Raw genomic sequence first — 57,671 nt, 5'->3', positions numbered from 1 at the left:
ATGCAAAAAAACAAATGGGATTTGTTAGCTGTTGCCACGCTACCTGACGGATTCACTAAGGATAAATTGCTGCAGGCGGTAGCGAATCAGCAACTGGGCTCAGCCCCAAGAATCTGGCGGGATATCACTATTGATGGCAAAAGACTGCCGATGACTTATTACACCGAATGAGTGTGTTGCCGACATCGTTTTTGCCGGATGGCAGCGCGAACGTCTTATCAGGCCTACGACAGATTTTCCGTAGGCCTGATAAGCGCCGTGCCATCAGGCAAGACAGTGATTAATGAACCTGTGGATCGGCAGGGGAGGCATTGCTGCGGATCTCAGCAATATCCATGGCGTTAAACAGATAGTGGCTACCGCAGTAATCGCAGTGCATATCGATCTCGCCTTCTTCCGCCAGAATGCTGTCCACTTCTTCGTCCGGCAACGTTTTCAGTGCGCCTGCGCAGCGTTCGCGTGAACAGGTGCATTTGAACTCAACGTCCTGCGGATCGTAGAGAGTAACCTCTTCTTCGTGGTACAGGCGCCACAGCACTTCGTTGGCCGGCAGCGTCAGCAGCTCTTCGGCTTTGATGGTTTCGGTCAGGGCTGTCAGGTGATCGAAATCATCTGCCTGCGCGTTTTGCGCCGGCATTACCTGCAGCAGCATTCCGCCAGCAGCGGGTTTGCCATCAACGTCGCCAGTGCGGATGAACAGGCGTGTCGGCAGCTGTTCAGAACGCATGAAGTAATCTTCCAGACACGCTGCCAGCGTGTCACCTTCCAGACCGACCACGCCTTGATAACGCTCGCCTTCTTCCGGGGTAATGGTGATCACCAGGTAACCGTTGCCCACCAGCGTTTTCAGATCGGCATCTTCAGGAATATCACCCTGCATGCGGGCCACACCGCGCATCTGCTGATTGTTGTTGCCGTTGATGACGGCCAGGCTCAGCGGACCATCACCCTGCAACTGCACAGTGATATCACCGGCAAATTTCAGCGTGGCGGTGAGCAGGCTGGTGGCAACCAGCAGCTCAGCCAGTACGTTTTTGACCGGTTGCGGGTAAGTATGATTTTCGAGGATCTGTTGCAGGGTTTCCGATACGGTCACCAGCTCGCCGCGCACGGCAAAGTTTTCAAACAGATAACGATGTAATTGGTCATGTTGCGGCATAATCATCTCTCTTGCAGGTGACAGTCACTCGCTGTCGCCGTGTTTAAATCGTAACAGGTCGCGGCGCTCTTTCTTGTCCGGTCGTCTGTCCGGGTGCGGCATGGTTAACGCGTTAAGTTTACGCGCCAGCGCCATTTTTTCGCGTTTTTCCACGCTTTCCGCGGTTTCTTCATACAGCGTAACGGCTTCCGTTGCCGGGCGACGCTGCTCGGTAATGGCCTTGATAATGACTGTTCGTTCGTCATTTCCCTGGCGAAGGGTGAGGGTGGCGTTCAGCTCGACAATCTTGCTTGGCTTACTGCGCTGGCCGTTGTAGTGCACCTTACCGCCTTCAACCATTTCGCGGGCTAGCGCACGCGTTTTGTAAAAGCGTGCAGCCCACAGCCATTTATCCAGCCTAACTTCAGCAGAGGGCTTTTCTTTCATGGCGTCTCCTTCACATCAGTGAGGGGATCAGTCGGCGGTAGTCATTCAGTGACGGATGGCGTGCGTACTGTTTTTCGGCGATGCCGGAGTCGGGATTGGTCACGCCGAGGCAGTAACGAATACCGTACAGAGCAGCGGCGTCGAGAATGGGTTCGCTGTCGTCAATAAACAACGTCTTCTCTGCACTCATTCCCGTTTCTTCAGCCACAGCGTGCCATAACCGCTGATCCTCTTTGGGATAACCAAATGTGTGGGTGGAAAGTAATAAATCAAGGTGTGAGGCCAGACCGGTATGCTCAAGCTTCACCGCCAGATTATGCGGATGCGCGTTGGTGAGCAAAATGCGGCGCTTGCCGCTGGCTTTTAAGGCATCAAGAAACGGTACGGTATCTTCGCGCAAAACGGCGCGCGGTCCCTGTTCCGTGGTCATGGCGCAAATATCCAGATCCAGGCACTCGCTCCAGTAATCAAGGCAATACCAGTTTAGCGTATGCTGCACGGCATGATACTGCTGACGAATATAGTCCTGAGCTTCCTGAGGAGAGATACCCTGCTTCGCGCCATAGGTTTCCGGCACCAGTTTTTGCCAGAAATAGTTATCGAATGCCAGGTCGAGCAGCGTGCCGTCCATATCTAACAACACGGTGTCGACATCCTGCCAGGCAATATTGATCTGCATGGAAACTCCCCAGAAGAAAACATGATGCGCGACAGGGTAGCATATCCTGTCGCGCGAGCGTGTTATCGAATCAGGCTTTCCGGGTTGTCAATCAGTGTTGGATTGAGGCAACTTTCATAGTAGCTCTGAATTTCCGCGATGCGGGTGCGGTGACGCTGGTAGCGTCTGAATGCCTGTATGCTGTTGTAGATAGCGCATCCGAGCATGGAGAACATCAGCAGCGTCGTGCCAAGGTAGCGCCATAAACCTGAGCGGTCCGGGATACGGTGCAGTCCAATGTGCTGGGTGCCATTGGCGTCAGTCGAAATATTGGTGACGATCCCCTCCGCGCGAAACGGCGTCTGCATTAGCATCTGTGCCAGGCGCTGGAAGGCGTTCCACTGTTCCTGAGGTGGATAGTCATATAGCGAGGTCGTCGGCCACGGCTGATCGACCAGATCGCTGCCTTCATCGCTGATAATCAGGAAACCGCCAGGGGCAGGGCTATTCAGCGCCTGGGCTGCTCGTGCAGTCTCGCGTGAAATAAACGGTGCCGTAGAGGTATTTACCAGATTATCCAGTGACTCTGCGCTTACCGGACGCAGCAGCACGTTCACGCCATCCAGTTTGCCTGCGTTTGCCCGTTTCACCAGCGCGGCCCAGTCTTTACTGTTACCGAGGTTAACCAGCGCATTTTTTAAGCGCACACATTCATCTTTGGCAGCACACAGATCGGCCGTTTTCAGGACAATCTCACCAAAATCGTCCAGTAATACCATGCCGGACTTTTGGATTGCTGAGCGTAGCGATGCGCTGACGCGAGAGTCATCGTCAGGTTTGGGATGCAGCTGACGGCTCACGGCCTGTGTGAGCGCGGTAGCCTTGTTCACCAGGTCAGACTCAGGCAGCGGCAATGCGCGCGCGTCATTCCAGATAATTTGCGAGCAATCGAAAGGCATAAACGGCGTGGCAGGCTGCGCATTCCAGCTTCCTTGGGTATGAATGTTACACATACCCGTACCACTCAGGTGCAGCGTGTCACCCACGCGAACGCCCGCGTTTTCGAGCTGTTTAACGCTGGTAGCTTCGATAGTTTGCGCGCCCTTCATCCAGGAGAGCGTGACCTTTATCGGCATATCCAGCGGGATCCAAAACAGCAGCATCAGCAGTACCAGCAACGAGCCGCCTGCGATGACGGCGTTGCGCAGCCAGTGCTGTAACGGGAAGTTTTTCACTTCATCGTGCAGAGATAAAAAACGCCCCTGGCGGGCAACGTGGCGATCGAGATAAATATCGATATCCGTTTGCTGGCCAAGGTCTTGGGCGATGTAAGGTTGCCAGTGAGGTGGGTAGATCAGATCAATAATACCCAGCGAGATATTATTAATTTGTTCCTGGTCGTTTTCGCCAAATAACCCCCAGCGACGTGGCGTACCGCGCAGACAATGAATTTCCCGCAGGGCGCTTTTGGACGGCGGGGCGAACAATCCCCACAGACCCGCAGCTAACAGCAACACCGCGCCACCAACTGCCCACGGAACAAACGTATTCGGGATAACCAAACAGAAAAAGAACAGCAGGAATGAGGCGGTTATCAGTAACGCCTCGCGCAATCCCGAAGGGCGGCTGAGCGCATATTCTTCATGGGTTTCCTGGCGAATATTCAGCAGTTCAATCTGCTCACTTTCTTCACCACGAATGGACGCCTGGGTAGAAGCGGTGTGCTGTAACGCATAACCTCGCGCTTCCTGCATATATTCCTGCAGCGTATGGCCGTTCAACGAGATAACCAGCGGTATCGTATTGGTGTGGATTATCTCAACGCTGTTTTCGTCGTTGATGTATTGTTCCCAGAAAGGGGGAAGATGTACCTCAACGGAATCAAGATAGTAGCGCCATTTGTTAGGATCGTCGGTGGTAATGCCGTAACGTGTAATCGAACGAGTAAGCACGATGACGCTATTACTTTGGGCATTCAACGTTAATGAGACCGGTGCAGCACTGGCTCCTGTGGGACCGGGTACTTGCTGAATTTGACTAAGGCTTTCGAGATAGTTTTCGACTGCGCTGCGTTCTTCAGGTGTGAGTTTACGTTTCGAGGCGTCTGAGAAGACGCTGCTCAAGGGTAAATTTTTCTGCCTGGATTTTGATTTGAGTAGCCATCCTGCAAGCAATGAGCAGGCCAGCAAAGCAGCTAAAAAAATCAGAATGGTGCTCATGCTTTCCCCATCTTACTTAGTCTGTCAGGCGTGGTCAGTCGCACCCTGTTCAATATTCGTGATTCTGTGGTTGGCTATCGGCAAGTGTGGAGTCGAACTTGAGCATCTTTAAGTACAGCCCAGTAAATGCGAATCATAGCAAAATCACCAAAAATGGAATATCAGCAAATTCCTGGAGTTATTTCAACCTATTGACTTTTAATTTGAAATAGGGATTAACTTTTAGTACGTTACATAAATGTAAATAAACGGCAATTCACATTGCCGAAACCGTGCGGTATATCGCACAATAACCCCAGATTTCACAGCAAAGATCCTCACAATGAGCAAATCATTACAGAAACCCACGATTTTGAAAGTGGAAACCATCGCCCAATCCCGGCTGTTTAAGGTCGAAAGCGTGGACCTTGAGTTCAGCAATGGCGTACGCCGCGTTTATGAACGTATGCGTCCATCCACGCGTGAAGCGGTAATGATTGTGCCGATTGTTGACGACCATCTGATCCTTATTCGCGAATACGCGGTCGGGACCGAGTCCTACGAACTGGGTTTTTCCAAGGGATTAATCGATCCTGGCGAAAGCGTGTTTGAGGCGGCGAATCGGGAGCTGAAAGAAGAGGTGGGGTTTGGCGCAAAAGATCTGACGTTTTTAAAGAAACTCAGCATGGCGCCATCTTATTTCTCCAGCAAGATGAACATCGTGGTGGCAGAGGACTTATATCCTGAATCGCTGGAGGGTGATGAACCCGAGCCATTACCGCAGGTGCGCTGGCCGCTGGCGCATTTGATGGACCTGCTGGAAGATCCTGATTTTCATGAAGCACGTAATGTCAGTGCGCTGTTCCTCGTCCGTGAATGGCTGAAAGGGCAGGGACGGCTTTAATTACGATTGCCAACTGATACCTTATCCAGCCTACAAAATTCCGGAAGATCAAATAATTGTACCGAAATTGTAGGCCGGATAAGCGAAGCGCCATCCGGCAATCGATCAGAACAGTTCGTGTGTCTCACCATTATCGATAATGGTTGTCCCTACCTCGTGTACCGCCTGCTGCGTTGGCTGAGTACCTTCAATGAAATACTCTGCACGGCTGTTACCGCCGCTCGCCAGTTGACCGGTACTGCGATCGATATTGACCGTCACGATACCCGGTGGTGGCGTCAGCGGCTGTTCAGGCACACCTTCCAGCACGGATTTCATGTAAGCATCCCATGCAGGCTGTGCACTCTTCGCACCGCCTTCGTAGCCGGAGATTTGGTCTTTGATCGCGCCGGAAGCCGTTGTATGACCAAGGTTGCGGCGATGGTCATCAAAGCCGATCCATACCGACGTTACTACCCCTGGTCCGTAACCGGAGAACCACGCATCTTTAGAGCTGTTGGTAGTCCCGGTTTTCCCGCCGATATCATGACGCTGTAAATCGCGACCTGCTCGCCATCCGGTTCCCATCCAGCCTGGTTCACCAAAGATATTGGTGTTCAGCGCGCTTTTAATCAGGAAGGCCAGCGGCGTGTTGATCACGTGCGGAGCGTACTCTTGTGTGCCGCTTTGCGCGACCAGAGCCTGGTTTGCCTGCTCAAGTTGCGGCATAGGCACGGCGGCATTCTGCTGTTCCTGCGAGACGGCGACATCTTCTACGTTACTGTTTTCCAGCACATTAGATTTCTGGGTATCGCCATATATCACCGGAATATCGCATTCCGGGCAGGCAATTTTCGGCTTCGCTTCGAAGATAACGCCGCCCATATCGCTTTCGATCTTACTGATGAAATACGGATCGACCAGGAAGCCGCCGTTAGACATCACCGCGTAACCACGCGCCACCTGCAACGGCGTGAACGAAGCCGAACCCAGCGCCAGTGACTCGGTATGCACAATGTTCTGTGCCGGGAAACCGAAACGTTGCAGATACTCTGCCGCGTAATCCACGCCCATGGCGCGCATGGCGCGTACCATCACCACGTTTTTCGACTGACCCAGCCCCTGACGTAAGCGGATAGGACCGGCGTACTGCGGCGGGGAGTTCTTCGGCTGCCAGTCGGAACCAGCACCGGCATCCCAGCGGGAGATCGGCACGTCGTTGAGCATGCTCGCCAGCGTCAGACCTTTATCCATTGCGGCAGTATACAGGAATGGCTTGATGTTGGAGCCCACCTGGCGTAACGCCTGGGTTGCACGGTTAAACTTGCTCTGGTTGAAGTCAAAACCACCAACCAGCGCCAGCACCGCGCCGTTTTGCGGATTGATGGAGACCAGGGCGGAGTTGACATCCGGCACTTGCGCCAGCCACCAGGCATCGCCCACCTGGCGTACCCAGATTTGCTGGCCAGTCTGTACTACGTCGGTCACTTTACGCGGCGTTGGGCCTTGTTGAGTATCCGAACGGTAAGGACGCGCCCAGCGCATACCATCCATCCGTAATGACACTGATGTACCATCCGCCAGCGCGGCAATGGCTTCCTGTGGATTGGCGCTGGTAACAACCGCCGGCAGCAGGGGGCCATAAGTCGGCAGCGCTTTCAGCGTATCGGTAATTTTCTTGCTGTCCCAACTGCTTTCGCCCACTTTCCATAGCACGTTCGACGGGCCGCGGTAGCCGTGGCGCATGTCGTAATCCATCACGTTGTTACGTACTGCCTGCTGAGCTGCCTGCTGTACTTTGCGCGTAATGGTGGTGGTGATGCGATACCCGTCTTCATAGGCTTTCTCGCCATAACGGTTATACATCTCCTGGCGCACCATTTCAGACAGATACGGTGCAGAGAAAGCGATTTCCGGCGCGTGGTAGTTGGCGTCAATGGCCTCGCCGCGCGCCTGATCGTACTGGGCTTGCGTGATGTAGTTTTCGCTCAACATACGCGACAGTACAACGTTACGTCGCGCGGTTGCACGGTCCATCGAATAGAGCGGGTTGAAGGTTGACGGCGCTTTTGGCAGACCGGCAATCACCGCAATTTCACTTAAGCTGAGTTGATCCACCGTCTTACCGAAATAGACCTGCGCGGCAGCACCCACGCCATAGGCGCGATACCCCAGATAGATCTTGTTCAGATACAGTTCGAGGATCTCATCTTTACTCAGCAGTTGCTCAATGCGGATCGCCAGGAACACTTCTTTGATCTTACGCATCAGCGTACGTTCCGGGCTCAGGAAGAAGTTTCTCGCCAACTGTTGGGTAATGGTACTCGCCCCTTGCGACGCGTGACCAGAGAACAATGCGACGCTGGCCGCACGGAAGATCCCCACCGGGTCTACCCCATGGTGCTCATAAAAGCGGCTGTCTTCTGTGGCGATAAAGGCTTTAACCATTACCGGCGGCATCTGATCCAGCGTGACCGGGATTCGACGTTTCTCGCCATATTGCGCGATTAGCTCGCCGTCAGCGCTGTAAACCTGCATCGGGATCTGTAAACGCACATCTTTGAGCGTCGCGACGTCAGGCAATTGCGGCTCAATATAGCGATAAAGGCCATAAATCGAGCCTGCTCCCAGCAGGATGCAACATACTGCAAGGATTAATAAATACTTTACGAACTTCACTGGAGATTTCCCATTTAGTGGCATTTGGGCAGTTTATAAACAAACGCGCGGTAGTATAAAGGCAAGCCAGACGCATTGATATACCCGTTAAAGCGACGGGTGATAAGGAGATCATCAGCAATGGCTTTCAATATCTGGAAAATTGGTCTGCATATTCAGCAACATGAAGCGCTGGCTGTCGCTATCGTTCGCGAAGCATCAGGTTGGTATCTGCAACGCTGGTGGCGTATACCGCTGACGCCTCAGGCTATCGTCGATGGCCACATTCGCGAGCCTGAACAGCTGGTCGCCGCGCTGCTGCCGTGGAGCCGGGAGCTTCCTCGCCGACACCATATTCATCTCTCTTTTCCCGCCAACAGGACGTTACAAAAAAAGTTTCCTCGTCCGACAATGACGTTACGCGAGCCAGAGCAAACCGCATGGTTGTCCGGTTCGATGGCGCGTGAACTCGATATGGCGCCGGATGCGCTGCATTTTGATTATAGCGAAGACACGTTGAGCCCGGCATTTAACGTCACTGCTGCGCAAAGCAAAGAGATTTCAGCGCTTCTGACGCTTATCCAAACGTTGAAGGTACACGTTACGGCGATTACGCCGGATGCCAGCGCGTTACAGCGATTTATTCCCTTCTTGCCAGAACATCAGCAGTGTCTGGTATGGCGTGATGATCCTCAGTGGTTATGGGCGACCCGTTCGGTATGGGGACGTAAATCAACGGGCGATATTGGCAGTATCGATGAGCTTGCCACGACATTATCTCTTCCCCCGACAGCCATTGCGCAATGCTCCCCTGGCGGCTTCGATCCTTTGAGCGCCGTGTCTGTACGCCAGCCGCCCATTCCAACGCAAAGTCATCACTTCGCCATTGCGCTGGGACTCGCTATGGGAGGCTCGTACCGATGATAGCGACCATTAATCTTCTGCCCTGGCGTCAGACTCGGCGTTACGCTTGCCTGCGCTTCTGGGGCATCTTATTTAGCGCTTCGCTACTGCTTAGTATTGGCGTGTTGTTGCGCTACTACAGCGTGTTGAGTGTAGAAAATCGGGCTGAATTGTTGCTGGCAGATGCCGAAAAGACGCGTGTCGAGGCCTTAATGGCGCTAAAGCCGCGTATGCAGCAGCGCCAGCAACGATGGCAACAGGTGCAGGCACGGAGCAAACAGCGTGAGCAGACCCGAAGCTGGCAGTCGGTTTTGCAAGAGCTGGCGGAATTACTGCCTGAGCAGGCGTGGTTAACAAAAATGACCTGGCAGCAGGGCTCGCTGGAACTGACGGGAAACACGCTGAACTTTGCCGCGCTGAAGGCGCTGGAAGCGCAATTACGCCAGCAACCATTGTTTCAGTTGAGCTGCCCCGGTGAAACGCAGCAGGATGCGCAGGGACGCTGGCAATTCCACTATCGACTGACACGGAGCGGTGCGCATGATAACGCTCTGTGATGTCTGGTTAGCGCAGTCGCCGCGCTTTCGACTCATCTGCTGGTGCGGCTGGATGTTGGGGCTACTCATACTGGTGACGTTATGTATTTATCCCGTAGCGCGGGAGCGGACGATGCAACGCGAGACGCTGGTCCAGCAACGGGCAGCTATTCAGATGCAATGGCGAGATGTCTATCTGTTAGCGGCATCACCAGCAGAGCCGGAAGAGAAACTGACCCTGTTCTCTCCACTACTGTTTCAGACTTCACTTACTCGTCTTATCCACTGGCAACCCTCTGCGCAAGGCGGAGAGATGGCGCTGATATCGGCCTGGGATGCTATCCCGCAGACGTTTGTCCAGTTGGCGGATCAGGGGATGAACGTCAGCCGATTTTCGCTTAGCGCAGAAGACACGGAGCTGCTGCTAACGCTACAGCTGGAGCGTCTGAATGACGGTTGAACGCTGGCTGTTGATATGCGTAAGCGTACTGATGCTCACCGGTATGCGTAATCCCTTCCTGCCGCCGGAGGACCGTTGCCAAATTGCTGAGCTGTCGACATGGCGTTTTCAGGGCATGGTGAGCCAGGGCACGCGACCCATTGGCATCGTTCAGGATAGCCAGAAAAAATGGCGGCGGGTTAAGCCAAATGACGTCCTGAAAAACGGTTGGACGATTACGCAGATAACGGCCCAGAACATAACCCTCGGCACAGAAAAAAACTGCGAACCGCCGCGGTGGCAGTGGCAACGACAAGGAGCGGTAAATGAAGCGATGGATAGCGTGGATAGTAATAGCGCTGGCGGTCGGGATAACGAGCGCACTGGCGACGAAACCGCAAAACGTGACGCTGGTGGTCGATGATGTGCCGGTTACGCAAGTATTGCAGGCGCTGGCTGAACAGGAACAGAAAAACCTGGTGGTTTCGCCAGATGTCAGCGGTGTGCTGTCGCTGCATTTGACGGATGTCCCCTGGAAGCAGGCATTGCAGACGGTGGTAAAAAGTGCCGGACTGGTATTACGCCAGGAGGGAAACATCCTGCATGTACATTCTGTTCAATGGCAGAGTGAAAATGCGGCCCGCCAGGACAATGAACAGGCGCGGATTCAGGCCAGTATGCCGCTGGAGCAGCGCAGCATTATTTTGCACTATGCCGATGCTGCCGAGCTGGCAAAAGCAGGAGAAAAGCTGCTCAGTGCCAAGGGAAGCATGACGGTGGATAAACGGACCAACCGCTTACTGCTGCGTGATAATAGCGTTGCGCTTAACACCCTGGAAAAGTGGGTATCGGAAATGGATTTGCCGGTTGCCCAGGTCGAACTGGCGGCGCATATCGTGACTATTAATGAAAAAAGTTTGCGCGAGCTGGGAGTGAAGTGGTCGCTGGCTGACGCACAACACTCGGGGGCGGTTGGGAATGTCACGACGCTCGCCAGCGACCTTTCTGTAGCCACCGCCACATCCCGTGTGGGATTTAACATTGGCCGTATTAACGGTCGTTTACTGGAACTGGAGTTGTCTGCGCTGGAGCAAAAACAGCAGTTGGATATCATCGCCAGTCCACGATTACTGGCATCTCACCTGCAACCTGCCAGTATTAAGCAGGGCAGTGAGATCCCTTATCAGGTCTCCAGCGGTGAAAGCGGTGCGACATCCGTCGAGTTCAAGGAAGCGGTACTGGGGATGGAGGTAACACCAACGGTGTTGCAGAAAGGGAGAATCAGGCTGAAACTGCATATCAGCCAGAATTTTCCCGGACAGGTTCTACAGCAGGCAGATGGCGAAGTGCTGGCTATCGACAAGCAGGAGATTGAAACTCAGGTCGAGGTAAAAAGCGGCGAGACGATTGCGCTTGGCGGGATTTTTTCACATAAGAATAAATCCGCAGCCGACAGCGTGCCGCTATTAGGCGACATTCCCTGGCTTGGCTCTCTTTTTCGCCATGATGGTAAAGAAGACGAACGGCGCGAATTAGTGGTCTTTATTACGCCCAGACTGGTTTCAACGGAATAACTTATGCATGAAAAGCCGTTGTTTTTGCACTGAACACGTTTCAGGGATTTGACGTGAGGGTGTATTTAGCATACAAGGAGTACCGATTTGAGCGTCGGTACTTTTCTTTACTTATGCGGCAGTGAATACGCTTTGCCTTTCCGGTGGTGTGCCATAGGCTTATTGGGTGTCATTTGACTGCGCGATACGTCGCCAGGTCTGATGTTTGCAGGGTAGCATGCCTGCCACGACCAGAAATGCGTTAGGTTTGGTGATTTATTCAGTTGCCAAACCCGCTTGAGTATTGAGATAATTTTCAGTCTGACTCTCGCAATATCTTATGAGGTTTCAGTTCATGTCCTGCTGCGCTGGGTGTCTGCGAAGCGGGTTTACCATTAACGAATAGTCTTAGTAGTACCGAAAAAATGGCAGAGAAACGCAATATCTTTCTGGTTGGGCCTATGGGTGCCGGAAAAAGCACTATTGGGCGCCAGTTAGCTCAACAACTCAATATGGAATTTTACGATTCTGATCAAGAGATTGAGAAACGAACCGGAGCTGATGTGGGCTGGGTCTTCGATGTAGAAGGTGAAGACGGCTTCCGTGATCGCGAAGAAAAAGTCATCAACGAGTTGACGGAAAAACAGGGTATTGTGCTGGCAACTGGCGGTGGCTCTGTAAAATCACGTGAAACACGTAACCGTCTTTCCGCGCGTGGCGTCGTGGTCTATCTTGAAACGACAATTGAAAAACAACTTGCACGTACTCAACGTGACAAGAAACGCCCGCTGCTGCAGGTAGAATCACCGCCTCGTGAAGTTCTGGAAGCGTTGGCTGACGAACGCAATCCTCTGTACGAAGAGATTGCTGACGTGACCATTCGCACCGACGATCAGAGCGCAAAAGTCGTAGCAAACCAGATTATTCATATGTTGGAAAGCAACTAATTCTGGCTGAATACACACTCGTCTGCGGGTACAAGTAACTAAGGTGGATGTCGCGTAATGGAGAGGATCACAGTCACTCTCGGGGAACGTAGTTACCCTATCACCATCGCGGCTGGTTTGTTCAATGAGCCAGCTTCATTCTTACCGCTGAAATCGGGCGATCAGGTTATGTTGGTGACCAACGAAACCCTGGCTCCCCTTTATCTCGATAAGGTTCGCGGCGTACTTGAACAGGCGGGTGTTAACGTTGATAGCGTTATCCTTCCCGATGGCGAGCAGTATAAAAGCCTGACGGTTCTGGATACGGTTTTCACCGCGTTACTGCAAAAACCGCATGGTCGTGATACCACGTTAGTTGCCCTTGGCGGCGGCGTGATTGGCGATCTGACCGGTTTTGCGGCAGCCAGCTATCAACGTGGTGTTCGTTTTATTCAAGTCCCGACAACTCTGTTGTCGCAGGTCGACTCCTCCGTTGGCGGCAAAACCGCCGTAAACCATCCCCTCGGTAAAAACATGATTGGCGCGTTTTACCAACCGGCCTCCGTGGTGGTGGATCTCGATTGTCTGAAAACGCTTCCTGCGCGTGAGCTGACATCGGGGCTGGCGGAAGTGATCAAATACGGCATCATTCTTGACGGCGAATTTTTCAGCTGGCTGGAAAACAATCTGGATGCGTTACTGCGCCTGGATGGTCCGGCAATGGCGTACTGTATCCGTCGTTGTTGTGAGCTGAAAGCAGAAGTTGTCGCAGCAGACGAGCGTGAAATGGGCTTACGTGCTTTACTGAATCTGGGACACACGTTTGGCCATGCGATCGAAGCTGAAATGGGTTATGGCAATTGGTTACATGGTGAAGCAGTCGCAGCAGGTATGGTAATGGCTGCCCGTACGTCAGAACGTTTGGGTCAGTTCACCTCCGCTGATACGCAGCGCATCATTACGCTGTTACAGCGAGCAGGCTTACCGGTGAATGGGCCGCGTGAAATGTCCACCGAGGCTTATCTGCCGCACATGCTGCGAGATAAAAAAGTGTTAGCGGGAGAGATTCGTTTGGTGCTTCCGCGAGCGATAGGGAAGAGTGAAGTGCGCGGCGGAGTGTCGCACGAGGTGGTTCTTAACGCTATTGCTGATTGCCAGCAGGCGTAACAACAAGAAAGGTCAGGCTTACGTTGCGAAACGTAGGTCTTTTAGCTTCAGGTTATGTGCAAAGTCGTAAGCATTAACCTTTGAGTGGGGTGTTAAATGGATGAATTCAAACCAGAAGACGAGCTGAAACCCGATCCCAGCGATCGTCGTACTGGTCGTTCTCGTCAATCGTCTGAACGCGATAATGAGCCGCAAATCAATTTTGATGATGTTGATCTGGATGCTGACGATCGCCGTCCTGCACGTGCACGCAAAGAGCGTGAAGAAGAGCAGGACATTGAAGAAGAGTATGAATCTGATGACGATGCCGTGGATGAAGAGCGTGTAGAACGTCGTCCGCGCAAGCGTAAGAAAGCCGCCAGCAAACCTGCCTCCCGCCAATACATGATGATGGGTGTGGGTGTTCTGGTACTGCTGTTGCTGATTATCGGCATTGGTTCTGCGCTGAAAGCCCCCTCATCTTCTTCCAATGAGCAGGCAGCATCTGGTGAGAAGAGCATCGATCTTTCTGGCAGCAATGCAACGGATCAGGCGAGCGCAACGACACCTGCAACGGGCACTGAGCAGACCGCTGGCAATACCCAGCAGGATGTTTCCCTGCCACCGATTTCCTCTACCCCGACTCAAGGTCAGGCACCTGCGGCAACCGAAGGCCAGCAGCGTGTTGAAGTGCAGGGCGATTTGAACAATGCTCTGACACAACCACAGGGTCAGGAGCAGGTTAACAACGCAGTGGTTAACTCTACGCTGCCGACCGAACCTGCGACCGTTGCGCCGATGCGTAATGGTAATGCTGCGCGCCAGACGGCGAAAACGGAAACGACTGAGCGTCCTGCTGCTACGCGCCAGGAACGTAAACAGGCCGTTATTGAGCCGAAGAGCAAACCGCAAACTACGGTGAAAGCGACGCCGACAGAGCCGAAACCTGTTGTTCAGGCAAAACCAACCGTAACTGCTACCGCGCCGACCACCACAACTAAAGCACCTGTGGTAACCGCTACGCCGAAAGCGACCGCTGAGCCGAAAGCAACTGCGACGCCAACGCAGACCGCAACGCCTGCGCCAACGGCGACAGCAACAACGACAACGCCTGTTGCTGGCGGAGCGAAAAGCGCAGGTAATGTTGGAGCGTTAAAATCTGCGCCGTCCAGCCATTACACGCTGCAGCTCAGCAGTTCTTCTAACTACGACAACCTGAACGGTTGGGCGAAGAAAGAAAACCTGAAGAACTACGTGGTGTACCAGACGACGCGTAACGGTCAACCGTGGTATGTTCTGGTGACAGGCGTGTATGCGTCTAAAGAAGACGCGAAACGTGCAGTGTCTACGTTACCCGCTGATATTCAGGCGAAAAACCCGTGGGCAAAACCGCTGCATCAGGTTCAGGCCGATTTGAAGTAAGATAGGATATGTTCTGCAATGGTTTGATGTTTCGCCCAATTGCGGGACAAAGACTAAAGCGCAGGATGCTGTCGGAGCTTTCTCCACAGCCGGAGAAGGTGTAATTAGTTAGTCAGCATGAAAAAAAATCGCGCTTTTTTGAAATGGGCAGGGGGGAAATACCCCCTGCTTGATGATATCAAACGGCATTTACCTCAGGGTGAGTGCCTGATTGAACCTTTCGTGGGTGCCGGGTCGGTGTTTCTCAACACCGACTTTTCTCGTTATATTCTTGCCGATATCAACAGCGACCTTATCAGTCTCTATAACATCGTGAAGACGCGTACCGATGAGTATGTGCAGGCTTCGCGTGAGCTGTTTATGCCTGAAACCAATCAGGCTGAGGTGTACTATCGGTTCAGAGAAGAATTTAATGCCAGCGAGGATCCGTTCCGCAGAGCGGTACTGTTCTTGTATCTGAACCGCTTTGGTTACAACGGATTGTGCCGTTATAACCTGCGCGGCGAGTTTAACGTCCCGTTTGGGCGTTATAAAAAACCTTACTTCCCGGAAGCCGAGTTGTACCATTTTGCTGAGAAAGCGCAGAATGCGGAGTTCCATTGCCTCTCCTATGAAGAGTGCATGAACCGTGCGGATAGCAACTCTGTGGTCTATTGTGACCCGCCTTATGCACCGCTTTCGGCGACGGCAAATTTCACTGCGTATCACACCAACAGCTTTAGCCCGAAAGAGCAGGCGCATTTGGCCGAGATGGCAGAAAAGCTGGTCAGTAAGCAGATCCCGGTGTTAATTTCGAACCACGATACGCCCGATACCCGTGAATGGTACCGAGCGGCGAAACATTTTCAGGTCAAAGTGCGGCGCAGCATAAGCAGCAATGGCGGCACGCGTAAAAAGGTGAACGAACTGCTGGCACTGTATAAACCAGGAGTCGTAACGCCTGCGAAGTAATAAATCTCAAGGAGAAGCGGATGAAACAGTATTTGATCGCCCCCTCAATTCTGTCGGCTGATTTTGCCCGCCTGGGTGAGGACACCGCGAGAGCGCTGACTGCCGGTGCCGATGTCGTGCACTTCGACGTCATGGACAATCACTACGTACCGAACCTGACCATCGGACCGATGGTACTGAAATCGCTGCGTAAATATGGCATCACCGCCCCGATTGATGTTCACCTGATGGTGAAACCGGTCGATCGGATTGTCCCGGACTTCGCCGCCGCTGGCGCCAGCATCATTACTTTTCATCCGGAAGCCTCCGAGCATGTCGATCGCACTTTACAGCTGATCAAAGAGCATGGCTGTAAAGCGGGCCTGGTGTTCAACCCGGCAACACCGCTGAGCTATCTGGACTACGTCATGGATAAGCTCGATGTGATCCTGCTGATGTCCGTTAACCCAGGCTTTGGCGGACAGTCCTTCATCCCACAAACGCTGGATAAGCTGCGCGAAGTGCGTCGTCGTATTGATGAATCTGGCTACGATATCCGCCTCGAAGTGGACGGTGGCGTCAAAGTGAATAACATTGGTGAAATTGCCGCAGCAGGCGCAGATATGTTTGTCGCAGGCTCCGCCATTTTCGACCAACCAGACTACAAAAAAGTCATTGATGAAATGCGCAATGAACTGGCGAAGGTAAGTCATGGATAAGTTTCAGGAAATTCGGGGTGCTGCATTTGACCTCGACGGCACGCTGGTCGACAGCGCGCCGGGATTAGCCGCAGCGGTGGACATGGCGCTGTATGCGCTGGAACTGCCGGTTGCCGGAGAAGAACGCGTTATCACCTGGATTGGTAACGGTGCAGATGTACTGATGGAGCGCGCGCTGGCGTGGTCCCGTCAGGAGCGCGCAACATTACGTAAAACGATGGGTAAACCGCCCGTTGATGATGATATTCCCGCCGAGGAGCAGGTACGTATTTTGCGTAAGCTGTTCGACAGATACTACGGCGATGTCGCAGAAGAGGGGACATTCCTGTTCCCTGATGTTGCCGACACGCTGGGCGCGCTGCATGCGAAAGGATTGCCGCTGGGTCTGGTGACCAACAAACCGACCCCGTTTGTCGCGCCATTGCTCGAAGCATTAGATATCGCCAAGTACTTTAGCGTGGTCATCGGTGGTGACGACGTGCAGAATAAAAAACCGCATCCGGATCCGCTGCTGCTGGTGGCAAGTAAGCTTGGCATCAAGCCTGAGCAAATGCTCTTCGTAGGGGATTCACGCAATGATATTCAGGCGGCAAAAGCTGCTGGCTGTCCGTCCGTTGGCCTGACCTATGGCTACAACTACGGCGAGTCGATCGCGCTGAGCCAGCCCGACGTTATTTACAACCGTATTAATGAACTACTGCCCGCTCTCGGGCTTCCGCATAGCGAAAATCAGGAATCAAAAAATGACTAAGCCCATCGTTTTTAGTGGCGCACAGCCCTCAGGTGAATTGACCATTGGCAACTATATGGGTGCGCTGCGTCAGTGGGTGAGCATGCAGGATGATTACCATTGCATCTATTGCATCGTTGACCAACATGCCATCACCGTTCGTCAGGATGCTCAGCAGCTGCGTAAAGCAACGCTCGATACGCTGGCGCTGTATCTGGCATGCGGTATCGATCCTGAAAAAAGCACCATTTTCGTGCAGTCTCACGTACCGGAGCATGCACAGTTAGGGTGGGCGCTGAACTGCTACACCTACTTCGGCGAGCTGAGCCGTATGACCCAGTTCAAAGATAAATCCGCGCGCTATGCGGAGAACATCAACGCCGGTCTGTTTGATTATCCGGTACTGATGGCGGCAGACATCCTGCTGTATCAGACCAACCAGGTACCGGTTGGCGAAGATCAGAAACAGCATCTGGAACTGAGCCGCGATATCGCCCAGCGCTTTAATGCCCTGTATGGCGACATCTTCAAAGTGCCTGAGCCGTTCATTCCTAAATCCGGCGCGCGCGTGATGTCGCTGCTGGAGCCGACGAAGAAAATGTCCAAGTCGGATGACAACCGCAACAACGTGATCGGCCTGCTGGAAGATCCGAAATCTGTGGTTAAAAAAATCAAACGTGCGATGACCGACTCCGAAGAGCCGCCGGTTGTACGCTACGACGTGCAGAACAAAGCGGGTGTTTCCAACCTGCTGGATATTCTCTCCGCCGTCACCGGTAAGAGCATTCCGGAGCTGGAACAGCACTTCGAAGGCAAAATGTATGGTCATCTGAAAGGTGAAGTCGCAGAGGCCGTTTCCGGTATGCTGACCGAGCTTCAGGAACGCTATCACCGTTTCCGTAACGATGAAGCTTTCCTGCAGAAAGTGATGAAAGAAGGTGCGGAAAAAGCCAGCGCCCGCGCATCTGTTACGCTGAAAGCCGTTTACGAAGCGATTGGTTTTGTCGCCAAGCCGTAATGCGCTCTGTGTTGTTAAAAAAACCGGGAAGTTCCCGGTTTTTTTGTATCTGCGCAATCGCTTCTATTACTGATTCGCAGCCGGGCCACAGCCACCAATAATTTTTGAAATCGAAATTGCTGGATGCAGGAAATAATCGTAGCTGCAGTTATTTTTTGTGTTTTCGATATGACCAGTACACGCGGTCAGCGTAGCCAGAACACCAGCAACGATGGTGATTTTTGCAAATTTAAACATGTCAAAATCCTTGTTAGATATCTATTTCTAAATGGATGAAGTCCATTTTTCGCCGGATAAGATATCAACTAACATAAACTTTAAATAGTCCAGAAAAGGACATGTCGCTTTATATATAAAACATACGATTAGTGAATTGAATTTAAATAAAAAAGCCTGGTATTAATAAATAATACCAGGCTGCGGGTTTAATTAATTAGCGAAATGTTTTTCTGAAATTCAACATAAAGCCTTTATCGCTGATGTTGTCCTCTTTCCACTGGTAAGCGTCCAGATTCAGGCTGGCGTCTTTGGCGCTGTATTTCACACCGACCGTCGCCAGGCCGTTGATGCCTCCGCCTTTTTGGTCGTCGTCTACGCCAAAGGACTGGCCTGCGGCACCTTGCAGTGACGCAGTACGCTGGCTCTTGCTGTAGCTCAGGTTCGGACCGCCTTCCAGCGTGGCGCTGGCGCTCCAACCATTTTCACCGGTATAGTCGAACTTCATTCCGACAATGGAATCCACAGCGGTTTCGCTGCCAGCGTTCATCGACAGGTTGAAATCACCCGCACTACGCTCTTTATAGCTGCCTTCCAGCGTATGACGGAATTTTACCCCGGCGTACGGCGTGACTTTCAACGTATCGTTGAGCATGGTGAAGGTTTTCGCCCCTTCGCTGCGGAACTCAAGATACTGCTGACGTGCGTTGGAATCCGCCACCTTGTTGGTGTCGCCATAAGAGACAGAACGACTGCTGTCGAGGTTGTGTACGTCATAACGCAGGCTGTTCTTCCACGCCAGACCTTCATTAAACGCCATGCTGTGCTTCAGACCAAAGAACTGACTGTAGCCGCCGGTCAGGCCGTTGTCGCCCGCGGTCTTCGAACCGTCACCGTCCAGGCGCGCGATGCCGTACTCCAGCGTCAGATTCTGGCTGGCGGTGAGATCCAACGACTGACGTAATGCCAGCATGTCGTACTGGGTATCGTTGCCCAACTCAGCGCGTGGGTCGCCTTTCGCTACGACGTTGAACGCCAGGCCATCTTTAATTTGCGGCGCGGCATCGGCCAGCATGGTAAAGCGGTTGCTTAGCACGCGGGCTTCACGGAACGCGGTGATAGCCTGACTGCCGCTCACCTGCTTAAGCGCGTTGTTCAGTTCAGCGGTGGAGCCAACGTTGAGGCTGGTGTACAGCTCGTTGTTGGTGTAACCGGCGTCGAGCGCCTGCGCCACGTCACTGACGGAACCATCGGTCGCCACATCGGCATAGGCGTTTTTGGTCATGGTGACGTCAACGTTGCCGCTGGCATCGGTGCTGCCCTGTGCATTCCACACCACGGAGGTGGACTGAATGGCACCTGCGTCGGACAGGTTGCTGCCCTCGACCACGTTGTCAAAGCTGACGGTGGTGTCGGCAGTACCTGCGGTAAAACCGGTGTTAATCTCCACGCCGTTCATGCTGGCATTGCTGACCATCAACTTACCGGCGCTGCCATCAGCGCTGGTGCCGACCACATAGCCCGACAGGTTGTTGGTGGCCGTTGAATCTGCACTATCGCTGGTGGTAACGGTTGTCGTACCATCGGTAATAGCAGGTTCCGTGGGGGCCGTGAAGTTAACATAATGCACTTCCGTACCGTCGCCGTTTTCGCCGCTGCCTTCAATGGTTTTACCATCCTGCTTGATAAAGCCGGAGCCGGTCACGTTGTCATCAATGTAGACCGTGCCGTTGTTGACGATATGGCCGTTACTGCCCAACTGGCTGAAGGCGTAGGAGTTGCTGGCGTAAATATTGATGGTGCCGTTATTTTCGATCACCGCATCGGATTTGGCATCTGATTCCAGCTGCATCCCGACCATATCGGTTTGTGTGGTACCTTTGGTTCCCACATTGATGGTGCCGTTATTGACCATCTTCGCGCTGCCATGCGCGGACATCGCCACATTGTTGGTTTTATCAATGTTGATGGTGCCGTCGTTAATGGCTTTACTGCCGCCATTATTTTTCGAGGTAGTGACCTGTCCGTTAATGACGCCAGTGCTGCCGTTGTACAGCGTGTGCCCGCTCCCGCCAGTGGTGATATCGGCATCGCTGTTCACTGTCCCCCAGTTATTGAAGGCGCCGGACCACAGGGCGTTATCTGCCAGCGTCATCACGCCGCCTTCAAGATTATTGAGCGTACCGTTTTTATCGACGGTGCCGTTATTAATGACACCCGCGTTATTGACGGTTGCGGCAGCGGTAAATTTGAGTTTATCGACTTCGCCGCTAGCGTTGTTGTTCAGTACCGCACCACCCGATGCGCCGGTCCAGTCCGTCACGATGCCGGTATTGTTCATGGTGCTGGACCATTGCTCAACCGTGTTCATGGACCCGCTGTTGTTGATAATGGAACCTGCGACGGTGGTGCCGGTTTTCCCGGTCACGGTGCCTGTATTGTTGAAGACACCGCCGTCAACGGAGACTGCCGCTGTTGTACCTTCGTTGGTATAGGTGCCGCCTGTTGCAATACTGACGCTGCTGATACTGCCGGTGTCGGCATTGGTTAAATCGCCGTAATTTTTAACGATGACCTTGCCGCCGCTGACGGTGCCCGCGTTGCTAATGTGTACGGTTTCCGTTGCGACCGGATTGGTAATGATGGTTTCGCCGGTAAGCGTTTCACCTGCGGCGGTAATGACATCGCCATCAGCAAAAGTAAGGGAAACGTTGCTGTCGGTTGGGTTGTAGTCGTCGCTGCCCTGGCAGTTGCTGTCATAACAGACCGTACCGTAGTTAACCACGGTACTTTTGCTATCAGTCAGGAAAGGCTTGCCGTAATTGGCATCAATATTGATGGTGCCTGTGGTGTCGTTAATCACGATGCCACCATTCAGCGCCGCCATGCCCACCAGTTGGTTATCATCGGTTTTGGTGACGCCTGCATCGGCGGTCAGGTTAATAGTGCCCTGGTTAATGGCTGTGCCGCCGTTAAGTGCCATCATACCGAAGCCCGCATTATTGACGGTAATGGTGCCTGTATTGGTGGCGGTTGCATCGCCATAACCACCGTCGGTGGTGCCTGCCACCATTGCCGAGCTGGTCAGATAGAGTTGTGATGGTGACCAGTAGCTTTTGCTGGCGACGGTATTATCGTCGTTCAGCGTCGGGACGAAGCCGTCCAGGTAAATATCTCCGGCATTGAGGGCCGTCCCTTTACTGGCGGATACGCCATAGACCCCCGCCCCCTGAAGATTTATTGTGGCGCCTGCCTCGTTGCTCACTTCGCCGTAGTTTTCCGCCAGCATGGCGTACAGCGTATTGCTGTACCAAATCAGCGGGAAGGTTCCTATTCCTCCATCGCTGCCTGGGGTTAGTGACGATACCAGCGTGATTGATCCTCCCGCTGCGTTGCTAACTATCGATCCTTGATCGGTAGCCGCAGTGATTGCATTACGGTTGTCATGACCGCTTGTGGCATAGGCGCTAATATCGCCACTGTTTTTTGCCTGTGCGCCGCTGCGGGCGAATAATAGGGCGACAGCGCCGTCATCAACGATGGCTCCCTGATTATCGATCGATGAACCCTGGCCTTTTGCGGTTAATATTGCGTTGTAGGTGTAATGCTCACTGGGCAAAACTGTTTCTGTGATTTTAATTACAGAGTTTTGGTCTAACGTTAAGCTGCCGCCGTTTTGTACATTGGCCAGTGTCACTGAGCCGCCGGGGAGGGTGGTGATATTCAATGTGGACTCACCGCTTAATGTGACACTGCTAGCTCCGTCTATATTTATGCCTGTAACAGACGATACTTCGCCATCGCCATTTTCGGCGTAGTTGATATCAATACCGCCCATCAGATTGACGGTATTGCCATCACCTTTGACCGTGAGGCCGTATGTATCCAGCCACTGTCCACTTACCGTGCTCACATCGCTAACATTGATGTTAAGCGAGCCGGTTAGATCCACCTGATTGTTCGTGCCGCTGACGGTGATTCCCTGGAGGGTATCGCTGTTGCTGGCCATCTGGCTATCTGCGTCATAGTCACCGCTGATTGTGACGTTGCCGGTAATATTCAGCGTATTGTTATCACCCGCCATATCGAGGCCCTGTGCACCACGGTATAGGCCGTTGCTGTCCTCGACAGCGGTCACATTGATATCACCATCCAGCGTCGCCTGTGACGAGTCGCCACTCATTTTTGCGCCAGTACCATTCAGGCTGACGTCGATATTCCCTTTATTATTAAAGACATTTCTTTCACCATCGATCACAAAACCCACGGAGTTTGCATCGCGCACGGTCGCGTTGCCGGTGTTTTTGATTTCGTTACCCGACCCGTCAGTGACGATACCCGTCGCGCCGTTGGTGACTAGCATGTCACCTGCCTGAGTCAGGCTATTATCATTTCCATCAATGACTGCAGCGATAGAGCCCGCACCATCCACGGTGATATCACCCGTATTCGCGATTCGGGAATTATCGCCCGCAATGACGGTACCCGTTGCGCCCTGCGCAATGGTTTGATCTCCTTCGCCAATAACCAGCGCCTTATTACCTGCAATGTACAGTCCGGTAGACCCCGCGCCGGATACCGTTGAGTCGCCGGTGTTATCAATCACCGCACCATCACCGGTCATTTTGGCTCCGGTAGCGCCGTCGGTAACGTTTAGTTCGCCATCGTTAGTAATGCGCGTTTTGTCGCCGGTGATGCTGATACCGATAGAGCCTGCGCCGCTGACATCGGTGGTGCCGATATTATCGAAGGTGGCGCTGTTGCCGTTAATCAGGATGCCCGTTGCGCCGCCGGAAATATCCTGCTTCCCTTCGCTGTTAATGGTTGCGTTGTCGCCGTCAATATATAGCCCGGTAGAGCCTGCGCCGCTGGCGGTGGTATCGCCTTTGTTGTCGATGAGGACATCATCACCGGTAATCTTTGCCCCGGTAGCGCCGTCGGCCACATAGAGTTCGCCATCGTTGATAACGTGCGAGTTGTCGCCATTGACGATGGAGCCGGTTGAACCTTGACCGCTGATGTTAGAGGTGCCGGTATTCGCCACCGTGGTTTCGTTGCCATCGATCACCATGCCGGTGCCGCCACCTGTGACGTCAATGCCACCGGAAATGCGGGTGGTGGTGCCGTTACCTGAAATCAGCGCGCCGGTTGCGCCGTCGACGTTGCTTTGTCCTGAAATCGTATTGGTGGTGTTGTCACCGGTAATGACGATGCCGACCGCACCATCGCTGACGGAGGAATCACCGCTTAACGCGTTGTTTGTCCGATCGCCGGAGATGATGACGCCAGTTTTACTTTCACCACGGGTATCAACCCCGCGATCGGCAGTATTTGAAGCGTCATCGCCAGCGACGACGGTTGTCTGGTCATCGGCAACGATCAGGTATCCCTGGTTGTCATATTTCCAGTACAGGCCGCTTCCTTGTACCGTACCTTCAATGACGGCGGCATTATCGTCGGTCACTTTCCAGTCGGAAACCAGCAGCGTTTTACCGTCTTGTAACGCGATCTGCCACAGATCATCCTGTTCGACGTAATTCCACACCGCGCCGCCGAGGTCCGTGCCGCTATCCAGCTTGATGCCGTCAAATGTCAGTGTGTTCAGACCTTTATCGATGGTGACGCCGTTACTGAAGGTAATAACAGAGGTATCATCAGATGGTGTAGGTGATACATCGCCGCCATCGTCGTCGGGAGGTGTGGGCGTTACATTGCCACTATCGTCGTCAGGAGGCGTGGGGGTTACATTGCCGTCATCGTCATCAGGAGGTGTGGGCGTTACGTTGCCGTCATCGTCGTCAGGAGGTGTGGGCGTTACATTGCCGCTATCGTCGTCAGGAGGTGTGGGCGTTACATCGCCATTATCTGATGGGGTTGCCGGAGTATCATTATGGTGGGAATGGCCGCCGCCATTGTTATCGATACCTATCGCTACACCAGCTGTTAGCGCAGCGACACCACCTGCGACCCATCCCCAGTGATTGTCTTGTTCTGTATAATCTGCCAGGCAGCGTGCGGAGAGTTTGTTACGTTCGGCTTTTGATAATACGGATATATCAGTAGGGCAATCATTGTCATCGTCGCTACTATCTGCGGCTATCGCCGGGAGATAGTAAGTTTGCAACGCAAGAGCAATACCCACAGCAATGAGTTTTTTCCTTTGCATAATCGACATCCTTAAATAAATACGCACAAAATATGCCATTGAAGGCATAAATTTATTTCGAGGTAATTTATTATTTTGCCACTGAATGACCGTGCTTCGTCAAATTACTCAATGGTCATGTATTATTTAGAATGTGAATTAGATTTATGGGTTGTACGGATATAAATAGGGTATTTTACGTGTTTTTTATAAATTAGAGCGCAGATTCATTTTGTTGGTGAATGAGTTTAGTCTTTCTTAATTCAGGTTTGAGAATAAATCATGAATAATAAACGAGAAAATAAATGCCCTGAGAGTCAGGGCATTTATTTGCATTCAATTAATGGTTTGAGAACCAGTTCAGCTTATCGCGAAGGCCTACCACACGACCAACAATAATTAACGCTGGGCTTTCAACCTGTTGCGCCAACTCTCCTAGCTGAGTCAGCTCGCCATTGACGACACGCTGTTTCACGGAGGTACCGTTTTCTACCAGGGCGACGGGCATGTCGGGCTGCATGCCAAATTCGATCAATTTTTCCTGAATCGTGGCCGCCTGGTTCAGCCCCATGTAGAACACCAGCGTTTGTTTCTCTGCTGCCAGGTTTTCCCAGTCCAGCTCACCGCCGGTTTTCAGGTGTCCGGTAACCAGACGCACGCTCTGAGCGTAATCACGATGGGTCAGTGGAATGCCGGAATAGGCAGAACAACCGGAGGCTGCGGTAATACCCGGCACTACAGAGAATGGGATACCGGCATGGCACAGCGTTTCCAGCTCTTCGCCACCGCGGCCAAAGATGAACGGGTCACCACCTTTCAGTCGAACCACGCGCTTGCCCTGTTGTGCTTCACGCAGCAGGATCTGGTTAATCTCTTCCTGCGGTACGCAGTGATAGCCCGCACGTTTACCGACGAACACTCGGTCTGCATCGCGGCGTACAAGGTTCATGATGTCGTCGGAAACCAGACGGTCATAGACCACGACATCCGCTTGCTGGATCTGCTGTAGCCCTTTCAGCGTCAGCAGGCCGGCATCGCCAGGACCGGCGCCAACCAGCACCACTTCACCACGGTGATCCAGCGGTTCGCTGAGCATTTGCTCAGTGGTTTCCTCGACGGCTTTCAGGTCATTGTTCGCCAACGACTGCGCCAGGCGGTCATTCACGAACAATTTTTCCCAGAAGCGGCGACGTTCACCCATGCTGGCAAACTGTTGCTTCACTCGGGAGCGCAACTTGCCGGCATACTGCGCGACCTGGCCCAGATGCTGAGGCAGTACGGATTCAAGCCTTTCACGCAGCAGACGGGCCAGCACTGGCGATGTCCCGCCGGAGGAGACCGCCACCATCAGCGGTGAGCGGTCGATAATGGAGGGCATGATAAAACTGGCTGCTTTTGGCGCATCGACCACGTTGCAGAAGATACGACGTGATTCTGCGGCGGTGCTGACGCTTTGGTTGACGGTATCGTCATCGGTGGCGGCAATAGCCAACCAGCAGGTGTCGAGCAGGGACTCATCGAACGGCCCCTCCACCAGCGTCAGCATGTTTTCATCTGCCCATACTTTGAACTGCGGAATAAACGCCAGCGCATTAACCGTTAAACGAGCGCCCGCTTCCAGCAGTAACCGCGCTTTGCGTTCTGCGACATCACCACCGCCGACGATCAAGCAGTCGCGGTCACGTAGTTGACAAAATATAGGCAAATGATCCACGACATTACCCCTTAATTATTGGCAGCAGCCTCTGGCTGATTGATTTTTGCCGGAGCCGGACGCTCCGATTTTGGCGTAGCATACCAATAACCCAATCCCATGAATACGACACCGGACAAAGTATTACCGAGTGTCACCCACAGCAGGTTATGACCAATTCCTGACAGGGTATAGGCTTCGCTGTGGTGGCCGAACCAGGAGAGGGCAAACAGCGTCATGTTGGCAACGGAGTGCTCGTAGCCGGAAGCGATAAACGCCAGCAGACACCACCAGATAGCGAGGAATTTTGCCGCGCCTTCGGTACGGATTGCCATCCAGATTGCCAGACAAACCAACCAGTTACACAGTGCGCCTTTAAAGAACAAAACCATTGCAGGCGCGGTCGTTTTCGCCAGAGCAACCGAATGGACGATGCTGGTATCGACCGGCAGCAGGCTACCGCCACCCCAGCTGTAAAGCAGGGCGACAAACACGGAACCGACCAGGTTACCCAGCCATGTTTTTGGCAGGATTGCCCACATCTGACCGTGGCTGATGGTGCCTGCTTTGACGCCGAGTGTCAGAAACATGGTGTGACCGGTAAACAGTTCCGAACCGGCAATAATGACCAGCGTTAAGGCGATACCAAAGGTTGCACCCATCACCAGCGGACGAACGGACGGGTCGAGCAGATTACCGAGGGTGAAAATAAGAATGATGCCGAGACCCACATAGGCTCCCGCCATTGCCGAACTGATCCAGAATCCAAGCGGGTTATTAGCCGACAGGCGTGCGATGCGCGCAGCGTTAGCCGCACACTTATTAATAGTGTCTGTGAACATGTGTTGATTATCCTTGAAGTACAAACAATAAAAAGAAATCGTAACCGTAGGCCGGATAAGGCATTTATGCCGCCATCCGGCAATGTGCCTGTGCAATTGCCTGATGGCGCTACGCTTATCAGGCCTACCATTAAAAGACCTACAAATACGTCAAAAAAGGGGAGGCGTTGCGCCTCCCAAAATTAATTAACCGCGCAGTTGCACCGTGCCGTCTTTCACTCGCGCTTCGTAATGTTTCACGGAGAACTGTTCGTCTTCCATGCACAGACCGTCGCTTAAGCGAAAACGCTGTTTTTTCAGCGGGCTGGCAACCCACAATTCGCCCTGATGTTCAGCAATCAGCCCACGAGAAAGCACGCTGGACTCAAAGAACGGGTCGATGTTGCTGATCGCAAACACCTGGTCGCTGTGATACGGGCGGAAAATCGCAACCTGCTCGTTACCTAACAGGGCGCAGACGCCTGTTGCAGGCAGAATGTCATCGATTTTGCAGATGTTTTTCCACTGGCTCATGCGTTTTCCTCCACCAGAGTCACCGGGATACGCTCATAAGGCGTGGCCGGACGATGTTGTTCACGTTCAGGCACAACCTGGACATTCGGATCGCGTTTTTCGCTGTTGATAAAGTGTTTGAAGCGAACCTGCGCGGATGGGGTGTTAACGGTTTCTGTCCACTCACACACCACAGCTTCACGCAGACGGGCCATCTCTTCTTCAAGATGTTGGTTCAGGCCCAACTTGTCGTCGATGATGACGGACTTCAGATACTCGATACCGCCTTCCAGATTGTCTAACCACGGTGCGGTACGGGTCAGTTTGTCGGCAGTACGGATGTAGAACATCATGAAACGGTCAAGGTACTTGAGCAGCGTTTCGCGATCGATATCCGCTGCCAGCAGGTCTGCATGACGAGGTTTCATCCCGCCGTTACCGCAAACGTACAGGTTCCAGCCTTTCTCAGTGGCGATGATACCCACGTCTTTACCCTGAGCTTCCGCACATTCACGGGTACAGCCGGAGACGCCGAATTTCATTTTGTGCGGGGTACGAATGCCTTTGTAGCGATTTTCCAGCTCCACGCCGAAGCCCACGCTATCGCCGACGCCGTAACGGCACCAGGTGCTACCTACGCAGGTTTTTGCCATACGCAGCGCTTTGGCATACGCGTGACCGGTTTCAAAACCGGCTTCAATCAGCTGACGCCAGATTTCCGGCAGGTCATCTTTCTGCGCGCCGAACAGGCCGATACGCTGAGAACCGGTAATTTTGGTGTACAGGTTAAATTCACGCGCGATACGGCCCACAGCTACCAGGCCTTCAGGGGTAATTTCGCCACCCGCAGAGCGCGGGATCACGGAATAAGTACCGTCTTTCTGGATGTTCGCCAGGAAGTTGTCGTTGGTGTCCTGCAACGGCGTGTGCTGCGGTTTGAGGATGTACTCATTCCAGCAGGAAGCCAGCAGGGAACCTACGGTAGGTTTACACACTTCGCAGCCGTAACCTTTCCCGTGTTTTGCCAGCAGCTCTTCGAAGGTTTTGATGCCTTCTACGCGGATGAGATGGAACAGTTCCTGACGTGAGTACGGGAAGTGTTCACACAGGTTGTTGTTAACTTCGATACCCTGTTTCGCCAGTTCGGCGTTCAGGACCTGCGTTACCAGCGGGATACACCCGCCGCAGCCGGTACCGGCTTTGGTTTCCGCTTTCAGCGCCGCAACGGTATGGCAGCCCTTGTTAATAGCGGCAACCAGCATACCTTTGGTGACATCGAAGCAGGAGCAAATCTGCGCGCTGTCCGGCAGTTTATCGACACCGATAGACGGCTTACCGCTGCCCGCGTGTGCTGGCAGAATCAGTGAATCCGGGTTTTCCGGCAGTTCGATGGCGTTCAGCACCAGTTGCAGCAGATTGCCGTAATCGCTGGTGTCGCCCACCAGAACCGCGCCGAGCAGGGTTTTGTTATCTTCGCTAACGATCAGGCGTTTGTAGACTTCTTTGCTTTCGTCGAGATAGACGTAGCTACGTGCGCCCGGCGTGCGCGCATGCGCGTCGCCAATACCGCCGACGTCAACGCCGAGCAGCTTCAGCTTGGCGCTCAGGTCTGCGCCTTCAAAGGCGTTTTCAGTTTCGAGAATATGGTCAACGGCAACCTGCGCCATTTTATAGCCTGGAGCGACCAGACCATACACGCGGTTGTTCCAGCTGGCGCATTCGCCGATGGCATAGATGTCCGGGTCAGATGTCTGGCAAGTGTCGTTAATGACGATCCCGCCGCGTGGCGCGACGTCCAGACCGCACTGGGTGGCCAGTTTGTCGCGTGGACGAATACCGGTAGAGAAGACGATGAAATCGACTTCCAGTTCGCTACCGTCGGCAAAACGCATGGTTTTGCGCGCTTCGGTGCCTTCCTGAACGATCTCTTTGGTGTTTTTGCTGGTGTGCACACGCACGCCCATGCTTTCAATTTTGCGACGTAACTGCTCTCCACCCATATGATCCAGCTGTTCAGCCATCAGCATTGGGGCGAATTCAATCACGTGGGTTTCAACGCCGAGGCTTTTCAGCGCACCGGCGGCTTCCAGGCCCAGTAGACCACCGCCGACAACAGCACCGCGTTTGCTGCGGCGCGCGCAAGACTCAATCGCGTTGAGGTCTTCGATGGTGCGGTAAACGAAGCAGTCCTGGGTTTCCGAACCTTTAATCGGTGGGATCCACGGGTAAGAGCCCGTCGCCATGATCAGCTTATCGTAGTAAACCGTACGACCTGCGCTGGAGTGGATTACCTTCTCCTGGCGGTTAATGGTAATTGCGCGCTCACCCACTAACACCTTAACGCCGTGCTTCTCGTAGAATCCTTCACGCACCAGAGAAAGCTCTTCGGCGGTGTGGTGGGAGAAGTAGGAAGACAGGTGTACGCGGTCGTACGCTTTGCGGGGTTCTTCACAGAAGACGGTAATATCAAAATTGGCAGCGTCGGATTTATCAAGAAGATCCTCAATAAAGCGATGGCCGACCATACCATTACCGATAATAGCGAGTCTGACTTTGCTCATTTTTGCCTCGATTTCTTTTCTATTACTGCCTACCTTAACGATTCAGCAACCGCGCTTATTGATGCAAATCAAATTCGCCCTTATATACTCCTTAAGAGGTATATAACTGATTTGTCAGCATTTTTATAAGTGACGGAATTATTTGGATTTTCGTGTTTGTATAAATAGCGTACAAATTAAGGGGTTTTTGTAAGAATTGGCCTACATGACCAGTGAAAGAAGAGGAGAGTGAGAATGTGCCGGATGATGTGGATACCATCCGGCAGTGAGATTAATGCGTTGCTGGGGCGTTATGCTGGCGATGGCGCGTGACAAACCCAAGAATAAAGCACATCACGAATACAACCGCATACAAGCCGTTAGCTGTTTGCAATGCCGCCTGCGGGCCGCTGTGTGCCACGATAGGGCCGGTGACGACGAAAGTGAGCATGGTGCCGATGGTACCGCAGGTCAGAACGAAGTTAACCAGTTTGGGTGAGGCGACCTTCGTCTGCTGGGAGCCAAGGGTAATGATGGTGGTATAAATCGCACTGGAGAAGAAGCCCAGCGTCATAATAAACCACGGCATATGCTCTGGCGTACCGGTGATAAACAGATACATCAGGACGGTAGCCAGACCCGCCAGTACGGTCAGGATGCGCTGCAAATCGAAGAAACGCAGAATAAAGCTAAATGCCCACATGCCAACCATGTAAGACATCCAGAAGTCGCTGACCAGTTTACCCGCATCGTTCAGGCTCATGCCCAGACTTTTGGCGTACTCCGGGACCCAGGAGATAAAACCCAACTGACCGAGGATGTAGCACAGTGCAGCGATCGCCAGAAACAGCACGCCAATCCCCCATTTTTCTTTTACTACCGGCGCGTCTGACTGCTGAGCGTGTTTACCCAGTGCCGGGAATTCACAACCGAAGGTCAGCAGGAAAATGGCGACGTATACGAGGCCGATGCAGGCATAGACCCAATACCATTCGATGCTGCGCGCTAACAGGAACGCGGCAACCATCGGGAAAATCATGCCGGCCATGCTGAAGAAGGAGTCAGTAAACAGCAGGCGGGAACCGCGCTGGCGACCTTCGTACATTTGCGTTACCAGGAACGTACCAATCGACATGGTAATACCGCTCACCAGGCCCAATACAAACATGGCGGCGGAGAACAAGGCCAGGCTATGGCTGAACATCAGTCCGGCAACGGCCAGTACCATCAGGATAAAGCCGAAGCGCAACTGGGTTTTCAGTGGCACGATTTCCATTAACCATGCATTCAGAAAGATAGAGATCAGAATGCCGGCATTCAGGAAGGTGAAGGTGTTACTCATGCTGGAAACGGGCAAATGGAAGTAATCTGCGATGTTTCCCATCACCATCCCGGTGACAATTACCAACGCACCTGTCAGGGCGTAGGAGAGAAAGCTAATCCATGTGAGCTTGATGCGATTGCTGTTAGTCATGACTGGCCTGTATAGAAGTGTAAGGCGCATTGACTGCGCCGTGAGCGGGCAGATTTTAGGCGCTTTAGTGACGCATTTAAATATTTATCGGTAATAACTTGGTGCGTTACATTTTTCTATGTGATCTTGATCACATTGATACTTGCAGCCATGAGGTTACATTTGTTTCAGGTACGTAAAATTAAGTAAAGGGATGGCCTTGTCCTTGAAGGCTCTTTAGAATCAATTCACTTGCTTCATTTCTGCTCTTGTTAAGGAATTCTCATGCTCAAATCGACTCTGGCGGCTGTTGCAGCTGTTCTCGCTCTTTCTGCTCTCTCCCCCGCAGCACTGGCAGCAAAAGGTGATCCACATGTTCTGCTGACAACCTCTGCTGGTAACATTGAGCTGGAGCTGAACAGTCAGAAAGCCCCGGTTTCAGTGCAAAACTTTGTCGATTATGTCAACAGTGGTTTCTATAACAACACCACGTTCCACCGTGTGATCCCAGGCTTCATGGTGCAGGGCGGCGGTTTTACCGAGCAGATGCAGCAGAAGAAACCTAACCCGCCAATCAAGAATGAAGCCGATAACGGACTGCGTAACACTCGCGGCACGATTGCTATGGCGCGTACAGCGGATAAAGACAGCGCGACCAGCCAGTTCTTTATCAACATAGCAGATAACGCTTTCCTCGATCACGGCCAGCGCGACTTTGGCTACGCTGTTTTCGGTAAAGTTGTGAAAGGTATGGATGTCGCGGATAAGATCTCTCAGGTACAGACCCATGATGTCGGTCCATACCAGAATGTCCCGTCAAAACCGATTGTTATCCTTTCTGCTAAAGTCCTGCCGTAATCGTATCTTGCGCGGGTAGTTCTTGCCCGCGTTCACCCCTCTCTCTGCGTAACCCGAAATTGCTGCTTATACTTGTGGCAAGTGTCGGCTCATTCAGGGAGGTCACGTGAAAAAACTCACCGATAAACAAAAGTCCAGGCTGTGGGAACAACGGCGAAACGCCAATTTCCAGGCCAGCCGACGGCTGGAAGGCGTAGATATTCCACGGGTTACTCTGAGTGCTGAAGACGCCCTGGCGCGTCTTGAAGAGCTGAGGAGGCACTATGAGCGATAAATTCGGTGATGGTCGCGACCCGTATTTATATCCGGGCCTGAATGTCATGCGTAACCGTCTGGGGATTCATCAGGCGCAGCGTTTGGCGCAGGCGGCTTATGAACTGACAGCGCTGCGTGCGGCGACTATCGAATTGGGGCCGCTTAAACGGGGCTTACCGCACCTGTGCGCCATTCATCGCCAGCTGTATCGGGATATTTTTGACTGGGCGGGACACCTGCGTGAAGTCGATATTTACCAGGGCGATACTCGCTTTTGCCACTTCGCCTATATCGAGAAAGAGGGCAATGCGCTGATGCAGGACCTGGAAGATGAGTCCTGGCTGGTGGGATTACCGGAAGACAAGTTTGTCGATCGTCTTGCGCACTATTATTGCGAAATCAATGTGCTGCATCCGTTTCGCATTGGCAGTGGCCTGGCGCAGCGTATTTTCTTCGAACAGTTAGCGATTCATGCCGGGTATATGCTGAGCTGGGATGGCATTCCGGTTGAGGAGTGGAATCAGGCTAATCAGAGCGGGGCGATGGGTGACCTGTCTGCACTGCGGGCGATATTTCGTAAAGTGGTAAGCGAAGCCCCGGAAACTGAGTAGAATAGCGCGGTTCTTATGTACCGGAGCCGCCATGATCCTGCTTATTGATAACTATGATTCTTTTACCTGGAACCTGTACCAATACTTCTGCGAACTGGGTGCTGATGTCCTTGTCCGGCGCAACGACGAGCTGACGCTGGCGCAAATCGACGCGCTGAACCCGCAAAAAATCGTGATTTCCCCTGGACCATGCACGCCGGATGACGCCGGTATCTCACTGGACGTTATTCGTCATTTCGCCGGTAAGCTTCCCTTGTTGGGTGTTTGTCTTGGCCACCAGGCGATGGCGCAGGCCTTTGGCGCGAGCGTGGTTCGGGCGGCTAAAGTGATGCACGGTAAAACCTCGCCGATTACCCATACCGGGCAGGGTGTTTTTCAGGGACTCGCTAACCCATTAACGGTGACGCGCTACCACTCTCTGGTGGTTGCCCCTGAGACGCTTCCCGAGTGCTTTGAGGTGACGGCCTGGAGTGAAACGCAGGAGATTATGGGCATTCGTCACCGCGAGTGGGATATGGAAGGCGTACAGTTTCACCCGGAGAGTATTCTCAGCGAACAGGGGCATCAGCTGCTGGCTAATTTTCTCAATCGCTGATTTGTAGTTGCTATTCAGTGATTTTTTATTCATATTTTGTGATTATAATTTCACTGGCGTTTCTGCTTAACAGGGTGGTAATGACATGGCAACTGAACAAACTGCAATTACGCGCGCGACATTCGATGAAGTGATTCTGCCGATTTATGCACCGGCTGAGTTTATCCCGGTAAAAGGAAAAGGGAGTCGAGTGTGGGATCAACAGGGCAAAGAGTATGTTGATTTCGCGGGCGGCATTGCAGTGACCGCGTTAGGGCATTGCCATCCGGCATTGGTTGAGGCGTTAAAAACCCAGGGTGAAACCCTGTGGCATACCAGCAACGTTTTTACCAACGAACCGGCGTTGCGCTTAGGCCGTAAAATCATTGATGCGACCTTTGCCGAGCGCGTGCTGTTCATGAACTCCGGTACTGAAGCCAACGAAACCGCCTTTAAGCTGGCGCGCCACTATGCCTGCGTGCGTCATAGCCCGTTCAAAACCAAAATCATTGCCTTCCATAATGCGTTTCACGGCCGTTCGCTGTTTACCGTATCCGTTGGTGGGCAGCCGAAATACTCCGACGGCTTTGGGCCAAAACCGGCGGATATCATCCATGTCCCGTTTAACGATCTGCATGCGGTCAAAGCGGTGATGGACGATCACACCTGCGCGGTGGTGGTTGAGCCTATTCAGGGAGAGGGCGGCGTCACTGCGGCAACGCCGGAATTCCTGCAAGGTTTGCGTGAACTTTGTGACCAGCACCAGGCGCTGTTGGTATTTGATGAAGTGCAGAGCGGGATGGGGCGTACCGGCGATTTGTTTGCCTATATGCACTACGGCGTGACGCCGGATATCCTCACCAGCGCGAAGGCGCTCGGTGGCGGCTTCCCGGTAAGTGCGGTGTTGACCACTCAGGAGATTGCCTCCGCGTTCCACGTGGGTTCGCACGGCTCCACCTACGGCGGTAACCCGCTGGCCTGCGCGGTAGCGGGGGCAGCGTTTGATATCATCAACACGCCGGACGTGCTGGGAGGCATTCAGACCCGGCGTCAGGCGTTTGTCCAGCATTTGCACAAGATTGATCAACAGTTCGACATTTTCAGCGATATTCGCGGGATGGGGCTGCTGATTGGCGCCGAGCTGAAGCCGCAGTTTAAAGGCAGGGCTCGCGATTTCCTCTATGCCGCCGCGCACGAAGGGGTGATGGTGCTGAATGCCGGGCCGGACGTAATGCGTTTCGCGCCGTCGCTGGTAGTAGAGCAGGCGGATATCGATGAAGGGATGCAGCGCTTCGCGCAGGCGGTAGCGAAGGTGGTGGGCTGATTGCCGGATAGCGGCGCGAGCGCCTTATCCGGCCTACAGGGTAAGGTGTGATTCGTTGGCCGGATAAGCGTAGCGCATCCGGCAAATCTCTTAACCCTTCATGTCCCGTAGTCGGCGGCTCAGCCAGATCCCGTGGTGCGGTCGCTGACGCCATGCTACCGACGAAATGGTATGCATGGTGTTCAGATGCCCAAGAACCCGCTGCAGATGCTGCTCAAGGGTGCTTAACGGACCATGGGACAGCATCTCTGGCGCTTCGAGAATATTCACATCTCCCGAGCTTCCCGGCCCATCATATTCCAGCCGCTGCTGACAACGCTGGAGTGCAATTTCACAGGACTCCAGATACCGCTGCGCCAAATCCGGCGTCAGCATCGTATGTTCCCTTGCCAGCGTGGTCATCGCGTTGATGTGTTCAACGATGAACTGGCTGTGCGTGACCCACAGTTTCATGTCTGCAAGGTAGTGCGAGTTAAATCCCGGCTCCTGCATTGCCTGGTTCAGCGAGTTGAACAGCGTGTTTTGCGTCTGGTTGACGCGCATGCGTTGATACGCCAGCGGCGTGGCCTGTGGATCGTTGCTGAGGATCAGACGAATGGCCTCCTGGTCGGCTTCTAACGCATCGTGGGCGTTTTTACGCAGCAGACCGCTCTGCCACTGTGGCCACAGCCAGAGCGTGCCGCCAAAGGCGATTAAGCAGCCAATGACCGTATCGACAAACCGCGGCACGATAAACTCTTCCCCGTTCAGCGTCAGCAGTTGCAGGGTGTATACCGCCGTTACCGTAAAACCGACGGTAGCCCAGCCGTAGTTTTTACGGATGATCAGATAGCTCACCAGGGTGATCAGCAGCATGGCCGCCAGCGTGAAACCTTCGGGAATATGAAAGTGCAACGTGACGCCGGCAATAACCAGTCCAACGAGCGTACCTACGGAACGGTGTAAGATGCGCACCCGGGTCGCCCCGTAGCCATTTTGCGTAACAAACAGGACTGTCATCAAAATCCAGTAAGGCTTTGGCAGGTGTAAGGCGCTGCCCATCAGGCTGGCGATACTCAACATAACGCTGATGCGTCCGGCATTGCGCAGCGCTGGGGATTTCAACGACAGGTAGTTTTTCAGGGCAGGGATCAGCGGCAACCGACGCTGCTTGTCAGCCATTAAGTCACGGGCATACAGCGGGCGCTGGGTCCGTAGCACGCGGGCAATACGGCTGAAGTGCCAGTAGCAAAATTGCCCCACCGGATTGTCCGGATGCTGCCTGGCGATTTTCTCCAGCGTGCCAATCTGCTTATCCATCGAGAAACGGGTCGGCAAGCGGTGATACAAAATATCATCGGCCAGTACCCGAAGGCGTTCGGCGACGGTTCGCGCGTTCCAGCGAATTACCTGCTCCGCGTGGCTACGCTCAACCAGTTTTTGCACTTCTTCTGGCTGGTGGAGGCTAACGGAAATATGCTCCTGTAAATCCAGCGCCTCCTGAAAGGCACGCAGCAGGCGTTTGTATTCGTTGTTGTGATGTGCCGACAGCATATGCATTTGCTGATAGCACTGGGTGATCAGATCCACCGCCTTTTGTTGGCGAACCAGCAGGGGAGGCAGCGCTTTTTCTGGGTCGGCATGCTGGGTCAGCATGCTGTACTTGGCTTCACAGTAATCGGCTAATTCACGGTACAGCAAGCTGAGCGATTCGCGGAGCGGTTGCTCGCGCCACATCCAGAACCAGAACCAGTTGAACAGGCCGTACCATAACGTGCCCAGCGCGTAGATCAGCAGCGGCTCCCAGACGGGCATATTCCCGGCCAGGCTGAGCGTGAAAATCGCCGCGATAAGCGAGGCTGGCAGTAATCGCGCATGCAAGGGGCTTAGCTCGGCGGTTACGCCAAGAATCAGCGTCAGGCCGGTGAGGATCAATGGTAGCGGTATAGTTTGCGCAAGCAGTAGCTGCATGATCAAGCTGCACCCGGCAAACAGCGATGCACCAATGACTAAGCGTTTGAAAAAGCGCTTGTGCGGGGTATCAAGACCGGCAATGTTGCAGCAGGCAGGGACGAGGGAAAAGAGAAGTCCCAAATGAAGCTGACCGATGATCAGACCAACAGCCACAGGTAAACATAGCACCAGCGTTTGTCGTAGTGCGTAGTTGATCTCTGGGTGGTATATCAGTCTTCGCCACATCGGAGTAAACAAAAGTGGCGCATTACTGGGTAACGCGCCACTTCGATGGGGTTAACGCGTGCCGTAGACGACGATGGTCTTACCGTGTGCGGAGATCAGGTTCTGATCTTCCAGCATCTTCAGAATACGACCGACGGTCTCACGGGAGCAGCCAACGATCTGGCCGATTTCCTGACGGGTGATTTTAATCTGCATGCCGTCCGGGTGGGTCATCGCATCAGGCTGTTTCGCCAGATTCAGCAGAGTCTGCGCGATACGACCGGTTACGTCGAGGAAGGCAAGGTTGCCCACTTTTTCAGACGTGACCTGCAGACGACGAGCCATCTGAGAAGACAGGCGCATCAGAATATCCGGGTTGACCTGGATTAATTGGCGAAATTTTTTGTAGGAAATTTCAGCGACTTCACATGCGGTTTTGGCACGTACCCAGGCGCTACGTTCCTGACCTTCTTCGAAGAGGCCTAATTCACCAATAAAATCGCCCTGATTCAGATAAGAAAGGATCATTTCTTTCCCTTCTTCATCTTTGATCAGCACTGCCACGGAGCCTTTAACGATGTAATACAACGTTTCCGCTTTTTCACCCTGGTGAATCAGCGTGCTCTTCGATGGGTACTTATGAATATGGCAATGAGACAAGAACCATTCGAGAGTCGGGTCTGTTTGCGGTTTGCCAAGCACCATGCGCGGTTATCCTCTGTTATAAGCTGTCTCCAGAGCCAGAAAACGACGCTGCCTCTGGGTTTGCAAAAATATGCTTCCCGCTACCTGGGAAAGGGGCTGTCAAAAATATACTGCAGCCTGTAATGTGATGTCCTCTGCATACATGCAGTACGTCAATGTATTACTGTAGCATCCCGTCTGTTTTAGCATAGCTTTCGCCGTGTGTCTCCTGGTGTCTCGCTTCAGCATGACGCAGGTCGCCTTCCGTTGCGAGAATTGTTATGTGCGCGTAATCTGTCAGGAAAATTGAAACATTGGAGTTACGAAATATGCAAGCGCGTGTAAAGTGGGTTGAGGGGTTAACCTTCCTCGGTGAGTCCGCCTCTGGCCACCAAATTTTGATGGACGGTAACTCCGGTGATAAAGCGCCGAGCCCGATGGAAATGGTATTAATGGCTGCTGGCGGTTGTAGCGCAATTGATGTGGTATCGATCCTGCAAAAGGGTCGTCAGGATGTGACCAACTGCGAAGTGAAGCTGACTTCAGAGCGTCGTGATGAAGCGCCGCGCCTGTTTACCCACATCAACCTGCATTTCATCGTAACGGGTAACGATCTGAAAGATGCGTCTGTCTCCCGCGCCGTCGATCTTTCAGCGGAAAAATACTGCTCCGTGGCGTTGATGCTGGAAAAGGCGGTGAATATTACCCATTCCTATGAAGTGGTTGCTGCTGCCTGATGGCGATACACTTATCAGGCCTACAGGATATAAACGCGTAGGCCGGATAAGGCATCAACCGCCATCCGGCAAAAGACCACATCACTCGATCTTCTTACCTTCCATCAGTCGCTGTACCAGCGGCAGCATAATCAATTCCATCGCCAGACCCATCTTGCCGCCAGGTACGACTAACGTATTGATATGGGAAATGAATGAGCCCTGCAGCATGGCCAGTAACCAGGGATAATCGATCCCTTCCAGGTTACGAAAATGAATCACGACAAAGCTTTCATCCAGTGATGGAATGCTCTTAGCGGCAAAGGGGTTGGAGGTATCGACGGTCGGTACGCGCTGGAAGTTAATATGCGTCCGGGAAAACTGCGGTGTGATGTAATTGATGTAATCGTCCATTGAACGTACCACCGAGTCCATCACCGCTTCACGCGAATGTCCACGCTCGCTGGTATCGCGGGTCAGCTTCTGGATCCATTCCAGGTTTACGATCGGCACCACGCCAACCAGCAGATCGACATGCCGGGCCACGTTTTGCTGTGGGGTGACGACACCGCCGTGCAGCCCTTCGTAGAACAGTACATCCGTCGGTTCAGGCAGCGGCTGCCAGGGCGTGAATGTCCCCGGAACCTGGTTCCACGGTACGGCCTCATCGTAAGTGTGCAGATATTTTCGCGACTGGCCTTTGCCCGTCTGACCGTATTCGATGAAGGTTTGTTCCAGCAAGCCGAAGTCATTAGCTTCGGGGCCAAAATAGCTGATATGCCGCCCGGCATCGCGCGCTTTGCGAATCGCCATGTCCATTTCCGGACGGGTATAGCGATGAAAACTGTCACCTTCCACCTCGGCGGCGCGCAGATTTAACTGCGCGAAAATTTTACGAAACGCGAGGCTGGTGGTGGTGGTCCCCGCGCCGCTGGATCCTGTTACCGCAATCACCGGATGTTTGGCAGACATAACAACTCCATGAAATGGTTGTAATTATAGTAAAGTCGCCGGCGGCTACGGATTACTCGTGAATCTGCTTCCTCGGCATAATGTTGACCGTTTCATGCAGTTCAGACCACACCAGCACGGCTTCACCTGATTGTAGTTGGCGTTTGACGTCGGCGACTTTTTGTTCGAGCGAGCGTTCATGTTCACCATAATCGGTGCCTTCGCGCAAGACAAAGCTTTCAATCAAATTGTCCAGCGCGTCCGGGGAGATATCTTGCCAGGGGATAATCATGATGACGTCTCCAGATACGTTGTCAGCCAGTCCGGGATTCTTGACTCCAGCCACATCTCAGGACGGCGCACCGTGCCACCTATAAATCCGACGTGGCCGCCGTGTTCAGTAAGCTGGTACTCCACCTGTGAGGGCAGATTTTCCGGTTTCGGGATCACATGATGATCCATAAACGGATCGTCTTTCGCATGGATAATCAGCGTTGGTTTGGCGATCCGATTGAGCAACGGCATGGCGCTGCACTGGCGGTAATAGTCTATAGCATCGGCGAAACCGTGAATTTTGGCGGTGATTAGATCGTCAAAATCGCGAATGCGGCGCAAAGATTTCAACTGGGCCAGACTCACCGGCAGCGAACCTGGATAAGCTTCAAGCTTCCGTGAGGCATTGGCTTTCAACAGATTGAGCAGGTAGCGCTGGTAGACCCGGGAGAAGCCCTTGTCCATATGGTAGCTACAGGCTTCCAGCACGAAAGGTGCAGAAACGATAACCGCCGCATCTATCGGAATATCGTTGCCTTCTTTTGCCAGCAGGCAAGCCAGCATGTTTCCACCGAGTGAATAACCTACCGCCGCGGTCGGTACGCGACCGAACTCACGCTCCAGCCAGTGTAAAAACCAGGTGCCATCTTCTGTTTCACCGGAGTGATAAATACGGTTCAGACGATTGGGTTCGCCGCTGCAACCGCGAAAATGCATTACCACACCCAGCCAGCCGCGCTTTTGTGCTGCTTCAATCAGGCCATGTGCGTAGGGGCTGTTCAGACTGCCTTCCAGACCGTGAAAAACCACCAGGCGCGGTTTGTGTTTCGCCTGTTGCGGATCTTCGCTCCACGCCAGATCGACGAAATCACCGTCAGGCAATTCCAGACGCTGCCAGTGGGCGTCGAACTTCACCTTGCGGCGAATTAAACGCGGCAGCATCGTCTGCAGATGGCGGTTACTGATACCGCGCATCGGGCGGAATTCTCGCGAATCGTCGGTAGGTGGGGTCATTTCTGTGGACGTGATTTCAACCATAACACCGGAGCAATTAATAATCGGAAAGAATAACTATACCGCGCACAGCGCGTGCGGGTTAGCCAATATGTGATTTTGTCGCTAGTCAGTCAGCAGGTTACGCGAGAAAAGATGAAAATCGACGTTGGGTTTACGTCGCCACAGGCGGGCTTTACGCGTCCCTGTCGCCACGCTTTCTCCGGTATCTTCAAACATTCCTGACGCTTCAAAGCGACGAATCAGACTTTTACGCTGGATCGACTGGCCGAGGATCACCTCAGTGGCTTCGAGCAGTTGCCCATGGGTAAATGTTTCCGGCAAGCAGTATACGGGCAGGAGCGAGTACATTGTTTTTTGCCGTAAGCGGTGTAGCGCCGCGGTAATGATTTTCTCGTGATCAAACGCGAGTGAATAGTTTTTCAGTTCATCAACCGGCACCCAACGGGCATTACTGACGCTGGCGATATGGGGCGCGCAGTCTACCCAGGCGATTAGTGCAAACCAGGTGACCGTCAGGCTCCAGCCGCGCGGGTCACGATCAGGGCCGGAAAAGGTATCCAGTTGTTCCAGCCACGAAGGCGAAACGCCTGTTTTTTCGGTGAGTTTGCGCAGCGCGGTGGCGCGGGTTGAATCATCGTTTTCGATATCAATAAAGCCGCCGGGTAATCCCCAACGCCCTTTTTGCGGCTGGTTTGCCCGCTCGACCAGTAATACGCACAGCGCCTGCTGATGCAGGGTAAATAACACGCTATCTACCGTCACCAGAGGTGAAGGGAAGCGGCTGGCATCGTACTGATTCAGGTAGTCGGCTTCGGTGGTCATAAGGTACTCACGATGATTTGTAACGCTGACAAGTGTACCAGCCCGACACCGGGGGGCAAGGTTCGTTTTTTCTCATTGCTTATCAGTGGATTAGCTCACGGCTTAAAAATAATTCATTTTATGCTTGCTTAATATGTGTCACAGGGACATTATTAATTGTGTCGAAGGGACATAATTAAGGGGTGAGCGCGATGAACATAAAATTGACACTAACTTTGGACGACCAGACCTATGCCGTTGCCAGCGGTGTTTTTCCTGATGGTGCTGTCTGGTTAAAAGTCACCGATGCGTTGCCAACCTTTGCTCGCCTGATGCGCATCCGTGCCACGGCTATGCGTGATATGAACGATTTTATGCTGCTGGCGCAACTGGTTGAGGCGGTACGTCATCAGACCGATGTACTGGTCAGCCATCTCGACCTTCCCTGGCTGCCGTGGGCGCGTCAGGACAGACATATGGTATCGGGTGACAGCTTTGCGCTGAAAGTCTTCGCCAGTCAGCTCAATACGTTGAAATTTGACAAGGTCAACGTGCTCGACCCGCACAGCGATGCGGCGGCTGCTGCAATCGACAACTTCGTGGCGATCCCCCAGGAGGTCTGCCTGATGCAAAGCGCGTCATTATCGCGGCTGTTTCAACAAAACGCGCTGATGCTGGTTGCTCCCGATGCGGGATCGCTGAAGAAGATTGATGCTGTAGCCAGAGTAGCCGGTGTGGAGCAGTACGCCATCCTGAGTAAAAAACGTGATGTGGCAAGCGGCAGCCTGACGGGATTTGCGTTATTGGCTGGAGACGTCAGGGGGAGGGATCTGCTGATTGTTGACGATCTGTGTGACGCAGGCGGTACGTTTATAGGCTCTGCACAAGTATTACGTGATGCTGGCGCCCGCAGTGTCAGCCTGTATGTCACCCACGGTAACTTTTCTAAGGGCGTTGATCACCTGTTTGCAAACGGTATTGACGCTATCTACACCACCACCTCTTTAGCTGCCCCAGCGTTGGTACATCCGCAGCTTGAGCTTATCGATATTGACGCGATTTACCGCGCCTGAGGGAGAGACTGATTATGAAAATGAACCCGATTCTGGCTATCGACGGCTACAAAGTTTCTCATCGCGTACAGTATCCGCAGGGTACCCATCGCGTGTATTCCAACTTTACCCCGCGCAGCGATCGCTTTTTCTCCTCGCCGTTGGCGGATGGCAAACTGGTATTCTTCGGCCTGCAGGGTTTTATGCAGTGGTTTTTAGTCGACCTGTTTAATGAGGAGTTCTTTGCCCGTCCGGAAGACGAGGTGGTCAGCGAATACAAACAGGTCATGGACAGCTATCTGGGCAAAGATGCGGTGGCGGTGGACCATATTCGTGCACTGCATCAGTTGGGCTATCTGCCGCTGCACATCAAGGCGCTGGATGAAGGCAGCAAAGTCCCGATGGCGGTACCGGTTTTAACTATCATCAACACCCAACCTGAGTTTTTCTGGCTGGTGAATTACCTGGAGACCGTGCTGTCGGCGGAGCTGTGGAAGGCGTCAACAAATGCCACGATAGCTCACCACTACCGCAAAATCTGCGCTCGCTGGGCAGAGCAAACCTGTAGCGACCTGACGCACCTTGACTTCCAGTGCCATGACTTTTCATTTCGCGGTATGTCCGGATTACAGGACACCATGCAGGCGGGCAGTGGGCATTTGTTAAGCTTTAAAGGGACCGACAGTATTCCATCTCTGCTGTACGCCCGCGATTACTACACCGACGGCGAGCCCTATTTTATCGGCGCCAGCATTCCGGCTACCGAACACAGCGTGATGTGTATGGGTGAGCGCGAGCATGAAATTGAAACCTTCCGCCGCCTGATTGCCGATCTCTACCCGCAAGGATTTGTATCGATAGTCTCTGATACCTGGGACTACTGGCAGGTGCTGACGGAATATACCCGCGAACTGAAAAGCATCATTCTGGCGCGTGAAGGTCGGGTGGTATTCCGTCCGGATAGCGGCAACCCGGTGGAGATCCTGTGTGGTACTGGCGAAGATGACGATACAAGCAGCGATCGTTCCGCTCAGGAGAAAGGGTCTGTGGAAGTGCTGTGGGAGATTTTTGGCGGCACGATTAACGCCAAAGGTTACAAGGTGCTCGACCCGCATGTCGGACTGATTTATGGTGACTCCATCACCCTTGAGCGAGCGAATGAGATCCTGCGTCGTCTGGAAGCGAAAGGATTTGCCAGTTCAAACGTCGTGTTTGGCGTTGGTTCTTTTACTTATCAATACAACACACGTGACACCTTTGGTTTTGCGATGAAAGCGACGTGGGGAGAAGTCGACGGCAAAGGCCGGACGATTTTTAAAGAACCGAAAACTGATAATGGTCTGAAACGTTCAGCCCGTGGTCTGCTTCGCGTCACACGTGATGAGCAAGGGGAACTGCGTCTGCATGACGAACAGACCTGGGAGCAAGAGCAGGAAGGGGAGCTGAAAACTCGTTTTCTCAACGGCAAGCTGTTTAACCGCGAGCATTTCGAAGAAATCCGCCAGCGTCTGGCGACACAGGGATAATTCAACAAAAATGCCGGATGAGACGTGTTGGCGTCGGATCCGGCAATGATGACTACTCGGCCAACATCTGCTCAAGCTGTTCCTGAGCCTCCAGCCAGGCCATTTCACACTCTTCCAGCCCGGATTTCGCACTGGCCTGCTGCTGCAAACAGGCGGTAAGTTCGGCTTTGCGACTTTGGTCGTACAGTTCGCTGTCTCCGAGTTTTTCTTCCGCCTGCGCCAGTTGTGCGTGCAGTTTCTCCATCTCTTTTTCCAGACGGGTAATCTCTTTACGCAGCGGCTGCGTCAGGGAGCGCAGTTCCGCTTCGCGGCGCTTCTGGTCTTTACGCGCCTGGGCGCTGTTAACGCTCTCTTTCGCCGGTTCGTCGCCCTGGTTTTCCTGTTTCTGGACATCGCTCAGCCACTGCTGATAATCCTCCAGATCGCCATCAAACGGCTCGACTTTCTTGTCGTGTACCAGATAGAGGTCGTCGGTGGTGGAGCGGATCAGGTGACGGTCGTGCGAGACGACAACCAGCGCGCCTTCAAAATCGATCAGCGCCTCGGTCAGCGCCTGACGCATATCCAAGTCCAGGTGGTTGGTTGGTTCATCGAGCAGCAGCAGGTTAGGGCGCTGCCAGACGATCAACGCCAGTACCAGACGCGCTTTTTCGCCACCGGAGAAGCGGCGTGTCTCTTCGCTGACTTTATCGCCCTGGAAGCCGAATCCACCCAGGTAGTCACGCAGTTTCTGCTCCAGTTCCTGCGGCGCCATGCGTGCCAGATGCTGAATGGGTGATTCATCGGCGCGTAAAAACTCCAGCTGGTGCTGCGCGAAGTAGCCCAGTTTGATGCCTTTCGCCAGGCCAATCTCACCGCTGATTGGGGCCAGTTCGCCGGCCAGCAGCTTAATCAGTGTCGATTTACCCGCGCCGTTGCGACCGAGCAGGCCGATGCGGGAACCCGGCACCAGATTCAGTTTGATCGAATCGAGAATGACGCGATCTCCGTAGCCAGCGCTAACCTTTTCCATCTTCAGCAGCGGGTTTGGCAGGCTTTCCGGCTCACGGAAGCTGAAGTGGAACGGGTTGTCCACGTGCGCTGGGGCAATCAGCTCCATACGTTCCAGCATTTTGATACGGCTCTGTGCCTGCTTCGCTTTCGTTGCTTTAGCGCGGAAACGATCGATATAGCTTTGCAGATGCGCCACGCGCTCCTGCTGGCTTTCGTACATTGCCTGTTGCTGTGCGAGGCGGGTCGCACGCTGGATTTCAAACGCGCTGTAGTTGCCGGTGTACTCGAACATGGTTTGCTGTTCGATATGAATAATTTTATCCACCACCGGATCGAGGAAGTCGCGATCGTGGGAGATCAAAATCAGCGTGCCCTGATAGCTTTTCAGCCATCTTTCCAGCCAGATCACCGCGTCGAGATCGAGGTGGTTGGTGGGTTCATCGAGCAGCAGTAGGTCTGAACGGCAAATCAGCGCCTGGGCCAGGTTGAGACGCATACGCCAGCCACCGGAGAAGTCGCTGACCGGGCGCTCAAGCTGTTCGTTGGAGAAGCCGAGGCCATGCAGCAGGCTGGCGGCGCGTGAGCGCACGGTCCAGGCGTCGATGGCATCCAGCTTGCCATGGACGGTGGCAATGGCATGTCCATCGTTACGTTCGTTGGCGTCGTTCAACTGCGCTTCCAGTTGACGATACTCGCGGTCGCCGTCAATGACGTATTCCAGCGCGGGCTGTGGCAACGCAGGCGTTTCCTGATTCACCCACGCGAGCTGCCAGTTTCCCGGATAGGTAAATCCTCCAGCGTCGGCGCTGAGTTCATTTTTCAGCAATGCCAGCAGGGTAGATTTACCGCAGCCATTTTTACCCACCAGGCCAACCTTCTGCCCTGGATTAATGGTGGCCGTGGCATTGTCCAGCAAGACGCGCACGCCGCGACGAATTTGTAACGATGAGAAAACAATCATAAGGCGCCGTATGTTCAGACTATGTTAATTTATCATTATGATAATGTAATGTGCGGGCCGTTTGCCGCACCGAGGCGCAATGGTAGCCCAAAACGTCGAAAATAGACAAAAGACAAAACCGGGAGGGGGATGATGTTCCAGCCAGCGAAAGTCTTGCTGCTGTATGCCCATCCGGAATCTCAGGACTCGGTCGCGAACCGTGTTCTGCTTAAACCGGCCATGCAGCTCAGCAATGTTACCGTGCACGACCTTTACGCGCACTATCCTGATTTTTTTATCGATATTCCGCATGAACAGGCGCTGCTGCGTGAGCATGATGTGATTGTTTTTCAGCACCCACTCTATACCTATAGCTGTCCGGCGCTGTTAAAGGAATGGCTTGACCGCGTACTGAGCCGCGGATTTGCCAGCGGTCCCGGAGGGAATCAACTGGCGGGAAAGTACTGGCGTAGCGTTATCACTACCGGAGAACCGGAAAGTGCCTACCGCTATGACGCGCTAAACCGTTATCCAATGAGCGATGTGCTGCGCCCTTTCGAGCTAACGGCCGGTATGTGCCGTATGCACTGGATGAGCCCTATTATCGTTTACTGGGCCAGACGGCAAACGAAGCAGGAGCTGGACAGCCATGCGAAAGCGTATGGTGACTGGCTGGCGAATCCGATCCCTGTGGGAGGCCGCTAATGGAAGGTTCTGATTTATTGACAGCGGGAGTGTTGTTCCTCTTCGCGGCGGTGGCTGCAGTTCCCCTGGCCTCAAAGCTGGGTATCGGTCCGGTGCTGGGTTACTTGCTGGCGGGTATTGCTATCGGCCCGTGGGGATTAGGATTTATCAGCGATGTGGATGAAATCCTGCATTTTTCCGAGCTGGGCGTAGTCTTTCTGATGTTCATCATTGGGCTGGAACTTAATCCCGCCAAACTGTGGCAACTGCGGCGTTCAATTTTTGGCGTCGGTGCCGCGCAGGTGATGCTGAGCGCGGTAGTGCTGGCCGGATTATTGATGCTCACTGCGTTCTCCTGGCAGGCGGCAGTGGTTGGCGGCATTGGTCTGGCGATGTCATCGACCGCTATGGCGCTACAGTTGATGCGCGAAAAAGGCATGAACCGCAGTGAATCCGGACAACTGGGTTTTTCGGTGCTGCTGTTTCAGGATCTGGCGGTGATCCCCGCGCTGGCACTGGTTCCGCTGCTGGCGGGTTCTGCTGACGAACATTTTGACTGGATCAAAGTGGGGATGAAGGTGCTGGCCTTTGCCGGCATGCTGATTGGCGGTCGCTATTTGCTGCGTCCGGTTTTCCGCTTTATTGCGGATTCTGGCGTGCGGGAAGTGTTCACCGCTGCCACGCTGCTGTTGGTGCTGGGTTCTGCTTTATTTATGGATGCGCTGGGGCTGTCAATGGCGCTGGGAACGTTTATCGCGGGCGTGCTGCTGGCGGAAAGCGAATACCGACATGAGCTGGAAACGGCAATCGATCCGTTTAAAGGCCTGTTGCTCGGGCTGTTTTTTATCTCCGTTGGCATGTCGCTCAACCTCGGCGTGCTCTACACCCATATTCTGTGGGTGGCAGCGAGCGTGATCGTGCTGGTGGTCGTAAAAATGCTGGTGTTGTATGTGCTGGCGCGTCTTAACGGCATGAGAAGCTCTGAACGGATGCAATTTGCCGGGGTTTTAAGTCAGGGTGGTGAATTCGCTTTCGTGCTGTTTTCAACGGCATCCTCGCAACGGCTGTTTCAGGGCGACCAAATGGCGTTGTTGCTGGTGACCGTCACGCTGTCGATGATGACCACGCCGCTGGTGATGAAGCTGATCGACAAATGGCTCTCCCGCCAGTTTAACGGCACGGATGAGGAAGATGAAAAACCCTGGGTGGAAGATGATAAACCGCAGGTGATTGTGGTGGGGTTTGGGCGTTTTGGTCAGGTTATTGGTCGCCTGTTGATGGCCAATAAAATGCGCATTACCGTTTTGGAGCGGGATATCAGCGCGGTGAATCTGATGCGTAAATATGGCTATAAGGTTTATTACGGTGATGCCACGCAGGTGGAACTGTTGCGCTCCGCAGGGGCAGAGGCGGCGCAATCTATTGTTATTACCTGTAATGAGCCTGAAGACACCATGAAACTGGTGGAACTGTGCCAACAGTATTTTCCGCATTTGCATATTCTTGCGCGAGCGCGCGGACGTGTAGAGGCGCATGAGTTATTACAGGCTGGTGTGACGCAGTTTTCCCGCGAAACGTTCTCCAGTGCGCTGGAGTTGGGGCGTAAAACGCTGGTTACACTGGGAATGCATCCGCACCAGGCTCAGCGCGCTCAGCTGCATTTTCGGCGGCTGGATATGCGCATGCTGCGGGAACTGATCCCCATGCATACAGATACGGTACAAATCTCTCGAGCCAGGGAAGCCCGGCGTGAGCTGGAGGAAATTTTCCAACGAGAGATGCAGCAAGAGCGACGTCAGCTGGATGGCTGGGATGAATTTGAGTAGAGGATAACCATGGCAATTCGTAAACGTTTTATCGCAGGTGCAAAATGTCCGTCCTGCCAGTCGCAGGATACGCTGGCGATGTGGCGCGAAAATAATATCGATATTGTTGAGTGTGTTAAGTGCGGTCATCAGATGCGGGAAGCAGATAAAGAGGCGCGCGAGCACGTTCGCAAAGAAGAGCAAGTGATCGGGATTTTTCATCCGGACTAGCGATATGGCGCAGCTTTTTTTAAGCTAGAGGGTACACGGGTGCAGAATTCCGCTACAATCTGCGCCACTATTCTTTCCATGCTCAGGAGATATCATGAAAGTAGCAAAGGACCTGGTGGTCAGCCTGGCCTATCAGGTACGTACAGAAGACGGTGTGTTGGTTGATGAGTCTCCGGTGAGTGCACCGCTGGACTACCTGCATGGTCACGGTTCCCTGATTTCTGGCCTGGAAACAGCGCTGGACGGTCATGAAGTTGGCGACAAATTCGATGTTGCTGTTGGCGCAAACGACGCATACGGTCAGTACGACGAAAACCTGGTGCAGCGCGTTCCTAAAGACGTCTTCATGGGCGTTGACGAACTGCAGGTTGGCATGCGTTTCCTGGCTGAAACTGACCAGGGTCCAGTACCGGTAGAAATTACCGAAGTGGAAGACGACCACGTTGTGGTTGACGGTAACCACATGCTGGCTGGCCAGAATCTGAAATTCAACGTAGAAGTTGTTGCTATCCGCGAAGCGACCGAAGAAGAACTGGCTCACGGCCACGTTCACGGTGCGCACGGTCACGACCACGATCATGACCACGGTCATGACGGTTGCTGCGGTGGCCACGGCCACGGTCACGACCATGGTCACGAGCACGGCGGCGAAGGCTGCTGCGGCGGTGGCGGTAAAGGTAACGGCGGCGGCTGCGGTTGCCACTGATCGGTATGATTGCCTGATGGCGCTACGCTTATCAGGCCTACCGTAGGCCGGATAAGACGTTTACGTCGTCATCCGGCACAAAAAAGCGGGGATATCCCCGCTTTTTTTACGTCTCAATAATGTGGCGGCGGGGTCTCTTCAGACTGCGATGCAATGTGGGACGGCTGCGTTGCTTTGAGCTTTTCCGTCAGCAGACGCAGATGGTCGCGCAGTTTGGCCATTTCCAGTTCATGCGCGGTCACCGTCACGTTGAGCTCTTCAATGGTGATCTCCTGAAATGCCAGGCGACTTTCCAGTTCAGCCAGGCGAGTTTCCATTGTTGTATCCTGCATGATTCACCTCTTTCTTTTTTCTCCGGCAGATCGCGGACTGCGGCGAATTCTACTTAACTTTGCCTGTTTGCACAGCACTCAATCTTCGGTAACGAAACTAATTTAAACAAAAAGAGTCTGAAAAGTGGTGATAATAGGGCGTGCCTGTATGTTGATTTGTTCTGCAACGCTTTATAGTACATTTTTATGTTAGCTAACCCTGGGGTGAGATGCCCCGGCCCTGGAGATATGGATGAAATCACTGTTTAAAGTAACGCTGCTGGCGACCACAATGGCTGTTGCTCTGCATGCCCCGATCACCTTCGCTGCTGATGCTGCGAAACCAGCCGCTACTGCTGACAGCAAAGCAGCATTCAAGAATGACGACCAAAAAGCCGCTTACGCGCTGGGCGCGTCCCTGGGTCGTTATATGGAAAACTCTCTGAAAGAGCAGGAAAAACTGGGCATCAAACTGGATAAAGATCAGCTGATCGCTGGTGTTCAGGATGCGTTTGCAGACAAGAGCAAACTGTCTGACCAGGAAATCGAACAAACTCTGCAGGCGTTTGAAGCGCGCGTGAAGAGCTCCGCTCAGGCGAAAATGGAAAAAGACGCGGCTGACAACGAAGCCAAAGGTAAAGTTTACCGCGAGAAATTTGCTAAAGAGAAAGGCGTTAAAACCTCTTCTACTGGCCTGGTCTACAAAGTAGAGAAAGAAGGTACTGGCGCTGCACCGAAAGACAGCGATACCGTGGTAGTTAACTACAAAGGTACGCTGATCGATGGTAAAGAGTTTGATAACTCCTACACCCGTGGTGAGCCGCTGTCTTTCCGTCTTGACGGTGTCATCCCTGGCTGGACTGAAGGCCTGAAGAACATCAAGAAAGGCGGCAAAATCCAGCTGGTTATCCCACCGGATCTGGCTTACGGCAAAACGGGCGTCCCGGGTATTCCGGCCAACTCTACGCTGGTCTTTGATGTTGAACTGTTAGACATCAAACCGGCACCGAAAGCTGACGCGCAGCCAGATGCTGCACCGGCAGATAAAGCTGCCGACAGCAGCAAAAAATAAGCTAACAGAAACCGCCGCCCACAGGGCGGCGGTTTTTTATTATCGACAGGATATAATTAATACTGGAAAGCGCCTTGTGCGCTGTATTACTTTAGATGCCCCTATAATAGTGATGAGCCTGCCCTGACAACATAACGACAGGCTCCTGAAAAGGAGTGCTTTTTTTCATGTCCAGGTCGCTTTTAACCAACGAAACCAGTGAGCTAGATTTGCTGGATCAACGTCCTTTCGATCAAACCGACTTCGATATCCTCAAATCCTACGAAGCGGTAGTGGACGGGTTGGCGATGCTCATTGGTTCCCATTGTGAAATCGTATTGCACTCTTTGCAGGATTTGAAATGCTCGGCCATCCGCATTGCTAACGGTGAACACACGGGCCGTAAAATTGGCTCACCGATTACCGACCTTGCGTTGCGTATGCTGCATGATATGACGGGTGCGGATAGCAGCGTGTCGAAGTGTTACTTCACACGTGCGAAAAGCGGTGTCTTGATGAAGTCGGTGACGATTGCCATTCGCAACCGTGAGCATCGCGTGATTGGTCTGCTGTGCATCAACATGAACCTTGATGTTCCTTTCTCGCAGATAATGAATACCTTTATCCCACCGGAAACCCCGGAAGTGGGCTCTGCCGTCAACTTCGCTTCTTCGGTGGAAGATCTGGTTACCCAGACGCTGGAATTCACGATCGAAGAAGTGAATGCCGATCGCAATGTTTCCAACAACGCGAAGAACCGCCAGATCGTCCTGAATTTATATGAGAAAGGCATCTTCGATATTAAAGATGCCATCAATCAGGTCGCCGATCGGCTGAACATCTCCAAACATACGGTCTACCTCTATATTCGTCAGTTCAAAAGCGGCGATTTCCAGGGGCAAGACAAGTAATGCGTTTTGCCATCATGGTGACAGGGCCTGCTTATGGCACGCAGCAGGCGAGCAGCGCGTTGCAATTTGCTCATGCGCTTCTCGAAGAAGGGCATGAGTTATGCAGCGTCTTTTTCTATCGAGAAGGTGTATATAACGCCAACTTACTGACTTCACCCGCCAGTGATGAATATGATCTGGTGCGGGCCTGGCAACAGCTGAACCAACAGCATGGTGTAACGCTGAATATCTGCGTGGCGGCGGCGTTGCGTCGCGGCGTTGTTGATGAAACTGAGGCAAAGCGTCTGGGACTGGCAGGGGCTAATTTACAATCAGGTTTTAACCTCAGCGGGCTTGGATCGCTGGCTGAGGCATCCCTGACCTGCGATCGCGTGGTGCAGTTTTGATGAAACGTGTTGCTTTTGTTTTTTCTACCGTGCCGCACGGCAGCGCATCTGGCCGTGAAGGGTTAGATGCATTGCTGGCGACATCTGCATTAACGGAAGACCTCGGCGTGTTTTTTATCGGCGATGGCGTCTTTCAAATCCTCCAGGGACAACAACCGGATGCCGTGCTGGCGCGAGACTATATCGCAACCTTCAAGCTGTTAGGGTTGTACGATATCGATCAATGTTGGCTGTGCGCCGCTTCATTACGCGAGCGGGGCCTTCAGCAGGGGGTTAATTTTGTGGTCGATGCGACAGCGCTTGAACCGGAAGATTTACGCCGTGAGTTAGGCAACTTTGACGTCATTTTAAGGTTTTGAGACTCTCATGCTGCACACACTACATCGCTCCGCGTGGCTTACCGATTTCTCCTCTCTTCTTCGCCTGGTAGATAAAGACGATGAGCTTTTATTGCTCCAGGATGGTGTGACGGCGGCAATCGAAGGCAGCCGTTTCCTTGAAAGTCTGCAAAATGCCTCCATTAAGGTCTATGTACTGGAAGAAGACATTAAGGCTCGCGGTTTGAGTGGTCAAATTTCAGACAGTGTCGTCAGGGTTAGCTATACTGACTTCGTCAGACTTACGGTGAAGCATCCCAGCCAGATGTCCTGGTAATTGTGGGATCGTTGTATATTTCTTGACACCTTTTCGACACCGACCTAAAATTCTGCGTCCTCATATTGTATGAGGTCGTTTTATTACGTGTTTACGAAGCAAAAGCTAAAACCAGGAGCTATTTAATGGCAACAGTTAACCAGCTGGTACGCAAACCACGTGCACGCAAAGTTGCAAAAAGCAACGTGCCTGCGCTGGAAGCATGCCCGCAGAAACGTGGCGTATGTACTCGTGTATATACTACCACTCCTAAAAAACCGAACTCCGCACTGCGTAAAGTTTGCCGTGTTCGTCTGACTAACGGTTTTGAAGTGACTTCCTACATCGGTGGTGAAGGTCACAACCTGCAGGAGCACTCCGTGATCCTGATCCGTGGCGGTCGTGTAAAAGACCTCCCGGGTGTTCGTTACCACACCGTTCGTGGTGCGCTTGACTGCTCCGGCGTTAAAGACCGTAAGCAATCACGCTCCAAGTATGGCGTGAAACGTCCTAAGGCTTAATGGTTCTCCGTTAAGTAAGGCCAAACGTTTTATATTAATGTCAAACTAAACTCTTAGAGTTTTGGACAATCCTGAATTAACAACGGAGTATTTCCATGCCACGTCGTCGCGTCATTGGTCAGCGTAAAATTCTGCCGGATCCGAAGTTCGGATCAGAACTGCTGGCTAAATTTGTAAATATCCTGATGGTAGATGGTAAAAAATCTACTGCCGAAACTATCGTATACAGCGCGCTGGAGACCCTGGCTCAGCGTTCTGGTAAAAACGAACTGGAAGCTTTCGAAGTAGCTCTCGAAAACGTGCGCCCGACTGTCGAAGTTAAGTCTCGCCGCGTTGGTGGTTCTACTTATCAGGTACCAGTTGAAGTCCGTCCGGTCCGTCGTAATGCTCTGGCAATGCGTTGGATCGTTGAAGCTGCTCGTAAACGCGGTGATAAATCCATGGCTCTGCGCCTGGCGAACGAACTTTCTGATGCTGCAGAAAACAAAGGTACTGCAGTTAAGAAACGTGAAGACGTTCACCGTATGGCAGAAGCCAACAAGGCGTTCGCACACTACCGTTGGTAATCCCTTCGGAGTTTTAGTCACCAGGCGGGCGCTTCTAGTAAGCAGCCCGCTTTGGGCTACTTAAATTGAACGCCTAAAAGATAAACGAGGAATCAAATGGCTCGTACAACACCCATCGCGCGCTACCGTAACATCGGTATCAGTGCGCACATCGACGCCGGTAAAACCACTACTACCGAACGTATTCTGTTCTACACCGGTGTAAACCATAAAATCGGTGAAGTTCATGACGGCGCAGCCACCATGGACTGGATGGAGCAGGAGCAGGAACGTGGTATTACTATCACCTCCGCAGCGACTACTGCATTCTGGTCTGGTATGGCTAAGCAGTATGAACCGCATCGCGTAAACATCATCGACACCCCGGGGCACGTTGACTTCACTATCGAAGTAGAACGTTCCATGCGTGTGCTTGATGGTGCAGTAATGGTTTACTGCGCAGTTGGTGGTGTTCAGCCTCAGTCTGAAACCGTATGGCGTCAGGCAAACAAATATAAAGTTCCGCGCATTGCGTTCGTTAACAAAATGGACCGTATGGGTGCGAACTTCCTGAAAGTTGTTGGCCAGATCAAAACCCGTCTGGGCGCGAACCCTGTTCCGCTGCAGCTGGCAATTGGCGCTGAAGAAGCGTTCACCGGTGTTGTTGACCTGGTGAAAATGAAAGCCATCAACTGGAACGAAGAAGATGCAGGCGTAACCTTCACTTATGAAGATATCCCGGCTGACATGCAGGAACTGGCTGAAGAATGGCACCAGAACCTGATCGAGTCCGCTGCAGAAGCTTCAGAAGAGCTGATGGAGAAATACCTGGGTGGTGAAGAACTGACTGAAGAAGAGATCAAAAAAGCTCTGCGTCAGCGCGTTCTGAACAACGAAATCATCCTGGTAACCTGTGGTTCTGCGTTCAAGAACAAAGGTGTTCAGGCGATGCTGGATGCGGTAATTGATTACCTGCCATCCCCAGTAGACGTACCTGCGATCAACGGTATTCTGGACGACGGTAAAGATACTCCTGCTGAGCGTCATGCTAGCGATGACGAGCCGTTTGCTGCTCTGGCATTCAAAATCGCTACTGACCCGTTCGTGGGTAACCTGACCTTCTTCCGCGTGTACTCTGGTGTGGTTAACTCCGGTGACACCATCCTGAACTCCGTGAAAACTGCACGTGAACGTTTCGGCCGTATCGTACAGATGCACGCTAACAAACGTGAAGAGATCAAAGAAGTTCGCGCGGGCGATATCGCTGCTGCAATCGGTCTGAAAGATGTGACCACTGGTGACACTCTGTGTGACCCGGATCACCCGATCATTCTGGAACGTATGGAATTCCCTGAGCCGGTAATTTCCATCGCGGTAGAACCGAAAACCAAAGCTGACCAGGAAAAAATGGGTCTGGCTCTGGGCCGTCTGGCTAAAGAAGACCCGTCATTCCGCGTATGGACTGACGAAGAATCTAACCAGACCATTATCGCTGGTATGGGTGAGCTGCACCTCGACATCATCGTTGACCGTATGAAGCGTGAATTCAACGTTGAAGCGAACGTCGGTAAACCTCAGGTTGCTTACCGCGAAGCGATTCGCGCGAAAGTTACCGATATCGAAGGTAAACACGCTAAGCAGTCTGGTGGTCGCGGTCAGTACGGTCATGTTGTTATCGACATGTACCCGCTGGAGCCGGGTTCAAACCCGAAAGGCTACGAGTTCATCAACGACATCAAAGGTGGTGTAATTCCTGGCGAATACATCCCGGCCGTTGATAAAGGCATCCAGGAACAGCTGAAATCTGGCCCGCTGGCTGGTTACCCGGTTGTTGATCTGGGCGTGCGTCTGCACTTCGGTTCTTACCATGACGTTGACTCCTCTGAGCTGGCGTTTAAACTGGCCGCTTCTATCGCCTTCAAAGATGGCTTTAAGAAAGCGAAACCAGTTCTGCTTGAGCCTATCATGAAGGTTGAAGTAGAGACTCCGGAAGAGAACACCGGTGACGTAATCGGTGACTTGAGCCGCCGTCGTGGTATGCTTCGTGGTCAGGAATCCAACGTCACTGGCGTTGTTATCCATGCTGAAGTTCCGCTGTCTGAAATGTTCGGATATGCAACCCAGCTGCGTTCTCTGACCAAAGGCCGTGCTTCTTACTCCATGGAGTTCCTGAAGTACGACGATGCGCCGAACAACGTTGCTCAGGCCGTTATTGAAGCCCGTGGTAAATAATCCACAGGATTAAAACCTAAGTCCCGTGCTCTCTCCATAGGGGAGAGCACTATAGTAAGGAATATAGCCGTGTCTAAAGAAAAATTTGAACGTACAAAACCGCACGTTAACGTCGGCACCATCGGCCACGTTGACCACGGTAAAACTACCCTGACCGCTGCAATCACTACCGTACTGGCTAAAACCTACGGCGGTGCTGCTCGTGCATTCGACCAGATCGATAACGCGCCGGAAGAAAAAGCTCGTGGTATCACCATCAACACTTCTCACGTTGAATATGACACCCCGACTCGCCACTACGCACACGTAGACTGCCCGGGCCACGCCGACTATGTTAAAAACATGATCACCGGTGCTGCGCAGATGGACGGCGCGATCCTGGTTGTTGCTGCGACTGACGGCCCGATGCCGCAGACTCGTGAGCACATCCTGCTGGGTCGTCAGGTAGGCGTTCCGTACATCATCGTGTTCCTGAACAAATGCGACATGGTTGATGACGAAGAGCTGCTGGAACTGGTAGAAATGGAAGTTCGTGAACTTCTGTCTCAGTACGATTTCCCAGGCGACGACACTCCGATCGTTCGTGGTTCTGCTCTGAAAGCGCTGGAAGGCGAAGCAGAGTGGGAAGCGAAAATCATCGAACTGGCTGGCTTCCTGGATTCTTACATCCCAGAACCAGAGCGTGCGATTGACAAGCCGTTCCTGCTGCCTATCGAAGACGTATTCTCCATCTCCGGTCGTGGTACCGTTGTTACCGGTCGTGTAGAACGCGGTATCATCAAAGTTGGTGAAGAAGTTGAAATCGTTGGTATCAAAGAGACTGCTAAGTCTACCTGTACTGGCGTTGAAATGTTCCGCAAACTGCTGGACGAAGGCCGTGCTGGTGAGAACGTTGGTGTTCTGCTGCGTGGTATCAAACGTGAAGAAATCGAACGTGGTCAGGTACTGGCTAAGCCGGGCTCTATCAAGCCGCACACCAAGTTCGAATCTGAAGTGTACATTCTGTCCAAAGACGAAGGCGGCCGTCATACTCCGTTCTTCAAAGGCTACCGTCCGCAGTTCTACTTCCGTACTACTGACGTGACTGGTACCATCGAACTGCCAGAAGGCGTAGAGATGGTAATGCCGGGCGACAACATCAAAATGGTTGTTACCTTGATCCACCCAATCGCGATGGACGACGGTCTGCGTTTCGCAATCCGTGAAGGCGGCCGTACTGTTGGTGCGGGCGTTGTTGC

54 protein-coding genes and 1 pseudogene (1 of these 55 running past the window's edge) are annotated in these 57,671 nt (G+C 53.0%); 35 read left to right on the top strand and 20 right to left on the bottom strand.

The features are described 5' to 3' along the window. Positions 1 to 171: the end of a DUF4153 domain-containing protein gene (locus OGY04_RS22170; RefSeq protein WP_286586033.1), read on the top strand. The gene continues 1,548 nt to the left of window position 1, outside the view; 171 of the gene's 1,719 nt are visible here — the last part of the coding sequence; its start codon lies beyond the left edge, outside the window; it ends in the stop codon at positions 169 to 171. A gap of 109 nt (positions 172 to 280) precedes the next feature. Here the strand turns inward: OGY04_RS22170 and hslO are convergent, their stop codons facing one another. The 4 genes from hslO to igaA form a co-directional block, all read right to left on the bottom strand. Beyond that, positions 281 to 1,159, bottom strand: coding sequence for an Hsp33 family molecular chaperone HslO (gene hslO / locus OGY04_RS22165; RefSeq protein WP_003023531.1), 879 nt, complete (start codon positions 1,157 to 1,159; stop codon positions 281 to 283). Between the two features lie 24 nt (positions 1,160 to 1,183). After that, complete coding sequence (gene hslR / locus OGY04_RS22160; protein WP_003837900.1) at positions 1,184 to 1,585, bottom strand: ribosome-associated heat shock protein Hsp15; 402 nt, start codon at positions 1,583 to 1,585, stop codon at positions 1,184 to 1,186. A gap of 10 nt (positions 1,586 to 1,595) precedes the next feature. Then, positions 1,596 to 2,264 carry a GMP/IMP nucleotidase gene (gene yrfG / locus OGY04_RS22155; RefSeq protein WP_016157638.1) on the bottom strand — a complete coding sequence of 223 codons (669 nt, stop codon included), beginning with the start codon at positions 2,262 to 2,264 and terminating at the stop codon, positions 1,596 to 1,598. A gap of 62 nt (positions 2,265 to 2,326) precedes the next feature. Beyond that, complete coding sequence (gene igaA, locus OGY04_RS22150) at positions 2,327 to 4,462, bottom strand: intracellular growth attenuator protein IgaA (protein ID WP_032945218.1); 2,136 nt, start codon at positions 4,460 to 4,462, stop codon at positions 2,327 to 2,329. A gap of 322 nt (positions 4,463 to 4,784) precedes the next feature. Here igaA and nudE point away from each other — a divergent pair, with 322 nt between their 5' ends. Then, positions 4,785 to 5,345, top strand: coding sequence for an ADP compounds hydrolase NudE (gene nudE, locus OGY04_RS22145; RefSeq protein WP_048236942.1), 561 nt, complete (start codon positions 4,785 to 4,787; stop codon positions 5,343 to 5,345). A gap of 105 nt (positions 5,346 to 5,450) precedes the next feature. On the opposite strand, the gene mrcA is transcribed toward nudE, so the two are convergent. After that, a complete protein-coding gene (mrcA, locus tag OGY04_RS22140; protein ID WP_003827669.1) occupies positions 5,451 to 8,003 on the bottom strand; it encodes a peptidoglycan glycosyltransferase/peptidoglycan DD-transpeptidase MrcA in 2,553 nt (850 codons plus the stop codon). Positions 8,004 to 8,123: 120 nt separating this feature from the next. Here mrcA and OGY04_RS22135 point away from each other — a divergent pair, with 120 nt between their 5' ends. The 12 genes from OGY04_RS22135 (at position 8,124) to trpS (ending at position 18,304) form a co-directional block, all read left to right on the top strand. Further along, a complete protein-coding gene (locus tag OGY04_RS22135; protein WP_167820477.1) occupies positions 8,124 to 8,906 on the top strand; it encodes a type IV pilus biogenesis protein PilM in 783 nt (260 codons plus the stop codon). Continuing rightward, on the top strand, positions 8,903 to 9,442 hold the full coding sequence (locus OGY04_RS22130; protein WP_153752102.1) for a PilN domain-containing protein: 540 nt from the start codon (positions 8,903 to 8,905) through the stop codon (positions 9,440 to 9,442). The genes OGY04_RS22135 and OGY04_RS22130 overlap by 4 nt, the downstream gene beginning before the upstream one ends. After that, a complete protein-coding gene (locus OGY04_RS22125; protein WP_153752103.1) occupies positions 9,426 to 9,881 on the top strand; it encodes a HofO family protein in 456 nt (151 codons plus the stop codon). Before OGY04_RS22130 ends, OGY04_RS22125 begins: the two co-directional genes overlap by 17 nt. Next, positions 9,871 to 10,284, top strand: a complete 414-nt coding sequence (locus OGY04_RS22120) for a HofP DNA utilization family protein (protein WP_057067153.1) — start codon at positions 9,871 to 9,873, stop codon at positions 10,282 to 10,284. Before OGY04_RS22125 ends, OGY04_RS22120 begins: the two co-directional genes overlap by 11 nt. After that, positions 10,187 to 11,434 (top strand): DNA uptake porin HofQ, encoded by a 1,248-nt coding sequence (gene hofQ / locus OGY04_RS22115; protein ID WP_286586032.1) that lies wholly within the window; start codon positions 10,187 to 10,189, stop codon positions 11,432 to 11,434. Before OGY04_RS22120 ends, hofQ begins: the two co-directional genes overlap by 98 nt. Positions 11,435 to 11,838: 404 nt before the next feature. Then, the gene (gene aroK, locus OGY04_RS22110; RefSeq protein ID WP_003023552.1) at positions 11,839 to 12,360 is read left to right on the top strand and encodes a shikimate kinase AroK; all 522 of its coding nucleotides are present in this window, start codon (positions 11,839 to 11,841) and stop codon (positions 12,358 to 12,360) included. Between the two features lie 57 nt (positions 12,361 to 12,417). After that, positions 12,418 to 13,506 (top strand): 3-dehydroquinate synthase, encoded by a 1,089-nt coding sequence (gene aroB, locus OGY04_RS22105; protein ID WP_286586031.1) that lies wholly within the window; start codon positions 12,418 to 12,420, stop codon positions 13,504 to 13,506. A gap of 96 nt (positions 13,507 to 13,602) precedes the next feature. After that, positions 13,603 to 14,907 (top strand): cell division protein DamX, encoded by a 1,305-nt coding sequence (damX, locus tag OGY04_RS22100; protein ID WP_286586030.1) that lies wholly within the window; start codon positions 13,603 to 13,605, stop codon positions 14,905 to 14,907. Positions 14,908 to 15,024: 117 nt separating this feature from the next. Further along, positions 15,025 to 15,858 carry an adenine-specific DNA-methyltransferase gene (dam, locus tag OGY04_RS22095; RefSeq protein ID WP_286586029.1) on the top strand — a complete coding sequence of 278 codons (834 nt, stop codon included), beginning with the start codon at positions 15,025 to 15,027 and terminating at the stop codon, positions 15,856 to 15,858. A 20-nt stretch (positions 15,859 to 15,878) separates the two neighbouring features. Next, entirely contained in the window at positions 15,879 to 16,556 is a 678-nt protein-coding gene (rpe, locus tag OGY04_RS22090; protein WP_003023561.1) for a ribulose-phosphate 3-epimerase, read from the top strand. After that, complete coding sequence (gph, locus tag OGY04_RS22085; RefSeq protein WP_286586028.1) at positions 16,549 to 17,307, top strand: phosphoglycolate phosphatase; 759 nt, start codon at positions 16,549 to 16,551, stop codon at positions 17,305 to 17,307. The genes rpe and gph overlap by 8 nt, the downstream gene beginning before the upstream one ends. Continuing rightward, entirely contained in the window at positions 17,300 to 18,304 is a 1,005-nt protein-coding gene (gene trpS, locus OGY04_RS22080; RefSeq protein WP_003827687.1) for a tryptophan--tRNA ligase, read from the top strand. Before gph ends, trpS begins: the two co-directional genes overlap by 8 nt. A gap of 66 nt (positions 18,305 to 18,370) precedes the next feature. On the opposite strand, the gene OGY04_RS22075 is transcribed toward trpS, so the two are convergent. The 7 genes from OGY04_RS22075 to tsgA all read right to left on the bottom strand — a co-directional run bounded on the left by OGY04_RS22075 (position 18,371) and on the right by tsgA (position 31,706). After that, positions 18,371 to 18,541, bottom strand: coding sequence for a YhfL family protein (locus tag OGY04_RS22075; protein WP_048236937.1), 171 nt, complete (start codon positions 18,539 to 18,541; stop codon positions 18,371 to 18,373). A 196-nt stretch (positions 18,542 to 18,737) separates the two neighbouring features. After that, a complete protein-coding gene (locus OGY04_RS22070; protein WP_286586027.1) occupies positions 18,738 to 24,686 on the bottom strand; it encodes a pectate lyase-fold domain-containing protein in 5,949 nt (1,982 codons plus the stop codon). 319 nt (positions 24,687 to 25,005) lie between these two features. Beyond that, on the bottom strand, positions 25,006 to 26,379 hold the full coding sequence (cysG, locus tag OGY04_RS22065; protein WP_032945200.1) for a siroheme synthase CysG: 1,374 nt from the start codon (positions 26,377 to 26,379) through the stop codon (positions 25,006 to 25,008). A gap of 11 nt (positions 26,380 to 26,390) precedes the next feature. After that, positions 26,391 to 27,200: a nitrite transporter NirC gene (gene nirC / locus OGY04_RS22060; RefSeq protein ID WP_008786308.1), complete on the bottom strand. Its 810-nt coding sequence runs from the start codon at positions 27,198 to 27,200 to the stop codon at positions 26,391 to 26,393. Positions 27,201 to 27,386: 186 nt separating this feature from the next. Beyond that, the gene (nirD, locus tag OGY04_RS22055; RefSeq protein WP_003023590.1) at positions 27,387 to 27,713 is read right to left on the bottom strand and encodes a nitrite reductase small subunit NirD; all 327 of its coding nucleotides are present in this window, start codon (positions 27,711 to 27,713) and stop codon (positions 27,387 to 27,389) included. Further along, on the bottom strand, positions 27,710 to 30,253 hold the full coding sequence (nirB, locus tag OGY04_RS22050; protein ID WP_008786307.1) for an NADPH-nitrite reductase large subunit: 2,544 nt from the start codon (positions 30,251 to 30,253) through the stop codon (positions 27,710 to 27,712). Before nirB ends, nirD begins: the two co-directional genes overlap by 4 nt. A gap of 271 nt (positions 30,254 to 30,524) precedes the next feature. Next, positions 30,525 to 31,706, bottom strand: a complete 1,182-nt coding sequence (gene tsgA, locus OGY04_RS22045; RefSeq protein WP_032945197.1) for an MFS transporter TsgA — start codon at positions 31,704 to 31,706, stop codon at positions 30,525 to 30,527. Between the two features lie 264 nt (positions 31,707 to 31,970). Here tsgA and ppiA point away from each other — a divergent pair, with 264 nt between their 5' ends. The 5 genes from ppiA to argD all read left to right on the top strand — a co-directional run bounded on the left by ppiA (position 31,971) and on the right by argD (position 35,307). After that, entirely contained in the window at positions 31,971 to 32,543 is a 573-nt protein-coding gene (gene ppiA / locus OGY04_RS22040; RefSeq protein WP_003023595.1) for a peptidylprolyl isomerase A, read from the top strand. Positions 32,544 to 32,649: 106 nt separating this feature from the next. Next, a complete protein-coding gene (gene ficA, locus OGY04_RS22035; RefSeq protein ID WP_003827708.1) occupies positions 32,650 to 32,817 on the top strand; it encodes a FicA/YhfG family antitoxin in 168 nt (55 codons plus the stop codon). After that, positions 32,807 to 33,409 (top strand): putative adenosine monophosphate-protein transferase Fic, encoded by a 603-nt coding sequence (locus tag OGY04_RS22030; protein ID WP_005121664.1) that lies wholly within the window; start codon positions 32,807 to 32,809, stop codon positions 33,407 to 33,409. Before ficA ends, OGY04_RS22030 begins: the two co-directional genes overlap by 11 nt. A 31-nt stretch (positions 33,410 to 33,440) precedes the next feature. Beyond that, complete coding sequence (gene pabA / locus OGY04_RS22025) at positions 33,441 to 34,004, top strand: aminodeoxychorismate synthase component 2 (protein WP_048236932.1); 564 nt, start codon at positions 33,441 to 33,443, stop codon at positions 34,002 to 34,004. 85 nt (positions 34,005 to 34,089) lie between these two features. Beyond that, positions 34,090 to 35,307 carry a bifunctional acetylornithine/succinyldiaminopimelate transaminase gene (argD, locus tag OGY04_RS22020; protein ID WP_198802911.1) on the top strand — a complete coding sequence of 406 codons (1,218 nt, stop codon included), beginning with the start codon at positions 34,090 to 34,092 and terminating at the stop codon, positions 35,305 to 35,307. 90 nt (positions 35,308 to 35,397) lie between these two features. Here the strand turns inward: argD and OGY04_RS22015 are convergent, their stop codons facing one another. Together OGY04_RS22015 and crp are read right to left on the bottom strand one after the other, a co-directional pair. Then, positions 35,398 to 37,485: a YccS/YhfK family putative transporter gene (locus OGY04_RS22015; protein WP_071446669.1), complete on the bottom strand. Its 2,088-nt coding sequence runs from the start codon at positions 37,483 to 37,485 to the stop codon at positions 35,398 to 35,400. A 51-nt stretch (positions 37,486 to 37,536) separates the two neighbouring features. Further along, complete coding sequence (gene crp / locus OGY04_RS22010; protein WP_000242758.1) at positions 37,537 to 38,169, bottom strand: cAMP-activated global transcriptional regulator CRP; 633 nt, start codon at positions 38,167 to 38,169, stop codon at positions 37,537 to 37,539. A gap of 308 nt (positions 38,170 to 38,477) precedes the next feature. Here crp and OGY04_RS22005 point away from each other — a divergent pair, with 308 nt between their 5' ends. Further along, on the top strand, positions 38,478 to 38,885 hold the full coding sequence (locus tag OGY04_RS22005) for an OsmC family protein (RefSeq protein ID WP_003827750.1): 408 nt from the start codon (positions 38,478 to 38,480) through the stop codon (positions 38,883 to 38,885). 81 nt (positions 38,886 to 38,966) lie between these two features. Here OGY04_RS22005 and OGY04_RS22000 read toward each other — a convergent pair whose 3' ends face one another. The 4 genes and pseudogenes from OGY04_RS22000 to OGY04_RS21985 form a co-directional block, all read right to left on the bottom strand. Continuing rightward, the gene (locus tag OGY04_RS22000) at positions 38,967 to 39,836 is read right to left on the bottom strand and encodes a phosphoribulokinase (RefSeq protein ID WP_008786301.1); all 870 of its coding nucleotides are present in this window, start codon (positions 39,834 to 39,836) and stop codon (positions 38,967 to 38,969) included. A gap of 52 nt (positions 39,837 to 39,888) precedes the next feature. Continuing rightward, positions 39,889 to 40,107, bottom strand: a complete 219-nt coding sequence (locus tag OGY04_RS21995; protein WP_003023615.1) for a YheU family protein — start codon at positions 40,105 to 40,107, stop codon at positions 39,889 to 39,891. Continuing rightward, positions 40,104 to 41,172, bottom strand: a pseudogene (locus tag OGY04_RS21990) (hydrolase). The gene OGY04_RS21995 and the pseudogene OGY04_RS21990 overlap by 4 nt, the downstream one beginning before the upstream one ends. Before the next feature lie 35 nt (positions 41,173 to 41,207). Further along, positions 41,208 to 41,927 carry an NUDIX domain-containing protein gene (locus OGY04_RS21985; protein WP_008786298.1) on the bottom strand — a complete coding sequence of 240 codons (720 nt, stop codon included), beginning with the start codon at positions 41,925 to 41,927 and terminating at the stop codon, positions 41,208 to 41,210. A gap of 191 nt (positions 41,928 to 42,118) precedes the next feature. Between OGY04_RS21985 and prs the strand changes: the two genes are divergently transcribed. Then, complete coding sequence (gene prs / locus OGY04_RS21980; protein ID WP_286586026.1) at positions 42,119 to 42,979, top strand: ribose-phosphate diphosphokinase; 861 nt, start codon at positions 42,119 to 42,121, stop codon at positions 42,977 to 42,979. Between the two features lie 14 nt (positions 42,980 to 42,993). Further along, the gene (locus OGY04_RS21975; RefSeq protein ID WP_286586025.1) at positions 42,994 to 44,484 is read left to right on the top strand and encodes a nicotinate phosphoribosyltransferase; all 1,491 of its coding nucleotides are present in this window, start codon (positions 42,994 to 42,996) and stop codon (positions 44,482 to 44,484) included. A gap of 52 nt (positions 44,485 to 44,536) precedes the next feature. Here OGY04_RS21975 and OGY04_RS21970 read toward each other — a convergent pair whose 3' ends face one another. After that, positions 44,537 to 46,438 (bottom strand): ABC transporter ATP-binding protein, encoded by a 1,902-nt coding sequence (locus OGY04_RS21970; protein ID WP_003827754.1) that lies wholly within the window; start codon positions 46,436 to 46,438, stop codon positions 44,537 to 44,539. Between the two features lie 132 nt (positions 46,439 to 46,570). On the opposite strand from OGY04_RS21970, the gene kefG reads away from it, so the two are divergent. The 4 genes from kefG (at position 46,571) to slyD (ending at position 49,843) form a co-directional block, all read left to right on the top strand. Beyond that, entirely contained in the window at positions 46,571 to 47,122 is a 552-nt protein-coding gene (gene kefG / locus OGY04_RS21965) for a glutathione-regulated potassium-efflux system ancillary protein KefG (protein WP_003023629.1), read from the top strand. After that, the gene (gene kefB, locus OGY04_RS21960) at positions 47,122 to 48,927 is read left to right on the top strand and encodes a glutathione-regulated potassium-efflux system protein KefB (protein ID WP_003827759.1); all 1,806 of its coding nucleotides are present in this window, start codon (positions 47,122 to 47,124) and stop codon (positions 48,925 to 48,927) included. Before kefG ends, kefB begins: the two co-directional genes overlap by 1 nt. 9 nt (positions 48,928 to 48,936) lie before the next feature. Beyond that, positions 48,937 to 49,137 carry a YheV family putative zinc ribbon protein gene (locus OGY04_RS21955; RefSeq protein ID WP_003023632.1) on the top strand — a complete coding sequence of 67 codons (201 nt, stop codon included), beginning with the start codon at positions 48,937 to 48,939 and terminating at the stop codon, positions 49,135 to 49,137. 94 nt (positions 49,138 to 49,231) lie between these two features. Further along, positions 49,232 to 49,843, top strand: a complete 612-nt coding sequence (slyD, locus tag OGY04_RS21950; protein ID WP_008786294.1) for a peptidylprolyl isomerase — start codon at positions 49,232 to 49,234, stop codon at positions 49,841 to 49,843. 113 nt (positions 49,844 to 49,956) lie between these two features. On the opposite strand, the gene OGY04_RS21945 is transcribed toward slyD, so the two are convergent. Continuing rightward, positions 49,957 to 50,175: a protein SlyX gene (locus tag OGY04_RS21945; protein WP_003023639.1), complete on the bottom strand. Its 219-nt coding sequence runs from the start codon at positions 50,173 to 50,175 to the stop codon at positions 49,957 to 49,959. Positions 50,176 to 50,407: 232 nt separating this feature from the next. Here OGY04_RS21945 and fkpA point away from each other — a divergent pair, with 232 nt between their 5' ends. From fkpA to tuf, 9 genes are all read left to right on the top strand, one after another. After that, positions 50,408 to 51,226: an FKBP-type peptidyl-prolyl cis-trans isomerase gene (gene fkpA / locus OGY04_RS21940; protein ID WP_003827768.1), complete on the top strand. Its 819-nt coding sequence runs from the start codon at positions 50,408 to 50,410 to the stop codon at positions 51,224 to 51,226. Positions 51,227 to 51,393: 167 nt separating this feature from the next. After that, the gene (locus OGY04_RS21935; RefSeq protein WP_003023643.1) at positions 51,394 to 52,116 is read left to right on the top strand and encodes a helix-turn-helix transcriptional regulator; all 723 of its coding nucleotides are present in this window, start codon (positions 51,394 to 51,396) and stop codon (positions 52,114 to 52,116) included. Continuing rightward, on the top strand, positions 52,116 to 52,502 hold the full coding sequence (tusD, locus tag OGY04_RS21930) for a sulfurtransferase complex subunit TusD (RefSeq protein WP_008786293.1): 387 nt from the start codon (positions 52,116 to 52,118) through the stop codon (positions 52,500 to 52,502). The genes OGY04_RS21935 and tusD overlap by 1 nt, the downstream gene beginning before the upstream one ends. Continuing rightward, positions 52,502 to 52,861, top strand: a complete 360-nt coding sequence (tusC, locus tag OGY04_RS21925; protein ID WP_003827771.1) for a sulfurtransferase complex subunit TusC — start codon at positions 52,502 to 52,504, stop codon at positions 52,859 to 52,861. The genes tusD and tusC overlap by 1 nt, the downstream gene beginning before the upstream one ends. Before the next feature lie 7 nt (positions 52,862 to 52,868). Next, positions 52,869 to 53,156, top strand: a complete 288-nt coding sequence (tusB, locus tag OGY04_RS21920) for a sulfurtransferase complex subunit TusB (protein ID WP_008786292.1) — start codon at positions 52,869 to 52,871, stop codon at positions 53,154 to 53,156. Between the two features lie 125 nt (positions 53,157 to 53,281). Next, the gene (rpsL, locus tag OGY04_RS21915; RefSeq protein WP_003023654.1) at positions 53,282 to 53,656 is read left to right on the top strand and encodes a 30S ribosomal protein S12; all 375 of its coding nucleotides are present in this window, start codon (positions 53,282 to 53,284) and stop codon (positions 53,654 to 53,656) included. 95 nt (positions 53,657 to 53,751) lie between these two features. Continuing rightward, entirely contained in the window at positions 53,752 to 54,222 is a 471-nt protein-coding gene (rpsG, locus tag OGY04_RS21910) for a 30S ribosomal protein S7 (protein ID WP_003023657.1), read from the top strand. 96 nt (positions 54,223 to 54,318) lie between these two features. Next, a complete protein-coding gene (gene fusA, locus OGY04_RS21905; RefSeq protein ID WP_003023659.1) occupies positions 54,319 to 56,433 on the top strand; it encodes an elongation factor G in 2,115 nt (704 codons plus the stop codon). Between the two features lie 69 nt (positions 56,434 to 56,502). Beyond that, positions 56,503 to 57,671 (top strand): elongation factor Tu (gene tuf, locus OGY04_RS21900; protein WP_049014834.1); only part of this gene is annotated, 1,169 nt, incomplete at its 3' end.

The organism is Citrobacter sp. Cpo091, from assembly GCF_030332645.1.
Classification (GTDB): domain Bacteria; phylum Pseudomonadota; class Gammaproteobacteria; order Enterobacterales; family Enterobacteriaceae; genus Citrobacter; species Citrobacter portucalensis.
Note: the sequence above shows the minus strand (reverse complement) of the source record. Positions and strands in the feature narration are given on the sequence as shown.

Bases quoted from the DNA above. Each gene is read 5' to 3' on its own strand.
- OGY04_RS21955 (WP_003023632.1), top strand. From the start codon at position 48,937: ATGGCAATTCGTAAACGTTTTATCGCAGGTGCAAAATGTCCGTCCTGC.
- ppiA (WP_003023595.1), top strand. From the start codon at position 31,971: ATGCTCAAATCGACTCTGGCGGCTGTTGCAGCTGTTCTCGCTCTTTCT.
- tusC (WP_003827771.1), top strand. From the start codon at position 52,502: ATGAAACGTGTTGCTTTTGTTTTTTCTACCGTGCCGCACGGCAGCGCA.
- tusB (WP_008786292.1), top strand. From the start codon at position 52,869: ATGCTGCACACACTACATCGCTCCGCGTGGCTTACCGATTTCTCCTCT.
- hslR (WP_003837900.1), bottom strand. From the start codon at position 1,585: ATGAAAGAAAAGCCCTCTGCTGAAGTTAGGCTGGATAAATGGCTGTGG.
- tusD (WP_008786293.1), top strand. From the start codon at position 52,116: ATGCGTTTTGCCATCATGGTGACAGGGCCTGCTTATGGCACGCAGCAG.
- hslO (WP_003023531.1), bottom strand. From the start codon at position 1,159: ATGCCGCAACATGACCAATTACATCGTTATCTGTTTGAAAACTTTGCC.
- rpsG (WP_003023657.1), top strand. From the start codon at position 53,752: ATGCCACGTCGTCGCGTCATTGGTCAGCGTAAAATTCTGCCGGATCCG.
- OGY04_RS22135 (WP_167820477.1), top strand. From the start codon at position 8,124: ATGGCTTTCAATATCTGGAAAATTGGTCTGCATATTCAGCAACATGAA.
- kefG (WP_003023629.1), top strand. From the start codon at position 46,571: ATGTTCCAGCCAGCGAAAGTCTTGCTGCTGTATGCCCATCCGGAATCT.
- OGY04_RS22000 (WP_008786301.1), bottom strand. From the start codon at position 39,836: ATGTCTGCCAAACATCCGGTGATTGCGGTAACAGGATCCAGCGGCGCG.
- crp (WP_000242758.1), bottom strand. From the start codon at position 38,169: ATGGTGCTTGGCAAACCGCAAACAGACCCGACTCTCGAATGGTTCTTG.
- OGY04_RS22125 (WP_153752103.1), top strand. From the start codon at position 9,426: ATGATAACGCTCTGTGATGTCTGGTTAGCGCAGTCGCCGCGCTTTCGA.
- OGY04_RS21935 (WP_003023643.1), top strand. From the start codon at position 51,394: ATGTCCAGGTCGCTTTTAACCAACGAAACCAGTGAGCTAGATTTGCTG.
- fkpA (WP_003827768.1), top strand. From the start codon at position 50,408: ATGAAATCACTGTTTAAAGTAACGCTGCTGGCGACCACAATGGCTGTT.
- OGY04_RS21995 (WP_003023615.1), bottom strand. From the start codon at position 40,107: ATGATTATCCCCTGGCAAGATATCTCCCCGGACGCGCTGGACAATTTG.
- OGY04_RS22005 (WP_003827750.1), top strand. From the start codon at position 38,478: ATGCAAGCGCGTGTAAAGTGGGTTGAGGGGTTAACCTTCCTCGGTGAG.
- OGY04_RS22130 (WP_153752102.1), top strand. From the start codon at position 8,903: ATGATAGCGACCATTAATCTTCTGCCCTGGCGTCAGACTCGGCGTTAC.
- rpsL (WP_003023654.1), top strand. From the start codon at position 53,282: ATGGCAACAGTTAACCAGCTGGTACGCAAACCACGTGCACGCAAAGTT.
- slyD (WP_008786294.1), top strand. From the start codon at position 49,232: ATGAAAGTAGCAAAGGACCTGGTGGTCAGCCTGGCCTATCAGGTACGT.
- OGY04_RS21975 (WP_286586025.1), top strand. From the start codon at position 42,994: ATGAAAATGAACCCGATTCTGGCTATCGACGGCTACAAAGTTTCTCAT.
- OGY04_RS22120 (WP_057067153.1), top strand. From the start codon at position 9,871: ATGACGGTTGAACGCTGGCTGTTGATATGCGTAAGCGTACTGATGCTC.
- pabA (WP_048236932.1), top strand. From the start codon at position 33,441: ATGATCCTGCTTATTGATAACTATGATTCTTTTACCTGGAACCTGTAC.
- rpe (WP_003023561.1), top strand. From the start codon at position 15,879: ATGAAACAGTATTTGATCGCCCCCTCAATTCTGTCGGCTGATTTTGCC.
- nirB (WP_008786307.1), bottom strand. From the start codon at position 30,253: ATGAGCAAAGTCAGACTCGCTATTATCGGTAATGGTATGGTCGGCCAT.
- aroK (WP_003023552.1), top strand. From the start codon at position 11,839: ATGGCAGAGAAACGCAATATCTTTCTGGTTGGGCCTATGGGTGCCGGA.
- kefB (WP_003827759.1), top strand. From the start codon at position 47,122: ATGGAAGGTTCTGATTTATTGACAGCGGGAGTGTTGTTCCTCTTCGCG.
- tsgA (WP_032945197.1), bottom strand. From the start codon at position 31,706: ATGACTAACAGCAATCGCATCAAGCTCACATGGATTAGCTTTCTCTCC.
- OGY04_RS22030 (WP_005121664.1), top strand. From the start codon at position 32,807: ATGAGCGATAAATTCGGTGATGGTCGCGACCCGTATTTATATCCGGGC.
- OGY04_RS22015 (WP_071446669.1), bottom strand. From the start codon at position 37,485: ATGTGGCGAAGACTGATATACCACCCAGAGATCAACTACGCACTACGA.
- damX (WP_286586030.1), top strand. From the start codon at position 13,603: ATGGATGAATTCAAACCAGAAGACGAGCTGAAACCCGATCCCAGCGAT.
- OGY04_RS21970 (WP_003827754.1), bottom strand. From the start codon at position 46,438: ATGATTGTTTTCTCATCGTTACAAATTCGTCGCGGCGTGCGCGTCTTG.
- OGY04_RS22075 (WP_048236937.1), bottom strand. From the start codon at position 18,541: ATGTTTAAATTTGCAAAAATCACCATCGTTGCTGGTGTTCTGGCTACG.
- fusA (WP_003023659.1), top strand. From the start codon at position 54,319: ATGGCTCGTACAACACCCATCGCGCGCTACCGTAACATCGGTATCAGT.
- nirC (WP_008786308.1), bottom strand. From the start codon at position 27,200: ATGTTCACAGACACTATTAATAAGTGTGCGGCTAACGCTGCGCGCATC.
- OGY04_RS21945 (WP_003023639.1), bottom strand. From the start codon at position 50,175: ATGCAGGATACAACAATGGAAACTCGCCTGGCTGAACTGGAAAGTCGC.
- nudE (WP_048236942.1), top strand. From the start codon at position 4,785: ATGAGCAAATCATTACAGAAACCCACGATTTTGAAAGTGGAAACCATC.
- trpS (WP_003827687.1), top strand. From the start codon at position 17,300: ATGACTAAGCCCATCGTTTTTAGTGGCGCACAGCCCTCAGGTGAATTG.
- argD (WP_198802911.1), top strand. From the start codon at position 34,090: ATGGCAACTGAACAAACTGCAATTACGCGCGCGACATTCGATGAAGTG.
- gph (WP_286586028.1), top strand. From the start codon at position 16,549: ATGGATAAGTTTCAGGAAATTCGGGGTGCTGCATTTGACCTCGACGGC.
- prs (WP_286586026.1), top strand. From the start codon at position 42,119: ATGAACATAAAATTGACACTAACTTTGGACGACCAGACCTATGCCGTT.
- OGY04_RS22070 (WP_286586027.1), bottom strand. From the start codon at position 24,686: ATGCAAAGGAAAAAACTCATTGCTGTGGGTATTGCTCTTGCGTTGCAA.
- dam (WP_286586029.1), top strand. From the start codon at position 15,025: ATGAAAAAAAATCGCGCTTTTTTGAAATGGGCAGGGGGGAAATACCCC.
- yrfG (WP_016157638.1), bottom strand. From the start codon at position 2,264: ATGCAGATCAATATTGCCTGGCAGGATGTCGACACCGTGTTGTTAGAT.
- aroB (WP_286586031.1), top strand. From the start codon at position 12,418: ATGGAGAGGATCACAGTCACTCTCGGGGAACGTAGTTACCCTATCACC.
- OGY04_RS21985 (WP_008786298.1), bottom strand. From the start codon at position 41,927: ATGACCACCGAAGCCGACTACCTGAATCAGTACGATGCCAGCCGCTTC.
- hofQ (WP_286586032.1), top strand. From the start codon at position 10,187: ATGAAGCGATGGATAGCGTGGATAGTAATAGCGCTGGCGGTCGGGATA.
- nirD (WP_003023590.1), bottom strand. From the start codon at position 27,713: ATGAGCCAGTGGAAAAACATCTGCAAAATCGATGACATTCTGCCTGCA.
- igaA (WP_032945218.1), bottom strand. From the start codon at position 4,462: ATGAGCACCATTCTGATTTTTTTAGCTGCTTTGCTGGCCTGCTCATTG.